The 55,820-nt window shown below is 70.0% G+C and carries 56 protein-coding genes (1 of these 56 only partly in view); 23 read left to right on the top strand and 33 right to left on the bottom strand.

The genetic code is table 11. From position 1 onward, the window contains the following. Positions 1 to 132 precede the first annotated feature (132 nt). The 4 genes from K3N28_RS12825 to K3N28_RS12810 form a co-directional block, all read right to left on the bottom strand. Positions 133 to 444, bottom strand: coding sequence for a DUF1416 domain-containing protein (locus K3N28_RS12825; RefSeq protein ID WP_228092928.1), 312 nt, complete (start codon positions 442 to 444; stop codon positions 133 to 135). A 30-nt stretch (positions 445 to 474) separates the two neighbouring features. Beyond that, positions 475 to 1,326 carry a sulfurtransferase gene (locus K3N28_RS12820; RefSeq protein ID WP_228092927.1) on the bottom strand — a complete coding sequence of 284 codons (852 nt, stop codon included), beginning with the start codon at positions 1,324 to 1,326 and terminating at the stop codon, positions 475 to 477. A gap of 523 nt (positions 1,327 to 1,849) precedes the next feature. After that, a complete protein-coding gene (locus K3N28_RS12815) occupies positions 1,850 to 2,572 on the bottom strand; it encodes a DUF2993 domain-containing protein (protein WP_228092926.1) in 723 nt (240 codons plus the stop codon). Between the two features lie 67 nt (positions 2,573 to 2,639). Then, the gene (locus K3N28_RS12810) at positions 2,640 to 3,665 is read right to left on the bottom strand and encodes a hypothetical protein (RefSeq protein WP_228092925.1); all 1,026 of its coding nucleotides are present in this window, start codon (positions 3,663 to 3,665) and stop codon (positions 2,640 to 2,642) included. Positions 3,666 to 4,122: 457 nt separating this feature from the next. Between K3N28_RS12810 and K3N28_RS12805 the strand changes: the two genes are divergently transcribed. Then, entirely contained in the window at positions 4,123 to 4,845 is a 723-nt protein-coding gene (locus tag K3N28_RS12805; protein ID WP_228092924.1) for a response regulator transcription factor, read from the top strand. 249 nt (positions 4,846 to 5,094) lie between these two features. Here the strand turns inward: K3N28_RS12805 and K3N28_RS12800 are convergent, their stop codons facing one another. The 6 genes from K3N28_RS12800 to K3N28_RS12775 form a co-directional block, all read right to left on the bottom strand. Beyond that, positions 5,095 to 6,183, bottom strand: coding sequence for an arabinan endo-1,5-alpha-L-arabinosidase (locus K3N28_RS12800; protein WP_228092923.1), 1,089 nt, complete (start codon positions 6,181 to 6,183; stop codon positions 5,095 to 5,097). 442 nt (positions 6,184 to 6,625) lie between these two features. Beyond that, entirely contained in the window at positions 6,626 to 9,694 is a 3,069-nt protein-coding gene (locus K3N28_RS12795) for a S8 family peptidase (protein WP_228092922.1), read from the bottom strand. Positions 9,695 to 9,927: 233 nt separating this feature from the next. Continuing rightward, complete coding sequence (locus tag K3N28_RS12790; RefSeq protein ID WP_228092921.1) at positions 9,928 to 10,524, bottom strand: DUF1707 domain-containing protein; 597 nt, start codon at positions 10,522 to 10,524, stop codon at positions 9,928 to 9,930. 39 nt (positions 10,525 to 10,563) lie between these two features. After that, positions 10,564 to 11,001, bottom strand: a complete 438-nt coding sequence (locus K3N28_RS12785; RefSeq protein WP_228092920.1) for a hypothetical protein — start codon at positions 10,999 to 11,001, stop codon at positions 10,564 to 10,566. Positions 11,002 to 11,459: 458 nt separating this feature from the next. Continuing rightward, positions 11,460 to 12,296, bottom strand: a complete 837-nt coding sequence (locus K3N28_RS12780) for an endonuclease domain-containing protein (RefSeq protein WP_228092919.1) — start codon at positions 12,294 to 12,296, stop codon at positions 11,460 to 11,462. 228 nt (positions 12,297 to 12,524) lie between these two features. Then, the gene (locus tag K3N28_RS12775) at positions 12,525 to 13,388 is read right to left on the bottom strand and encodes a hypothetical protein (protein WP_228092918.1); all 864 of its coding nucleotides are present in this window, start codon (positions 13,386 to 13,388) and stop codon (positions 12,525 to 12,527) included. 394 nt (positions 13,389 to 13,782) lie between these two features. On the opposite strand from K3N28_RS12775, the gene K3N28_RS12770 reads away from it, so the two are divergent. Continuing rightward, positions 13,783 to 14,949: a hypothetical protein gene (locus K3N28_RS12770; RefSeq protein ID WP_228092917.1), complete on the top strand. Its 1,167-nt coding sequence runs from the start codon at positions 13,783 to 13,785 to the stop codon at positions 14,947 to 14,949. Between the two features lie 140 nt (positions 14,950 to 15,089). Here the strand turns inward: K3N28_RS12770 and K3N28_RS12765 are convergent, their stop codons facing one another. The 4 genes from K3N28_RS12765 to K3N28_RS12750 form a co-directional block, all read right to left on the bottom strand. Next, positions 15,090 to 15,962 carry a trans-aconitate 2-methyltransferase gene (locus tag K3N28_RS12765; protein ID WP_228092916.1) on the bottom strand — a complete coding sequence of 291 codons (873 nt, stop codon included), beginning with the start codon at positions 15,960 to 15,962 and terminating at the stop codon, positions 15,090 to 15,092. 122 nt (positions 15,963 to 16,084) lie between these two features. After that, positions 16,085 to 16,792, bottom strand: coding sequence for a sensor domain-containing protein (locus tag K3N28_RS12760; RefSeq protein ID WP_228092915.1), 708 nt, complete (start codon positions 16,790 to 16,792; stop codon positions 16,085 to 16,087). 126 nt (positions 16,793 to 16,918) lie between these two features. Further along, complete coding sequence (locus K3N28_RS12755) at positions 16,919 to 17,218, bottom strand: hypothetical protein (RefSeq protein ID WP_228092914.1); 300 nt, start codon at positions 17,216 to 17,218, stop codon at positions 16,919 to 16,921. A 246-nt stretch (positions 17,219 to 17,464) separates the two neighbouring features. Then, positions 17,465 to 17,968: a hypothetical protein gene (locus K3N28_RS12750; protein ID WP_228092913.1), complete on the bottom strand. Its 504-nt coding sequence runs from the start codon at positions 17,966 to 17,968 to the stop codon at positions 17,465 to 17,467. Between the two features lie 555 nt (positions 17,969 to 18,523). On the opposite strand from K3N28_RS12750, the gene K3N28_RS12745 reads away from it, so the two are divergent. Next, positions 18,524 to 19,261 (top strand): hypothetical protein, encoded by a 738-nt coding sequence (locus K3N28_RS12745; protein ID WP_228092912.1) that lies wholly within the window; start codon positions 18,524 to 18,526, stop codon positions 19,259 to 19,261. 186 nt (positions 19,262 to 19,447) lie between these two features. Here the strand turns inward: K3N28_RS12745 and K3N28_RS12740 are convergent, their stop codons facing one another. Beyond that, entirely contained in the window at positions 19,448 to 20,146 is a 699-nt protein-coding gene (locus K3N28_RS12740) for a GNAT family N-acetyltransferase (RefSeq protein ID WP_228092911.1), read from the bottom strand. Between the two features lie 105 nt (positions 20,147 to 20,251). Beyond that, positions 20,252 to 22,567, bottom strand: a complete 2,316-nt coding sequence (locus K3N28_RS12735) for a hypothetical protein (RefSeq protein WP_228092910.1) — start codon at positions 22,565 to 22,567, stop codon at positions 20,252 to 20,254. Between the two features lie 225 nt (positions 22,568 to 22,792). Between K3N28_RS12735 and K3N28_RS12730 the strand changes: the two genes are divergently transcribed. From K3N28_RS12730 to K3N28_RS12720, 3 genes are all read left to right on the top strand, one after another. Then, the gene (locus K3N28_RS12730) at positions 22,793 to 23,782 is read left to right on the top strand and encodes a hypothetical protein (protein ID WP_228092909.1); all 990 of its coding nucleotides are present in this window, start codon (positions 22,793 to 22,795) and stop codon (positions 23,780 to 23,782) included. Between the two features lie 214 nt (positions 23,783 to 23,996). After that, positions 23,997 to 24,977: a hypothetical protein gene (locus tag K3N28_RS12725; RefSeq protein ID WP_228092908.1), complete on the top strand. Its 981-nt coding sequence runs from the start codon at positions 23,997 to 23,999 to the stop codon at positions 24,975 to 24,977. Continuing rightward, a complete protein-coding gene (locus tag K3N28_RS12720) occupies positions 24,974 to 25,297 on the top strand; it encodes a hypothetical protein (RefSeq protein WP_228092907.1) in 324 nt (107 codons plus the stop codon). Before K3N28_RS12725 ends, K3N28_RS12720 begins: the two co-directional genes overlap by 4 nt. Before the next feature lie 170 nt (positions 25,298 to 25,467). Here the strand turns inward: K3N28_RS12720 and K3N28_RS12715 are convergent, their stop codons facing one another. The 6 genes from K3N28_RS12715 to K3N28_RS12690 form a co-directional block, all read right to left on the bottom strand. Beyond that, the gene (locus tag K3N28_RS12715; protein WP_228092906.1) at positions 25,468 to 26,637 is read right to left on the bottom strand and encodes a M23 family metallopeptidase; all 1,170 of its coding nucleotides are present in this window, start codon (positions 26,635 to 26,637) and stop codon (positions 25,468 to 25,470) included. Beyond that, the gene (locus tag K3N28_RS12710) at positions 26,634 to 27,176 is read right to left on the bottom strand and encodes a hypothetical protein (protein ID WP_228092905.1); all 543 of its coding nucleotides are present in this window, start codon (positions 27,174 to 27,176) and stop codon (positions 26,634 to 26,636) included. Before K3N28_RS12710 ends, K3N28_RS12715 begins: the two co-directional genes overlap by 4 nt. A gap of 3 nt (positions 27,177 to 27,179) precedes the next feature. After that, positions 27,180 to 29,123: a hypothetical protein gene (locus K3N28_RS12705; protein ID WP_228092904.1), complete on the bottom strand. Its 1,944-nt coding sequence runs from the start codon at positions 29,121 to 29,123 to the stop codon at positions 27,180 to 27,182. Continuing rightward, positions 29,120 to 31,984 (bottom strand): ATP-binding protein, encoded by a 2,865-nt coding sequence (locus K3N28_RS12700; RefSeq protein ID WP_374209771.1) that lies wholly within the window; start codon positions 31,982 to 31,984, stop codon positions 29,120 to 29,122. The genes K3N28_RS12705 and K3N28_RS12700 overlap by 4 nt, the downstream gene beginning before the upstream one ends. A gap of 266 nt (positions 31,985 to 32,250) precedes the next feature. After that, positions 32,251 to 32,640 (bottom strand): hypothetical protein, encoded by a 390-nt coding sequence (locus tag K3N28_RS12695; RefSeq protein ID WP_228092902.1) that lies wholly within the window; start codon positions 32,638 to 32,640, stop codon positions 32,251 to 32,253. Positions 32,641 to 32,685: 45 nt separating this feature from the next. Beyond that, positions 32,686 to 32,964, bottom strand: a complete 279-nt coding sequence (locus K3N28_RS12690; RefSeq protein ID WP_228092901.1) for a hypothetical protein — start codon at positions 32,962 to 32,964, stop codon at positions 32,686 to 32,688. Positions 32,965 to 33,348: 384 nt separating this feature from the next. Between K3N28_RS12690 and K3N28_RS12685 the strand changes: the two genes are divergently transcribed. The 7 genes from K3N28_RS12685 (at position 33,349) to K3N28_RS12655 (ending at position 39,139) form a co-directional block, all read left to right on the top strand. Then, positions 33,349 to 34,140 carry a hypothetical protein gene (locus K3N28_RS12685; protein ID WP_228092900.1) on the top strand — a complete coding sequence of 264 codons (792 nt, stop codon included), beginning with the start codon at positions 33,349 to 33,351 and terminating at the stop codon, positions 34,138 to 34,140. A 412-nt stretch (positions 34,141 to 34,552) separates the two neighbouring features. After that, positions 34,553 to 35,290, top strand: a complete 738-nt coding sequence (locus K3N28_RS12680; protein ID WP_228092899.1) for a hypothetical protein — start codon at positions 34,553 to 34,555, stop codon at positions 35,288 to 35,290. Further along, positions 35,287 to 35,589 carry a hypothetical protein gene (locus tag K3N28_RS12675; RefSeq protein ID WP_228092898.1) on the top strand — a complete coding sequence of 101 codons (303 nt, stop codon included), beginning with the start codon at positions 35,287 to 35,289 and terminating at the stop codon, positions 35,587 to 35,589. Before K3N28_RS12680 ends, K3N28_RS12675 begins: the two co-directional genes overlap by 4 nt. A gap of 14 nt (positions 35,590 to 35,603) precedes the next feature. Beyond that, positions 35,604 to 36,539 carry a hypothetical protein gene (locus tag K3N28_RS12670; RefSeq protein WP_228092897.1) on the top strand — a complete coding sequence of 312 codons (936 nt, stop codon included), beginning with the start codon at positions 35,604 to 35,606 and terminating at the stop codon, positions 36,537 to 36,539. Further along, positions 36,536 to 37,021, top strand: a complete 486-nt coding sequence (locus K3N28_RS12665) for a hypothetical protein (protein ID WP_228092896.1) — start codon at positions 36,536 to 36,538, stop codon at positions 37,019 to 37,021. Before K3N28_RS12670 ends, K3N28_RS12665 begins: the two co-directional genes overlap by 4 nt. A 108-nt stretch (positions 37,022 to 37,129) precedes the next feature. Then, entirely contained in the window at positions 37,130 to 38,692 is a 1,563-nt protein-coding gene (locus tag K3N28_RS12660) for a hypothetical protein (RefSeq protein WP_228092895.1), read from the top strand. A gap of 108 nt (positions 38,693 to 38,800) precedes the next feature. Beyond that, complete coding sequence (locus tag K3N28_RS12655) at positions 38,801 to 39,139, top strand: hypothetical protein (protein WP_228092894.1); 339 nt, start codon at positions 38,801 to 38,803, stop codon at positions 39,137 to 39,139. Between the two features lie 166 nt (positions 39,140 to 39,305). Here the strand turns inward: K3N28_RS12655 and K3N28_RS12650 are convergent, their stop codons facing one another. The 4 genes from K3N28_RS12650 to K3N28_RS12635 are packed head-to-tail and all read right to left on the bottom strand — an operon-like array spanning position 39,306 to position 42,456. Further along, positions 39,306 to 40,496: a WXG100 family type VII secretion target gene (locus K3N28_RS12650; protein ID WP_228092893.1), complete on the bottom strand. Its 1,191-nt coding sequence runs from the start codon at positions 40,494 to 40,496 to the stop codon at positions 39,306 to 39,308. After that, positions 40,493 to 40,828 carry a type VII secretion target gene (locus K3N28_RS12645; RefSeq protein ID WP_228092892.1) on the bottom strand — a complete coding sequence of 112 codons (336 nt, stop codon included), beginning with the start codon at positions 40,826 to 40,828 and terminating at the stop codon, positions 40,493 to 40,495. The genes K3N28_RS12650 and K3N28_RS12645 overlap by 4 nt, the downstream gene beginning before the upstream one ends. A gap of 3 nt (positions 40,829 to 40,831) precedes the next feature. Further along, entirely contained in the window at positions 40,832 to 41,215 is a 384-nt protein-coding gene (locus K3N28_RS12640) for a YbaB/EbfC family nucleoid-associated protein (protein ID WP_228092891.1), read from the bottom strand. Beyond that, entirely contained in the window at positions 41,212 to 42,456 is a 1,245-nt protein-coding gene (locus K3N28_RS12635; RefSeq protein ID WP_228092890.1) for a hypothetical protein, read from the bottom strand. The genes K3N28_RS12640 and K3N28_RS12635 overlap by 4 nt, the downstream gene beginning before the upstream one ends. 333 nt (positions 42,457 to 42,789) lie before the next feature. Here K3N28_RS12635 and K3N28_RS12630 point away from each other — a divergent pair, with 333 nt between their 5' ends. The 4 genes from K3N28_RS12630 to K3N28_RS12615 are packed head-to-tail and all read left to right on the top strand — an operon-like array spanning position 42,790 to position 45,745. Next, the gene (locus tag K3N28_RS12630; protein WP_228092889.1) at positions 42,790 to 42,930 is read left to right on the top strand and encodes a hypothetical protein; all 141 of its coding nucleotides are present in this window, start codon (positions 42,790 to 42,792) and stop codon (positions 42,928 to 42,930) included. 46 nt (positions 42,931 to 42,976) lie between these two features. Then, positions 42,977 to 43,297 (top strand): hypothetical protein, encoded by a 321-nt coding sequence (locus tag K3N28_RS12625; RefSeq protein ID WP_228092888.1) that lies wholly within the window; start codon positions 42,977 to 42,979, stop codon positions 43,295 to 43,297. Between the two features lie 4 nt (positions 43,298 to 43,301). Continuing rightward, a complete protein-coding gene (locus tag K3N28_RS12620) occupies positions 43,302 to 44,063 on the top strand; it encodes a hypothetical protein (protein ID WP_228092887.1) in 762 nt (253 codons plus the stop codon). Positions 44,064 to 44,065: 2 nt separating this feature from the next. Next, positions 44,066 to 45,745, top strand: coding sequence for a hypothetical protein (locus K3N28_RS12615; protein ID WP_228092886.1), 1,680 nt, complete (start codon positions 44,066 to 44,068; stop codon positions 45,743 to 45,745). Between the two features lie 331 nt (positions 45,746 to 46,076). Here the strand turns inward: K3N28_RS12615 and K3N28_RS12610 are convergent, their stop codons facing one another. Both K3N28_RS12610 and K3N28_RS12605 read right to left on the bottom strand, forming a co-directional pair. After that, positions 46,077 to 47,129, bottom strand: a complete 1,053-nt coding sequence (locus tag K3N28_RS12610; RefSeq protein WP_228092885.1) for a hypothetical protein — start codon at positions 47,127 to 47,129, stop codon at positions 46,077 to 46,079. Continuing rightward, complete coding sequence (locus K3N28_RS12605; protein ID WP_228092884.1) at positions 47,129 to 47,455, bottom strand: type VII secretion target; 327 nt, start codon at positions 47,453 to 47,455, stop codon at positions 47,129 to 47,131. The genes K3N28_RS12610 and K3N28_RS12605 overlap by 1 nt, the downstream gene beginning before the upstream one ends. A gap of 169 nt (positions 47,456 to 47,624) precedes the next feature. Here K3N28_RS12605 and K3N28_RS12600 point away from each other — a divergent pair, with 169 nt between their 5' ends. The 4 genes from K3N28_RS12600 to K3N28_RS12585 all read left to right on the top strand — a co-directional run bounded on the left by K3N28_RS12600 (position 47,625) and on the right by K3N28_RS12585 (position 50,626). Then, a complete protein-coding gene (locus K3N28_RS12600; RefSeq protein WP_228092883.1) occupies positions 47,625 to 48,512 on the top strand; it encodes a Bax inhibitor-1/YccA family protein in 888 nt (295 codons plus the stop codon). Between the two features lie 160 nt (positions 48,513 to 48,672). After that, positions 48,673 to 49,005, top strand: a complete 333-nt coding sequence (locus K3N28_RS12595; protein WP_228092882.1) for a YbaB/EbfC family nucleoid-associated protein — start codon at positions 48,673 to 48,675, stop codon at positions 49,003 to 49,005. Between the two features lie 2 nt (positions 49,006 to 49,007). Continuing rightward, positions 49,008 to 49,403 (top strand): YbaB/EbfC family nucleoid-associated protein, encoded by a 396-nt coding sequence (locus K3N28_RS12590; protein WP_228092881.1) that lies wholly within the window; start codon positions 49,008 to 49,010, stop codon positions 49,401 to 49,403. A 290-nt stretch (positions 49,404 to 49,693) separates the two neighbouring features. Then, on the top strand, positions 49,694 to 50,626 hold the full coding sequence (locus K3N28_RS12585; protein WP_228092880.1) for a hypothetical protein: 933 nt from the start codon (positions 49,694 to 49,696) through the stop codon (positions 50,624 to 50,626). Between the two features lie 9 nt (positions 50,627 to 50,635). On the opposite strand, the gene K3N28_RS12580 is transcribed toward K3N28_RS12585, so the two are convergent. Beyond that, complete coding sequence (locus K3N28_RS12580) at positions 50,636 to 51,628, bottom strand: Gfo/Idh/MocA family protein (protein WP_228092879.1); 993 nt, start codon at positions 51,626 to 51,628, stop codon at positions 50,636 to 50,638. A gap of 180 nt (positions 51,629 to 51,808) precedes the next feature. Between K3N28_RS12580 and K3N28_RS12575 the strand changes: the two genes are divergently transcribed. Further along, positions 51,809 to 52,459: a copper resistance CopC family protein gene (locus K3N28_RS12575; protein WP_228092878.1), complete on the top strand. Its 651-nt coding sequence runs from the start codon at positions 51,809 to 51,811 to the stop codon at positions 52,457 to 52,459. Between the two features lie 137 nt (positions 52,460 to 52,596). On the opposite strand, the gene K3N28_RS12570 is transcribed toward K3N28_RS12575, so the two are convergent. The 4 genes from K3N28_RS12570 to moaC are packed head-to-tail and all read right to left on the bottom strand — an operon-like array spanning position 52,597 to position 55,442. After that, a complete protein-coding gene (locus K3N28_RS12570) occupies positions 52,597 to 53,010 on the bottom strand; it encodes a molybdenum cofactor biosynthesis protein MoaE (RefSeq protein ID WP_228092877.1) in 414 nt (137 codons plus the stop codon). Between the two features lie 4 nt (positions 53,011 to 53,014). Beyond that, entirely contained in the window at positions 53,015 to 54,181 is a 1,167-nt protein-coding gene (locus K3N28_RS12565; RefSeq protein WP_228092876.1) for a molybdopterin molybdotransferase MoeA, read from the bottom strand. Beyond that, entirely contained in the window at positions 54,181 to 54,885 is a 705-nt protein-coding gene (locus K3N28_RS12560; protein WP_228092875.1) for a molybdenum cofactor biosynthesis protein B, read from the bottom strand. Before K3N28_RS12560 ends, K3N28_RS12565 begins: the two co-directional genes overlap by 1 nt. Further along, positions 54,882 to 55,442 (bottom strand): cyclic pyranopterin monophosphate synthase MoaC, encoded by a 561-nt coding sequence (gene moaC / locus K3N28_RS12555; RefSeq protein ID WP_228092874.1) that lies wholly within the window; start codon positions 55,440 to 55,442, stop codon positions 54,882 to 54,884. The genes K3N28_RS12560 and moaC overlap by 4 nt, the downstream gene beginning before the upstream one ends. Before the next feature lie 130 nt (positions 55,443 to 55,572). Here moaC and K3N28_RS12550 point away from each other — a divergent pair, with 130 nt between their 5' ends. After that, positions 55,573 to 55,820, top strand: partial view of a hypothetical protein gene (locus tag K3N28_RS12550; protein ID WP_228092873.1) — the 5' portion only. It continues 118 nt past the right edge of the window; only the first 248 of its 366 coding nucleotides appear in the window; its start codon is at positions 55,573 to 55,575; the stop codon falls past the right edge of the window.

The following is a 55,820-nucleotide window of genomic DNA, read 5'->3' as shown; positions in this document are numbered from 1 at the left end:
GGCGGCACTGACGGTGGAAGCAGACGGGACCCGTTCGCCGGGCACGCAAAAGGCGGGGCCGCGGTTGCGGCCCCGCCTTTCAGACTGGGATACGAGCTGAATCGCCCCGGTCGGTCTCGGTCGCCGTGAGCCCTATCGGCTCACGGCGAGCTTCGTCTCGTTGAGCCCGCGGGAGGCCTCGACCTCGCCGGTGGCGTCGCCGTAGCGCGAGAGCGCCCGGAGCGTCCACTTGCCGGGGGCGGCGAAGAAGCGGAACTGCCCGCCCTCACCGGTCACGACCTCGGCGGTGAACTCGCCGGAGCCGTCGAGCAGGCGCACGTACGCGCCCTGCACGAGTTCGCCCTCGTCGTTCACGACGGTGCCTGTGAGCACGGTCTCCTTCTCGATGTCGACCGACGCCGGCAGGGCCGCGTCCTGGTCAGGTGCAGCGCAGCTGTCAGACATTGGTGTTCCTTTCCGTACCGTCGCCGGTGTCTACTTGGTGCCGGGCTCGTCGCCGAGCGCGATCGGCACGCCCACGAGGGAGCCGTACTCGGTCCAGGAGCCGTCGTAGTTCTTCACGTCCGAGTAGCCGAGGAGCTCGCGGAGCGCGAACCAGGTGTGGCTCGAGCGCTCGCCGATGCGGCAGTAGGCGATGGTCGCCTTGCCCTCGTCCAGGCCGGCCTCGTTCACGTAGAGCTCGCGCAGCTCGTCCTCGGACTTGAAGGTGCCGTCCTCGTTCGCGGCCTTGCTCCACGGCACGCTGAGCGCGGTCGGGATGTGGCCGGCGCGCTGCGACTGCTCCTGGGGGAGGTGGGCCGGCGCGAGGAGGCGGCCGGCGTACTCGTCGGGGGAGCGCACGTCGATGAGGTTCTTGGCGCCGATGGCGGCCTCGACCTCGTCGCGCTTGGCGCGCAGGTCCCAGTTCAGCGGCTTGGCCGTGTACTGGGTGGGCTTGCGCTCGGGCACCTCGGTGGTCACCTCGCGGGCGTCGAGCTCCCACTTCTTGCGGCCGCCGTCGAGGAGCTTGACGTCCTCGTGGCCGTACAGCTTGAAGTACCAGTACGCGTAGGCCGCGAACCAGTTGTTGTTGCCGCCGTAGAGGACGACGGTGTCGTCGTTGCTGATGCCGCGCTCGGACAGCAGCTGCGAGAACTGCTCCTGGTTGACGAAGTCGCGGCGGACCGGGTCCTGGAGGTCGTCCTTCCAGTCGATCTTGATCGCGCCCCTGATGTGTCCCGAGTCGTAGGCCGAGGTGTCTTCGTCGACCTCGACGAACACGACGCCGGGGGTGTCGAGGTTCTCTTCCGCCCAATCGGCGGTGACCAGCACGTCTTCACGAGCCATGGCTGTTCTCTCCTGAACGTAAATGGAATGACTTGGTTCGAGTTCCGAGTTCGAGAGCGTGCCCAGTGTGTCGAGGTGCGGTTCGCTGCGAATCGCAGCCGAGCAGGGAGGATCCGGGACCTAGGGTCCGGGGGATGCAATCCGATCTGACGTCACACCCGTATCCGCTTCATAAGCGGTGCATGGGTTTTCGTGAGTCGCAAGCCTTGCTCTGTAATTCGCGCACGCTGGGCCGCAATGCGGCGACCGCCTCAGGCCTCTCGGGGCCTGGCGAGTCGCCTAGGGCATTCGACAGAGCGTGGTCGCGATCATGCAGTAATCGATCGCGCGCCGCTTGGTCAGCATCGGCTTGCGCATGGCGTGAACGCTAGCAGACTTCCCGGGTCGAATCCACACCCGTTCTCGGCATGCGGACTGTGACGAAGGCACCGACGGTGACGAGGCCTGAGCGGGGCGGTGGGGGAGTGCGGGGCCTTGGAGGCCCCTGCCGACCCCGGCAGCGGGCGTCAGGGGAACCGGGGGATCAGGTGAGGACGACATCCTCGGCGTCCCCGGACACGGTCACGACATCGCCGTCGAACGTGATCTCGCGCAACTGGATCCCGTACGGCAGCTCCGGCAGCTCCACCGACGACGCGAACTCGTCCAAGGCCGCTTCGACGAGCGGCTGCGCCTGCGCCGGCAGGTCCTGGGTGAGCGACTCGATCGTATCGGGCGTGAAGCGCAGCGTGCCGTCGCCCATCTCGATCTGCCCGCTCGCCTGCAGGTCGACGTTCACGCCCATCAGCTCCTGCGAGCCGGTCAGGGACGCCGTGCCGTCCTCGTTGATCTCCAGCTCGAACCCGGTCTCCTCGGCCAGCAGCGCCTCGATCGAGTCCACGGACACGCTGCCGCTCACGTCGAGGGTGCGGGCGACCGCGTCGCCGCCGTTCGAGAGCTCGCGCCAGTCGGCGTCCACCTCATGGGCGACCAGCTCGAGCGAGGGGAAGACCAGCCCGTTCGAGCCGACGTCCTGCAGCGTGATGTCGATCTGCTCGAACTCGCCCGACCAGGCCTGCGTCAGGAACGGCCAGCCGTGGATCGTCACGTCGGGGCGCTGGTCGGAGTAGGCGCCGTTCTCGGCGGCGGTGTTCGCGACCTCGGTCGCGATGCGCCGTTCGGCCAGCGCGTTCGCCACCCGGTCGCCCAGGGCGACCAGTGCGACGAGGATGACCAGGGTGATGAGGAGGCGGCGGAGGATCTTCATCAGGGGGTCTCCTGAGCTGACGTATGGCTCGCAAGCTTCGCCATGGGAAACGGTCGGATGGAACGTGTCAGTCGATCATGTAATAGGCGCTCAACAAGTACACGACCGGCCCTGTGAGGGCGAAGGCGAGCAGCGGGCCGGCGATGTTCACCACCGCGGTCGGGGCGGTGCCCGCCCCGTCGATGCGCCGCGCGGCCGACATGTATCCGCAGGCGAGGTCCGTCAAGACCGCCGTGAGGGCGATGAGCAGCCCCCCGATCGCCGCGTCCGAGGGATCGGGCCCTTCGATGACCAGTCCGGCGTAGGCGGCCGAGGCGGTGCCGCACATGGTGCCGATGACGATGCCGAACGCGCCGCGCGTGACCTGCCGGTTGATCCTCGGGTCGGGCATGACCAGGTCGACGGCCCTCGCGGCGAGGATGGCGGTCCCGGCCGCGACCACCGCCGAGTACATCGCGGGCGGGGCCGAGCCGAGCCGCGACAGCGCGATGTAGCAGGCGTAGCCGCACACGGCCACGCACAGCAGCATCGTGAAGCCGAGGCTCTCGGTGACGCCCGAGTGCTCGCGCCGCACGAGCTGCCCGGCGACGGCCGCGCCGAACGCGAGCGCCAGCAGCACCGTGATCGGCACGAGCGACACGGGCGTCCACATCACGGCCGCCGCGGACGCGGCGACGGCCAGGCCCGAGGCGACCGCGAGGGCCACCCACGCGCCGTCGACCTTGCGCACCCAGGTCACGAGGCCGACGGTCGCCAACTGGAGCACCACGATCCCGGCGGCGTACACCGGCCGCTCCATCTGGGCGCCGAGGACGAGGCCGGCGCTGATGACGACGGTGACGGCGAGCGCGGGGAGGCGCAGCAGCAGCGGCGGGCCGGGAGGCGGCAGGGTGTGGTCTTCGCCGCCGTCCTCGCCGGTGGTCCGGTAGGAGCCCGTGTTCCGGGGGCGGGATCCCGTTCGGGCGGCGCGGCGTGGTTCGGCGCGGCTCGGCTGCGGGTCGGGGGCGCCGGCGGCGTCGCTCCAGGCGGGGTCCGCGGCCGGCTCTCCGGCCGGCTCGTAGCCCCAGGTCTCGTCGGGTCGGCTGTACGACACGTCCACAGCCTACGGCAGCTGGAATTTCGGGCTCGCGAGCTTCGGCGGGGGCCGCCCTTGCGGACGGCGCCGGCCCCGGACCGTGCCGCGGCGTCCGTCCATCGAACGGTGATGCCGGTCAGTCGCCGATCCGTGACCGTCCCGCCATGTGGACGCAGGGCGCGGCTCCCGTCGGCTGCCGCGGGCCGCCGCGGAGCGCGGCTTTCCGGCCCTTCCTGGACGCCAACGGAACGGGATGTCGACGTGACAGTGGCGTGTCGCGGCGGTGAACGCGACTGGTCCGAATCCTCTCCTCGACCCGTCCCGCATGGTGAGGCTGCGCGGTGATGACGCTGGTGTTTTGGATGGTGACCGTTTACACTGGGGCAGGACTCCACCTACCGCAAGTAAGCCCGCCCGTCGCCGAAGCCGGGAAGAGCGATAGTCGCGTGTGCTCACCTACCAGCGGAGGACTGCTGTGGAAATCCTGATCCTCACTTCCAACCCCGTTCCGGAGTCCCCTGAGTCCATTCTGCCCTCCCTGGAGCTGCTGCCGCACCGCGCGCGCTACGCCGGCCGGGACGTGCGGGCGCTGCTGAGCGGCCCGAGCCCCGACGCGGTCATGGTCGACGCCCGGTCGGACCTCGCGGACGCCCGCGCCACCTGCCGTGTCCTCCAGGCCACCGGACTGACCGTGCCGCTGTTCGCCATCGTCACCGAGGCCGGTCTGGCCGCGCTCCAGGCCGACTGGGGCGTCGACGACTTCCTGCTCGCGACCTCGGGCCCGGCCGAAGTCGAGGCGCGGCTGCGACTGGCGACGGGGAAGCCCAACGCCGCCACGGCCTCGGGGCCGACCGTGATCCGCGCCGGGGACCTCACCGTCGACCCGGACACCTACGCCGCCAAGCTCAAGGGCACGCCGCTCGACCTGACCTACAAGGAGTTCGAGCTGCTGCGCTTCCTGGCCCAGCACCCCGGGCGGGTCTTCACCCGCGAGCAGCTCCTGCGGGAGGTGTGGGGCTACGACTACTTCGGGGGCACGCGCACCGTCGACGTCCACGTGCGGCGCCTGCGGGCGAAGCTCGGCAGCGAGTACGAGTCGATGATCGGCACGGTCCGGCAGGTCGGCTACAAGTTCGTCGCCCCGCCGCCGGAGAACCTGCGCGAATCGGAACCGGCTCCGGTGCGGGTCGACGCCTGACACGGCACCGCACTGGGCGAAGACGCGTCGCAAGCGGGCCCCGATCCAAAGGATCGGGGCCCGCGTCGTCGTCGCCCTTTTCGCACGGACCGCTCGCTCGTGCGGGTGCACCTCGCGCCCGCACCGGCCGATGCCCGTCGAACCCCGCTGCCACGATCGACGCCGGCCTTCCGTCCCCGACTGGGCGCGGGTCAGGGAAGACCCGTCGGCCGTGCGGCATGCGCGCGGGCGCCCGCGGCGGCTCCGGTGCTAGACGCCGTCCAGGACGGGCCAGCCGTCGGCGTTCCACTCGATGGCCTCGATGCCGAGGTCGAAGTGGCCGTCCTCGTGGTAGGAGTGGTAGGCCATGAGGCCGTTGGTGATCGACTGCCCGCCCGTCGCCACGTAGTCGCCGTGCGCGCCGAGCACGAGGGTGCCGCCGCCGTCGGTGAGGGCGACGCCGTCAGCGTCGACGAAGGGGCCCGTCGGCGAGGTCGAGCGCCCGACGCGGATGTTGTAGGTCGAGTCCGCGCCGGCGCAGCAGACGTCCCACGACGTGAAGAGGTAGTAATAGCCGTCGTGCTCGGTCAGCGCGGGGGCCTCGATGCCGGCGCCGCCGCGGCCGGCGATGTGCTTCGGCGTCGCGCCCTCCGCGACCTCGCCCGAGGGCCAGTCGAGCTCGAGCATGTAGATGCCCTGCCACCAGGACCCGTAGGCCATGTAGTGCTTGCCGTCGGCCTCCAGGATGGTCGGGTCGATGGCGTTGTACGGGTCGCCGGGGTTCGACTCCCAGATCTGGCCCTCGTCGACCCACTCGTAGTCGTCGTCGGCCGGGTCGAGGGTGACGTTGGTGGCGAGGCCGATGACCGAGCGCTGGTCGCCGAACGTCGAGGCCGAGTAGTAGAGGTAGTACCGCTCCTCGTCGTCGTCGTAGTAGATCTCGGGAGCCCAGAGGTTGTCGACGCCGGGGACCGCGTCGGTGAGCCACTGCGGCTTCGTGTCCCAGACCGTGTCCACATACGTCCAAGTGGCGCCGTCGTCGGTGGAGGTGCGGATGGTCACGTTGCCCTCGCCGAGAGGGCCCCATCCGGTGGCGAAGACGTACCAGGGTTCGCCGTCCTCGCAGGGGGCGAACAGACCCGGGTCGTGGGCGCCGAGGTCGCCGCTGAGCGCGCCGGGCGCGGCGACGTCGCAGACCTGCTTGTCGTGGCCGTACGCGTTCCCGTTCCCGCGGCCGTAGCCGTGGCCGTTCCCCTTGCCGGGATCGGCGAGGGCGGCGGGGGTGATGATCGCGAGCGCGGCGGCGGCGACGCCGACCGCGCCGGCCGCGGCGATGAGGGAGGTGTGCTTCCGGTTCATGGAAGACCGCCTTGTCCTGGATTGATGGATTGAGACGAGTCGATGTTATCGGGAACACCGACGTGCGGTCAATCCTTCGGGTGAATGCCGCGCGCTCCCCGGCTTTCGGGCCGGTTCCTGTCGGCCCCCGCTGCCACGATCGACGCCGGGCTTCGGCCCCCCGGGTGGGCGGGGGACAGGGACGGCTTGAAGAGGAAAAGGCCGGTGCAGAGGAACGGGCCCTGCTCGCGGCGAAGCAGACCCGAGCCCGCGGACACGAGAAGCCCGCGAACCCGAAGGGGCCTGCGAACCCGAGGATCCCGCGACCACGGACCACCGGTGGCGGCGACGGGTCGGCGACGACGAAAGCGCCCGCCGCATCCGGGAACCTTCCGGTCCCCGGACGCGACGGGCGCTGCACTCAGCTCGAGCCCTGCGGCTCAAGTCCTGCGATCGAGCGGCGTCAGGTCGCGATGCCCACGATCGTCGAGTCGACCGGCTCGCCGTCCTGCGCGTAGTCGACCGTCCCGAGGAACCGCTGCCCCTCGGCCAGGCCCGACCACGTCAGGCCCACCGAGTACTCGCCGCTCATCGTGACCGCCTGCTCGGCCGGGTCGACCGCGAGGTTCCCCTCGTCCGAGCCCGGCACGATCCACGCGTGCAGCTTCGCCTCGAGCGGCGACGGCCCGGCCCACTCGTCCACGAACACCACGTACGTGTGGCCGCCCGGGAGCGTCACCGACTCGTTCGTGCCGCCCGAAGCCGAATTGCCCACGAGCGTCAGCGAACCGTCCGCGGCCTTCGAGTACACGAACAGGTCGAGGTCGGTCCCCGCCGGGTGCTCCTCGTCGAAGGTCGCGAACCGCACCAGCGCCGCATCCGCCGGCGTCGCGAACTCGTACGACACCGTGTGCGAGTTCTCCGCCGGGTCGTCCGTCGGGAACGAGGACGAGTCCGGGTCCGTCAGCGTCGCCGTCTTCACCTCGGAGGCGACCAGGCCGGACACCGAGGCGCCCAAGGTCCCGTCGAAGCCCGCCGTACCCTCGAGGGTCGCCGAACCCGAAGCGCCCGTGAAGGACACCTCATCCGCAGCGGACAGCTGCGTCGGCTTCACCACGATCGGCGAACGCACCTCGTGCACGGTGCGGGTGCCCTTCTTCTCCACCCACGTGACGTCGCCGAACGCCCACTCGCCGAACGCCGCGTCAGTGCGCGTGATCGTGAGCGTGTACGTCACCGACTCGCCCGGCCGCAGCGTGAAGCTCGTGACGTCCGAGGACACCTCGAAGCCCGCCGGAGCGGTGATGTCGGCCTTGTACGTGCTCTTCTTGTCCGAGACGTTCGTGACCGTGCGGGTCACCTCGTACGAACCGGTCAGCTCCGCCACCGTGATCGACGGGTAGTTCAGCTGCGACGGGTCGATCGCGCCCAGCGAGTCGCAGTACGACTGCACCTTGTTCGCCTCGGGCGTGCCGCAGATGTACTGGATCCACTCGGTCGGGCTCGACTCGTACACCAGGCCCGGATCGAACATCTCCCGACCGTCCACGTGCCCCGCGCCGAAGTCGAACGGCGTCGCGTCCTCACCGCCGCGCTGGATCGGGTCGCCGTTCTGGTCCGTCTGGTACGCCGTCGTCATGATCGCCGACTTGACCGCCATCGGCGACCACTCCGGGTTCGCCGACTTCAGCAGCGCCGCCAGACCCGCGATGTGCGGGCTCGACATCGACGTGCCCTGGTTGGGGCCGAAGTGGTTGCCGGCGTGGTTGTCCGGCGTCATACCCGCCAGGATCTCCACACCCGGCGCGGTGATGTCGGGCTTCAGCAGGTTCTGCTCGGCCGCGAGCGCCGGACCGTTCGACGAGAACGCCGCCATGCTCGGCGCGTTCTGGTAGTCGCGCTCCGACGTCTCGACCTCGATCCTGGGGTTCTTCTTCGAGTCGACCCACTCGGCCAGGGCCAGGCCGTCCTCGTAGCTCACGTGCACGACCGGCACCGGCTGCGAGATGACCACGTTCGCCGGGCCGCGTTCGGACTGGTCGCGCACGATCAGCCCCACACCGCCGGCGGCGGCCACCTGGCTCGCGTTCTCGCTGAACAGGTTCCCGCGCACGCAGATGATCGCGAAACCCTCGGTCTTCGCCGGGTCCAGCGTGTCCGCGTCGCAGCGTTCGGCGGCGGCCGGGTCGGTCCCGTCGTACGCCGCGTCCACCGCGTTCTTGACGTACCACTTGGCCTCGCCCACCGCGGCGGCTGCTTCGATCTCTTCGCGGCCGAACTCGATCTCGGTCCGGAAGGTCTGGTCGTGCGTCGAGGCGGCGACCGTGGTCACCCACGGCTCCTGGTGATCCACCGTGGAGGTCGGGCCGTCGTTGCCGGCGCTGGCGGCCACGAAGACGCCCGCGGCGGCCGCGTTGAAGAACGCGAGCGACACGGCGTCGACGAACTCCGGCGTGCCGGTCGAGCCGATGGAGAAGTTGATGACGTCGACGCCGTCGTTCACCGCGGCTTCGATGCCGGCCACCAGGTCGGCGCCGGGGCAGCCGCCCCAGCAGACCTTGTAGGCCGCGACGCGCGCGGCCGGGGCCATACCGGAGAACGTGCCGAGCTTCTCGCCGTCGATCTCCACCTTGGTCTTGTAGTTGCCCGCGGCGGTGGTGGCGGTGTGGGTGCCGTGGCCGTTCGAGTCGCGGGGCGAGGCGTAGCCGTCCTCGGCGTAGCCCCACGTGTCGAACCAGCGCGCGCCGATGAGCTTGTTGTTGCACTCGATGTTGCCGGCCGGGTCCTCGTCCTCGCCGGTCTCGCACTCGCCGTTCCACTTGGCGTCGATGAGGTGCTGGTCGGGACGGGGCTCGGAGAGCGGCGCGAGCGAGGGGTTCTCGGGCCAGATGCCGGTGTCGAGGACGCCGATGATCACGCCTTCACCGGCCTCCTTGGGGGAGCCGAACTCCTGTTCCCAGGCGCCCTTCCCGCCGGAGAGCCCGACGAACTTGCTGGTGTCGACGGCGCCGGTCGTCTGGTACATGGTCTCGGGGATGACCGCGAGGACCTTGTCGCTGCCGGCCAGCTCCTCGGCCTCGTCGGCGGTCAGCTTCGCCGCGAAACCGTTGATGACGGTGTCGTACTCGGCGGTCGCGTCGACGTCGTGCTCGTTGATGACCTCGCTGCGCTCGTCGGCGAGGAACTCGCGGTACTCCTCGACCTCGGCCGCGTCGAAGTCGATCGTCTCGCCCTCGGGAGGCGCGGTGGCCTCGATGCCGGCCTCGCCGCCTTCGTAGGTGGCGATGGGGTCGGCGGCCAGTTGGACGATGTAGTGGCCGTCCTCGTAGTCGATCGGGAGGCCGTCGCCTTCCTTGAGGTATTCGGGTGAGACCTCAGGAAGCGCGGGGGGCTCGGCGGCGGCCGGTCCGGCGGCGGTGGTGAGCGCGACGACCACGAGTGGGACGGACGCGGCCGCCAGTGCGGCTCTGGTTCCTGCTCGGGCACGCGTGGTCGCGCGCCCTCGCAGTAGACGGGGGGACGGAGATCCCATGCGATGAGCTCCTCTCAAGGGGAACGAGCGCCGATGCGGGTGAGTACTCGATCACGACAGGGGGGGCCATGCCGTGACGCGGCGCACGGTGACGAGCCTATTGCGAGGCAGGTTCGCTGTAAACCCTCATATGAGGAGAATGCCGGAATCGAGCAGGACTGTTATGCGCCCGTTACATGAGACGTTCCAGCAGGTGGCCATTCAGTGAATAGCGGGCTCGGCGGGTCGCCTGATCACCATCGCCACCAGAGGAATCGGTACTCATGGCGAATCTTGACCGAGCCGAGCCGCGCCCGGCCCGAGACGGTGAAACGGACGCCGGTCCCTCCTTTGTAGGGGGCGCGGTTCGCGACGGAACCGAATGTCGCTTCGATGCCGTCGTCCACGGCGTAGGCCCCTGCGGGCAGGATGATCTCGAGCGAGGACATGTTGCAGTCCACGTTGACGTCCACGGTGCCGCCGGTGATGGTGGCGTGGCGGCAGTCGAGCTTGACCGAGCTCATGGAGCCGGTGACGACGATCTTCGGCGGGACGATCCACTCGCCGCGGCGTTCCACCGAGGAGCCCGTGGGGTTCAGGCGCAGTTCGGCGGGAGCGTGAGCAGGGCCGGGGCTCGCGGGGGCGGGGACGGCCACCGCTCCGGTGGCCTCGGGGAGGTCGGCGAGGAGGCGCTCGACTTCGCCGTAGGTGCGGGCCTCGTAGGCCTGGCGGGAGCGGTCCGCGAACTCGTCGAGATCGAGGCGGCCCTCTTCGGTGGCGGCGTGGAGCTTCGCGATGATCGCTTCGCGTTCGGCGTTGGAGACGCGCATGTTGGGGTCGGGGCGGTGCATCAGCGACTCGCAGGCTTCGTCATGGGCGTCATCGGTGTCTTACCTTCTCGTCGGGCCGGGGTTGAGCCGCCTGGGTCGGCGCACCAGCCCGCCGTTGCACCATTCGTGGTAGTCGAACAGGTCCGGTTGGCGGATGAGCGCTTTGGTGTTGGCGGCCCACAGTCCAACATACTGGTCCCGCGACTCGGACGCCTTCTCCAGGAGTTTATCGACGCGCTTGCGCGAGTGGACGCGGAACTTGGTCCGCACGGCGTCGCCCGCGTAGATGTAGAGGACATGGAGCGCGAACGACCGCTTGGGGCAGGTGGCGTCGGCGGCGAGCTCGAGCCAGATGTCGACGAGCTCGTCAGTGGCGAGGGTGAGGTCCCACTGGCGGCCCTCGGGGGCGGTCGAGTACGGGTCGAGCGCCCACTCGCGGATTTCCTCCGGGGTGGGGACCGCGGGACGCGCGAACCCGGTGAAGGACCCTTCCGCCACTGCCGCTCCTGCCGACTCGAATGATGCTCGCACCGATCCTAGCCCGGCCGCGCCCGATTTCCGGTCCACGATTGCATCCCCGGGCCGGCCCTCACCGGCAGTACACCCGAAGTGCTTTCGCACACCTGGGCAAAGAGGGCGAACTCGTTCATCCCCTTCGCGGGAGCCTTGTTCCGCCCCTTCAGGGGACCTCGTCAGCCCCTGGGGGCTTCCCCTCCCCCTCCCCCGCCCACCCGCCTGAGACCCCACCGCCGCCCACGCCCTCCGCCTAACGCGCCCGACCCGTTCCCCTGCCATGGCCCGCTTCGTCGGACCGACCGCCGCTCCCACGGCCCGCCCATGTCGCTCATGCGCTGGTGGATCGGTTCAGGGTCCGATGGTCCGGTGGTGGAGGAGGCGCCTTCCCTCACCACCGGCCTTTCGGGAAGGCGCCTTCCCTCATCACCGGTCCTCCGGGCTCACCCCGCGTTCAGGGCCAGGTTCACCGCCTCGATCCGTTCGTTGATGTCGCGCAACTGGTTCGGGTCGGGATCCCATCCGCGTTCGAGGAGCGATTCCCTGAGCCGCACCAGCCATGGGCGCGGATGCTCCATCACATCGGAGGCGGTGAGGACCAGCACCTCCCACCCCAGGCTTCGCAGCACCTGATGGCGGCGCCGGTCGCCCGTCTCGGCCTCCAGGCCGAAATGGGCGCCCATGCCGTCGTACTCCACCCCGACCTGCCACTGCTCCCAGCCGAGGTCGAGGAATTTCGAGCGCCCGTTGGGCGTGCGCACTCGCAGTTGCGGCACCGGGGCCGGGAGACCGGCGTCGCCGATCAGGCAGCGCGTCCAGGACTCCATGGGCGACTCCGATCTCGGGTCGGCCGCGAGCAGCGTCGCGTTCGCCCGCCGCAGCCGCTCACCGTGCAACGATTCGAGCGCGGCCGAGAGGCTCGCCGAGTCGATGCCCGCCCTTAGGAACTGGTCGGCGGCGGACACCGCCTCCAGCCGCGGCAGATCGGCGGCGCAGTCGACGAGGGTGCGCGCCAGCCGGGTCACCGGGAGCCCGTCGATCACCGTGATGTCGCCCAGCGGCGGGTCCGGGGAACTCTCGATCGGCCACTCGCGCTGATCCGCGCCCGGCGGGAGGACGTCGAAGCCGTGGATCCATGCCGCGGTCCGGCCGGTCGCCACCAGGCTGAAGTCGGCTTCGAAAGCCGCCTCGAAGCGGAGCAGGAGGTCGTCGGCCCCGCCGAGCAACGCCGGTTCGGTCAGGGTGGCTGTCGCGGTGCGGTACATCGGTATCTGCGTCATATGTCAACTGTCGCGCTCCGACTACCGACCGTCAACAACTGATTTCTCGCCTGTGGATAACTCCGTCGGTCCCGGTGGAAGGCCAGCTCAAGGGCCTGTGGATAAAACACCCGAGGGCGGGATCGGAAGGGCTCGCGGTCGAGCCCGGCGCGCTCCTCGGTCGCGAACGGCGGTGGGCGCCTCCCCCAGGAGGCGCCCACCGCCGTTCGCGAAGTCATGGAGCGAAGCTCACTGCCAGATGTCGCAGACCTTCCACTGGCCTTCTTCCTCGACCACGGTGAAGTAGTAGCTGGCACCCGACTCCAGATCGGACTGCGATGCCGGTGCCGTGTCCTCCCAGGTCCAACCCGACCAGGCCTGGGTCTCGCCGTCCACCACCCTGGAGATGCCCCAGTAGAGGAAGCCGTACTTCTCGCCGTCGCCCGCCAGCTCGTACTCCATGTCCCAGACCATGGCGTCGGTCGGCGAGGCGCACACCACCGCCTGCAGCGCCGCGTCGTCGCCCGAGTCCGCCGACTGCATGTACGTGATCGCCGCGCCCTCGGGCGTGTTCGGGTCGAAGTCATCGGAGTTGACAGCCGGGCCCCAGGTGGCGAAGTCGTCGTCCGCCTCAGTTTCTTCGTCGTCCGTCCCTGTTTCTTCGTCGGCCGACGGTTTTTCTTCCGAGGGCTCAGGGGCCGGCTCGGTCTCCTTGGGAGAGGCCTCCTCGCTCGTGTCGCCGCCGCCGCCCGCCTGCGGATCGTCGTCGTCGACCATGCCGGGGATGATGAGCACCGCGGCGACGCCGAGGACGATGACCAGGCCGACGATCACCGCGAGGATGACGCCGAGACTGGCCCCTTGGCTGGCGGGCGGGATCGGCGGGGGCAGCACCGATCCGGGTGCCGACGGGTAGCCGGGCTGCACGTTGGGCTGCGGCGTCGCCATCGGCTGGCTCGGCGGCTGCGTGTAATGCGGCTGCCCTTGCGGCTGGTAGTAGTTGCCGGGCGGAGGCGTGCTGTTGTACCCCTGGGCATAGGGATCGCTGGGCGGCAGCGGCTCAGGTTGCAGCTGGTACTGCGGGTTCTCGCCGCCGGGGGGCGGATACGTCATCGCTCTACACGCCTCGTCTGCTCGGGGCCATCGGGTTCGGTGAATGGGCTTCACCGGGCTGTTCTCGATCGTACAGCCTCGGAACCGCTCCATGGATCCCCGAAAACACCAGGTCAAGGCCGCATTCGGTGGCAAGACGGCCATATCGGCGCGAACCGTCCCGGCGCCCCCCATCGCACACCTTGTGCGATGGGGAAGACTCTCGCGAGACTAGGCTGTATGCCCCGGCACTCCGAACGCGGCACCGGTTGCAAGGCGAAGCCGATCCCACCCCGGCGCCGCGCGAGCCGCGACAGCACCCTGTCGCGCCCGTCGGCGAAGCCGTGCCGAACAGTTCTGGCAGCCGAGAGACACGCTTCTACCCGAGGTTCGACGTATGGCGAATGCCAATGCAATGCGGCTTTGGACACTCCGCTTCTCCGCCGCGCTCGCACCGGTACCGGTGGTCGAGCTCTTCGGCGTGCACCGCCTGTGGGGCTACGGCCTGATCTATCCGGCGATGGCCGCGACCTGGGCCACGGGACGCTGGCAGCGCCGCCGCCAACTCGCCCGCCTCCGCGACGCCCCGGCCCCCGGCCGCGGCGACCCCCGCACCGGGTTCTGGGACGAAGCCGCTGAGGGCCGACGCCGCAGGACGGCGACCGGCACGCTCGACGACGCGTGCGCGTCGTCGATCGGCGTGGCCGTCTCGGCGAGTATGGCCGCCGGCACCGGCGCCCCCGGCGAACGCCGCGCCCGCGCCATGAGCAACCTGGTCGGCTCCATCAAGGACCAGAGCCTCGACGCCGACCTGCGCATCCAGCTCATCCAAGACCTCGTCGACCTCGGCGGCCGGGACATGGCCCTGTGCCTCTCGCCCGTCGCCATAGCCTCCGAAGTGGACGTCGAGGTGCGACTCGAAGCGGCCGAGCACATGAGCCGCTTCTGCATCGAAGAAGCCGCCCGCGCGCTCGAGGCGATCGCCGCCGACGCGACCGTCGAGGACAAGTACCGACTCGACGCCGCCAGCGCCCTCGCCGACTGCGCCGCCCGGCCCGCCGGCGCCGCGTTGATGCAGCTGGTCACCGATGACTCGGTGAGCGAGTACGTGCGCCACAGCGCCGCGAACACGCTCTGCCGCGTCGACCGGTCCGCCGCGGCGGTGGCCTTGCGGCACTTGGCGAACGCCCCGGTGGTCACGGCGCGTCTGCGGATCATCTGCGCCGAGCAGCTCGCCGACGACAACGCCCTCGACGCCGAGGACGCGTTGTGGCGGTTGATCAAGGGCGTCGAGTCCGTCATGGACTATCACTTGGGGATCGACGCCGCCGAGGCGATGCACGGGATCAGCCCGGAGGTCGGGATCGAGGCCTACTCGGTGCTCGCCGTGGACTCCTGCTTCCCCTGGTTCGGCCGGATCGAGGCGGCCTACCGGCTCGGCCGGCTCGGCGTGCGCGATGGTTTCGACCTGCTCAGCGACTTCGCCCGGGCCGAGGACCTGGAGGACGTCTACGGGCTGGCCGCGCTCGACCGGCTCTTCCAGTTGGAGGTCGAGACCGGCACGCTCGGCCCCGAGGAATGAACCCCGGCGAATGACCGAATGTTTGCGTGATCGGGCTCTCGACCCGCCGCGCATTCGAGCGGCCAAGCGTTCGAGCGGCTGCGTCTTTGGGCCACCGGGCCCCAGCACCGCTGCCCTGACACGGGCCGGAGGGGCGGGCGTCAGGGTTTGGCGGCGACGTGGACCGTCTCGATCGCCAGGTGGTGGAGGTCGCGGCGGTGTCCGAGCCATTCGGGGCTCGTCTCGTCGAGCAGCTCCGCCCACGCGGCGCCGTCCTCCTCGGTGAGGTAGCGCTCGAACCAGTCGACCCGCATGGCCAGCGAGTTCAGTGCGTGCGCCAGGTCGTCGCCTTCCAGCGGCACCGGGATCGCGACGAGTTCGCTGAACGTGCGGACCGAGGTGAGGCCCGCCCGTTCGAGTGCGAGGTTCCAGCCGTAGGTGAGCGGCGTCGAGCCGTGCTCGATCGCCTCGTTCTCAAGTCGGCGCGACCCCGCCTCGATGAGGCGCAGTTCCAGGCCCGGGCGGCCCACGCCCACGTGCCACGGCAGGAACTGGGCCGTCACGCCGCCCTCGCCGATCGCCAGTCGCCCGCCCGAGGCGAGCAGGCCGGCCAGATGGGCGAGGGCCTGTTGCGGATCGGCGGCGTGGTGGATGACGTGCCCGGCCCACAGGAGGTCGGCGGGCTCGCCGACGGCCGCTGCGAGGGCGTCGGGGTCGTCGACCGACGCCTGCGCGGCCCGCACGTCGGCGCCGCGTTCGGCGGCCCGTTCGCGCACCAGGTCGAGCATCGCCGGTTCGGCGTCGACCGCGATGACGCGGGCTGCGGGGAGGGCTTCGGCGAGCGCGAACGCCATCGAGGCGGCGCCGCAGCCGATGTCGGCCACGACCCGGTCTTCGGGGGAGTGGAGCTGCGCGGCGAGCCGCCGGTACCGGTCGGTCTCGGCGTCGGCGCGTTCGCGGAAGCGGGGCGCGGCTTCGGCGAAGTCGAACGCCGCGGTGGGCTCATGGTGCTCGTGGTCGCCGTGCGCTGCCATGCGGCCCAACCTATCACTGTCGAAGGCCGTTTCGGGCGGGCGAGCGACCGGGCGGCTGCGATGACGCAGCCGCCCGGTCGGTGCGGTTTCCGGAGGGTCGAAGCGGGGCCCTGCCCGGAGGCCTAGGCGGCCGAGAGGCGCTCGTGCACCCGGGTCACCTCGGCGTCGGCGGTGACGGTGCGGACCGGGGGTCGCGGTGTGTCCATCTCGGACAGTGAGGCGAGCAGGCCCCGGCCGAGCCCGGCCTGCGTCAGGGCGAAGCCCCGCAGAACCAGGGGCAGCAGCACGGCCATGACCAGGCCGCCGAGCACCGCGAGTGCCGACATCGCCAGGTACGAGTCGCCCCAGCCGAGCCACCTGGTCGCGTACTCCAGGCCGTCGTTGTCACCGGCGGTGCGGTGGATCACCCAGGCGTACAGGGGGTAGGCGAGCGACGCCACGGTCGCGGCCCACCAGGCCACCGCGACGGCGAACCCGGCGACGGCGAGCGGGAAGTTCACCAGGCCCCACAGCAGGTTCAGCCACGACTGGCCGTCGGTCAAGGGGGTCAGGAACCGGCGCACCGGTGAGGCGTGGTCGGCCGCCCGCTTGTAGCGGGGCGCGGCGATCGGGTGGCCGAGGACGCCGGCGAGTTGGCTGCGTCCGGCGGCGGCCAGGCCCCGCATGGCGAGCAGCGTCGCCGCGAGGATCGGCACGCCCACCCAGACCACGGCGGTCCCGATGCCGGCGGCGAAGCCGGTGACGGTGATGACGAAGGCGGGGATGGCGATCGGGAACGAGGAGAGCAGGTACGCACTGTCGGCGCCGAGCTGCTTGAAGATCTTGTTCATGTGGACAAGTCTCGTCCGAATCGGGCCTCGCCACGACCCTGCGGGCAGGCATCTGGCCGGTAGGGACAGCCCTACCGGCCGCTTCGGGCCGGCCCCGCGCGGTCGCCGCCTCGGGCGGCGGCGCGGTCAGCACCGCAGGGTCCACCAGGGGCAGGGAGGCTTGCTCGGCAAGGGGAGGGTCAGCTGCAGGAAACGCTCGTCCAGGGGTGCCGTGAGCCGCCGCAACTCCTGCGCCTGGCGTCGCGGCAGACGGTACGACGCCGATTCGAGGACGTCGCGTCCCGGCGGGTTGCAGGACGCGCAATCGGCATGGAGCGCATAGCAGCGCGCGCGACTGGCCGGGCCGCCGACCACCCGCCGCCAGGTGTGGAACGCGCCGGCGATGTCGCCCGGGCGGAACCGGTCGTCCGCGTTCTCGAGCCGCACGACCGCGGCCTGGAGGGCGCCTGAGGCGCCGGGGATTCGCGGAATGGGCCGTCCGCTCCAGGAGCCGGAGCGGCGGGTCTGCGATGCGCGCACTCGCGCGGGCGGCTTACGGGGCATCGCCCTTTCTGTTGTCGCTCATGGCGTTCATTATGCCGACTCGCCGCCGCTGCCGCCAGCGCCCAACACGAGGGCGCGGCCGCCGAACGGATTCCGTTCGGCGGCCGCGCCCCCCGGTGCTGCCGGGTCCTAGCGGTCGCACCAGCGCTTCGTGTCCTGGGTGGACAGCAGGCCGATGACGATGCCGGCCAAGGCGATGCCGATGATCGTGCTGATCAGTGAGCTGGCCGTGTTGGTCGCCGCGTCCGCGCCGACGACCTCGACCTCGGGCGTGAGGATCCACGCCAGGATGCCCAGGGCCACACCGACGAGTTCCAGGATGACGGCGCCCTTGCGGGCGCTCGCGCTGCGCTTGGCGATCTTCACGGCGAAGACGCCGCGCAGGACCGTCCAGATGAGGAGCTGGACGATCGAGGCGACGAGGTACGGCATGAACGACGACGGGATCTCGACGTCGCCCTGGCTCTCCAGCGTGCTGAGGCCGGCGTAGCCGACGAGTGCGCCGATGCCGCCGCAGATGCCGAAGCCGAACAGGATCCACAGCAGCACCACGGCGGCTTTGGTGGTGCCCGGCATGGTCTCCGGTGTCGGTATGGGCGGCGGCGGCGCGGCGGGAGGCGGGGGATGGTTCATGGGTCGTACTCCTTAACGGTTGGGCGGTGGTTCGGGCAAACGTGAGGACGATCCGACCGTGAAGTGGAGCGGGCGGGGTGCGGCGGCGAGGGGTCGGCGATCGCTCGTCCTCCTGAGAGGGATATGCGGGCCAGTGTAGTTGAGAGGGGTGAAAACCGGGTACTCCCAAGGCCGAGAAGGTTATCGTACAAGTGATCGAATCACCTGGTCAGAGAGAAGATGTTCCGATGTCTCATCGTTGGGTACTACAGTGAACGGCTGCTCAGATGAGCCCGAAATGACCGATTCGTACGAACGGGAGGCAGGCATCGTCGGCGACGAGTCCTACCATAGGAGGGGACGATCAGGGTTCAGGGGCGCGACGCGTGCGCCGCCGCGAACCCGCCTCCCCTGGCGCGGGCCTGCCCGCGCACCACGCCGAGCAACCACGGCGACCGCCCGAGGCGCCGTGTACAACACAGGGCCATTGAACGCCGTGGGAATGCCTGCCGGGCCTGCGGCAGCGGACGGACGACGACCACCGACCAGGCGGCCGACGGCAGGACGGAGGGCCACATGATCACGCGATTGGCCGAGTCGCTCGGATACCGGGTGCTCGAGGTGCGGCACGGCGACGGGACGCTCGCAGTGGGCGGTCACGACGGGGCCAGCTCGCTCCGCGTCGGATGGAGACCGCTCATCGTCGAGGGCTACACCGGCTCCGGCTCCATCGACCGCTTCGCGATCCGCACGAGAGACGCCCGCTTCCGCAGAGAACTGCGCGAACTGCGGGGACGGCTCCGCAACGCCGGCGAGGACGACGACCCCGCCTCGCTCGCCGGCCCGATCCTCGGACTGATGCAGCCCGGCCACTACGGGGTGCGGATCTGGAGGAACGCGAACGTCCACATCGAACCATTCGGGGAGAACGGCACCACCTGGTGGTACCCGTACGAGCCCATCGGGACCGAGGGCACCGCGGTCATCCCCACCGACCTGTGGCCGCCCCGCGACGAGGCGACCGTCGCCGGATACGCCGAGGCCATCGAACGCGGCGAACGCCCGCTCGCGGTGATCGTGCGGGCGGAGCCGCCCGGCGACGAGCAGGACTGCGCCTCGTTCCTCATCGACGGCCACCACAAACTGGCCGCCTACCGCCGCACCGGCATCGCGCCGTACTTCCTCGACATCGCCCGCCTCGCCGACCGCCGCCCGTGCGAACCGGACGACCTGCGCGAAGTCATAGCGGGCGACGAGAAGCTCTCGCAGTCCGCCGCGAACCTGATGCGCTACCTGGAGGACCGCCGCCGATAGCGGCGGTCCCGCACCGAACCGCGACGTCGCCGATCAGCCCGGATCGGCGAGGCGCCGCAGGTCGGCGGCGTCCACCCGCAGCAGTCTGAGACCGCCCACAACGGCCTCCCGGACCCGCACCTCCGAGCATCCTCGGCACGCGCCTCGGACTCGCAGACGGCACCCCTCTCCTGCAGCCTGACCGGGTCAGCGCGGGTCGCGTTGCCAGCGGCCCATGGGGACGCCGCCCGGGCGGTCGATGGCCTTGAACAGCGTCGCGGCGTCCCAGTCGTGCGGCTTCGCGCCCTCCGACTCCTCCAGGTACGCCTCCATGAACGCCCGCAGCGGCGCGCCCGCCACGCGGCCCGGATCGTCCGGGGCGAACGACGGGTCCGCGTGCAGCACGAGCAGCAGCATGCCCCGCACCCGCCGCGCCGGGTCGCCGATGCCCGGCTGGAAGTACGGGAGGTCGAGCACCCGCGCGCCCGCGGCCTGATAGAACGCCACGCGGCGGCGCGGATCGCCGTAGTCCTCGTGCACCATCGGCGCGTCCGGCGACTCGATCTCCGCGACCACCATGCACGGGTCGTACCGCTCGCGCCAGGCCTCGACCGCATGCCGCAGCAGCCGACCGCCGAGCCCGTGCCCGCGCGTGCGTGCGGCGACCGCCAGATAGGACAACAACTGCACCCGCGACGCCTCCCACCAGCGTCCGAACGCCGCCGCCGCGGGCCGGCCCCCGTCGTCGACCGCGATGAACAGGCTGCCCCGCCCGGCCTCGAGCGTCTCGGCGATGCGCTGCTCGCTCTCGATCTCGTTCGCCGGGAACGCGGGCACCAGCAACTCCCGGTAGACCTGCGCCAGCCGCCCGCCCGGCTGCGTCTGCTCCACCATCCGGTACGCCATCGTCGCCTCCTCACGCCCCCGACGGGCGGGCCGGGATCCGGCCCGACCGGCGGGTCTCACTCCAGTATTCCAACCGGCGGCGCGCCAAGAGCCGCGTCCGGAGACCTACCGTTCCCTGATCGCCCGCATCCGCCACGCCGTCGCGGCCCGCCACACCCAGCCCGCGAAGGCCAACGGCACCTTGACGACGAACCGCGCCGTAGCCCGGAACCCGTTGTAGGACACCCACCGCTGCCCCACATAGCCGACCGCCCACACGGCCACGACCGCGGTCGTCCAGCCCCACGCCTGCGGCGTCCAGAAACCCGCCCCCTGCCAGATGCTGATCGCGGCGCAGATGCTCAACGCGGACACCGCCGCCGTCGCCGAGTCCCGGACGCGCTGCTGGCGGTCGCCCTCCCACCGCTGCAGCGTCGCCTCCGACTGGTCCGCCATGACCTCATTGAGCCGCGCCTCGAACGTCTCGATCTGCTCATCGATCCCGCTCACCGCCAGCAGCCGCCGCAGCGCCGCCGCATTCGACGGCGAACGCAGCAGCGTCGGCGAATGCAGCAGCGAGATCACCTGCCGGGTCTCGTTCTCGAAGCCGAGCATGCGCGTCCGCGCCGCCTTCATCGCCGCCAACTGCGCGCCGCGGTCCGCGCCCGGCGTGTTGTACGCGGCGATCAACTCGGTGACGCCCGCCCGGTAGCTGTCCAGCTGGAAGTTCCACGCCGCGAGCGTCCCGCTCAGGCAGGCGGTGAACTCCGCGATCGCCTCCAGGTCGCCGGAGATGAAGTTCGGGGCGTCGAGCGCCGCGATCACCGTGGTGTTCTCCGTCGAGATCAGCAGGTCGCCCTGGTTGCGCTGGTTCCAGATCTGCTTGCTGTGGTCGTCGGCGAGCCGGATCCAGTCCCACAGCGACTCCTTCGCGTCGGGCGCGGCGTGCAGCAGGACCGACGCCCCGACCAGGCTCAGCAGCCGGTGCCCGTCCTGCACCATGGGCCGGTCGACCTCGCCGATGTGCGGCTCGAACTCCCGCTGGCGCTCGCTCGCGCGCAGCACCCGGACGAGCACGTGCGATCGTCCCCTATGGATGCAGATGGGGGCGTCGTCCTTCGACTCCTCGTCCTCGGCGCCGTACGAGAGCTGCTCCGGCAGCTGCGTCAGCAGCAGGTCGCGGGCGAACCGCGCCAGGCGGTCCCAGGTCCGACCCGACTGCTCGCAGTCGACCTCGATCGCGCCGTGCTCCCTCGCGGCCCGGAACATCGCCGCATGCAGTTCGCTCGGGTACAGGTCCTCCACGGTCCGCTCCAGGCGCAGGCAGTGCACGCCCATGGGGGAGAACCGGATCGCGGCGTTGAGCTCCTCGGTCGTCTCCTCGTCCACGCGCAGGCGCACCTTCCCGAGGATCAGCTCGGTCCCATCGAACCGCTTGTCCCGCTCGAGCCGCGGCTCCCAGATGTCGGCGTGGTAGGTGAAATGGTCGATGACCGCGGTCGGCCGCACCATCCCCGGCCGCTCCTCGCCCTCCTCCGGCGGCTGCTCGAATGCCCACCGCAGCCGGGAGGCGATCTGCCCGTAGTCCAGCCCGGTCACGCCGAACGGGAACAGGTAGACGATCCGGCCCTCGTCGACCCGCATCCACGGCCGCTTCTCGTCCTGCGCCTCCTGGAGGCGCTCCAACGCCTGCCGGTGGGCGTTGAGCTTGCTCAACTCCACCGACGAGAACGGCCAGCGGTTGACCAGGCGCCGCAGCTCCTTGCGGAACTCGTACTTCTTCCGCTGTCCGGCGGACTTGGCGGTGAGCGCCCGGTTCGCCTCCCGCAGCGCCAGATGGTACTGGTGGCGCACCGCCACCTCGTCCCCGATGTACGCGGCCACCGGCCCGGGCATGGTCGCCGCGTCGTGGAGCACGCCGGTGCAGGAGCCGATCACCGTGTCGAGGAATTCCGTGTAGCGCAACCGGGACCCGGTCTTCAACCGGTCTTCGAGCAGGATCTCCTCCTGCACCAGTTCGCACAGCCGCAGCGCCAGCTCCACCGTCGGATCGGGCTCCGAGTCCAGGCCCCACAGCTCCCGCGCGGTCGCGGCGAACCGGACCATGCACTTCGTGAGGAGGTCCACCCGGTAGGTGTGGTTCCACGCGCGCACCGAGCTGTGGTGGACCCACAGGCACAGCAGCGCCCGCGACACCCCGCGCTGCGTCCGCCTCGCCGCCGCCTCGAACACGGCCGTGGCCCGCGCCAGGTACGCCTCCTCGATGTCCCACTCGCCGCCCGGGTCGACCTCGGACTGGAGCCCGTTCCAGATGAAGCAGTCCCGGATCCCCTGCGTGTCGACGCCGCAGCGGTCCTGCAGATGCGACTCGATGCGACGGGGCACCGTGTCGCTGCGGGCCTCCAGCGGCGCGTCGAGCAGGTCGTCGTCGAGCGATTCCACGTCGGCACCCGATCTCGGCACCGGAATCGCCGGGGTGGCCGTCTCAACATGGGAGGAGTCGCTCATGCCATCAGCCTAGAGTGACCGTGCATACCCGAGTGGTACTCGCGAACGCGGCCAATCGAATCCGACCCGAACGAGTGACGCGTCCGTCTCGGGAACCGGCCCCCTCAAGGCACGCCCATCGCTTGAGCGGGAGGGGTTCGGTCCCATAGGGTGTTCCTCATGCGTAAGGGTTTGATCCGGCGTGTCGCTGGACGAGGACGCCGCGGCGGACCGGTCAGGAGCGGCTCCGGATCGCTGGTCACGAACGCCTCCGGCAAGCAGTATCGCGTGGTCGCCGTGAACGAAGCCGAGGCCGCGGAATTCGCCGACCCGCCCCGCAGGTGGGGCCGAGTGGGCATGATGGCCGGCGGCTGGGCCCTGGTCCTCGTGCTGGGAGCCTCGGTGGCCCCTGGCTTCGCCGCGAGCGGCAGCGAGGAGAACCAGGACCCGCGCGACGACAGCGCAACCGATGCAGAGGGTGCGGCGTTGCGCTACCTCCGCTTCGGCTCAAGCGAAGACATCGGCCGGGCTGAGTCGGCGCTCTGTGAAGACGCCGATCCGGAACTCACCCCGGTCGGTCTGGATGCGATCCGACAGTCATACGCCGACGAACTCGGCGGAATCACTGACGTCAGCGTGAGCACCGATGAACCGATCATCGGCGCGGAGGGCGCTGCATATCCGGGAACCGTCACCTACAACTCCCAAGGCGGACGGCGATTTGAATATTTCACCGTGACCGTCCAGGAGAACGACGGCACTTATTGCGTCTCGAATGCGGTTCATGTACAGGACGAGGAACTAAGCCCTGGCGAGACCGGCGGAACCGATCCGGCGGTTGAACCAGTAGGTCTGGTCAATGACTTCCTGACCGTCATCGTCGGTAACCGCGATGCCGAGGCGGCCACCGAGATGCAGTGCGATTCATACTCCGGAATCACCGCCCAGGATCTCGATGCAGCCGTCGCCGAGTGGGCTAATCGGAACGGCTGGAAATCCGGCATCGCGCTCGGTGCTAGTGAAGTCGAGTCGTCCGAGAGTTCCATCACCGTGCTGGAAGCGGAGATCGAGTTGACGGGCGATGTGAGCGCCGAGACGTTCGCGTTTCAGATTGGCGTGCAAGAGGATTGCATCGCATCGCTAGAAGGCGGTGAAGGGCTCGTGGAGTAACTCCAAAGCTGAATTCCACTTGAGATTCCGCGACACGCCGTGGCTGATGGTTGACAACCGATCGGTGTTCGCTCACCATTTGGTCAGTGCGCCTCCACCTCTGCGCTGAAGACGCACTGACCAACTTCATATGGCCGTGTTGCACACGCCGCCCGGTGGCTCTGGTCGCCAAACAAGGTCCACCGGGCGGCTCGACCCAAAGGAGCAAGCTCCCTTGGCACTTACGACCATACTCGATTCCGGGCTGCCCGGAAACAGCCGTTCCGGTGCGAATTCGACTCGCCGACCGGGCGTTCCCGCCTACCTTGAGCAGGTGGTTTACGCCGCCTCGGTAGACGCGAATTCACCTGGCGCGTACCGTTACGGCCCCGAATCCGCGGACCCGACCATCCCCGACTCGGACCCGCGCTCACCGCGCTACGAACGGCCGCATCTGCGACACCGCCCTGGCGACACGTGGATCGTCGACCGCGAACGCCCGCACGATCCGTTGGACCCCGGCCCGTACGGTTCACCTGGCTGGTACGCCGACAAGCGGACAGGCCGTCACCGCAGGGGCGAGCTGCCCGACCAGCCTGACGAGGGACGACCGCAGGAACCGATCGACCGGCGCTCGCCTGACGCCAGCCCCGAAACGGCCGGGAAGCCCCGAGCGACGCCTGGCAGATCCGGTGACGAACTACCCCAGCCGCCGAGGCGACCACGGTTCTGGGAGGAGGGGAGCGACGACCGACGCTACGACTTCGGCAAGCTTCGCGAAGACGCCTGGTCGCGCTTCCTGGTCGAGTCCCAAGAATTGCACCATGCGCACCTGATCCAGCGCGTCACCGGAGACGACCGCTGGTTCCGGCTCTGGCGGGCTCTGCGGGCCTTCCTGCTCCGAGCGCTCGGCCCGCGAACCTCGAACAGGGGCGCCCAAGTCCGTTATGAGCCCTCGACCATGACGGCCACGCCATCACGAGCGTCAGGGAGGGAAGCTCTACCTGTCAAGGCCGAGTGGAAGCCGACCGAGCGAGCCCTTCATGGCAAGCGGAGAAGTGCGGTGGTCGGAACGGCCAAGGTCAACGCCGCTTCGGCGCTGTCCGGCACCCCGTCGCAGGGGGAGCACCGGGTGAATCCCGTCAACCCCTTCATGGCCCAGTGGGAGCGACATTTCGATGCGACTCAGCTCTTCCGAGAGGCGGTCACGCTATGAACGGGGAGGCCGCAAGCGAACCGGCAACGCCCACCGCGCCCTCTGAAGATCTTGACGGCATTCCCGCGGTCGCAGTGATCGGCGGCCGACGCCTCTATTTCGAGGCGTTCCCGCTGCAAGCTCGATTCCGCGTCACGATGGCCTACGCCTGGGCGGAGAGGACGGAAGCGCTCGGATCGGTGATCCGCCTCGACACCGGCGAGCCTGGCCTGCGCGTATGCGCCCCACTGGAAGTCGAGTGGGCCGCAAGGCACGCGGAAGCGATCGTGTCCGAGGCCGTGAGGATCTGGGCCTCGATCACCCGTGACGGCGAGGGCTGACCTCCCCGAGCGGAAGAAGGGTCGGCGCGCCACGGTGGGGCAGCGCGCCGACCCTTCGACTGTGCCACAAGGGTCCGACACCCCGGCCGATGCCCCGGAAACTACGGACATCGGTTTGCAGTTTTGGCGCAGGGCTCTCCCGCGAGCCGGCTTGGCGTCTCATCGCTCCGTTAACCGAGCGGGGCGCCCATCTGCTTCATGAAGGCGACCGGGTCCACTGCTCCCGCGGAGCTGCGGTCGCCGTTCAGATGGGTCTCGAAGTGCAGGTGGTAGCCGCTGGATCGGCCTGAGGTGCCGACGTAGCCGATGACCTGGCCCGCTTGAACCACGTCGCCCACTTTCACCAGCGGCGCGACCTCGAAGTGGCAGTAGCGGGTCAGATAATCGCCTGCGTGCAGGATGTTGACGTACCAGCCGCAGCCCGCGACCTCCGGTGAACCGGGCACGTTGCAGGAATAGGGCTCGCCGTACAGGCTCGCGTTGCACTCCGAGGTGATCACGGTGCCGCTCGAAGCGGCGACGACCGGCGTGCCGCGCTCCGCACCGAGGTCCACTCCTTGGTGCGTCGGACGCTCGGACGTGCGGAAGCCCGACCAGACCGGCGCCTTCACCGGGGCGATCCAGCCGGAGGCCGACAGTTCGCCCGGTTGCGCGCAGCTGCCGAGCTCGGTGTCGACCGCCGAGACGCGCGAGCCGCCGCCGGTCAGCGTGTCCACGATCTCGGTCGCCAGCGGTTCATGCTTCGCATAGGCGTTCGGGAAGGCCGAGATCTGCACCCGTTGGGCCGCAACGGTGAGCGGGAGGCTCTCCCAGTTCTCGATGGTCTGGAGCTTCTCGTAGAACTTGGTCGAGGCGTAGACGGGGTCGGTGACCTCCTCGGGCGTGCCCCAACCGGACGACGGCCGCTGCTGGAACAGGCCCAGGGAGTCGTGGTCGTTCTGCTCGCCGAGGTGCCCGAGGTTCGTCAGTCGCGACTCCTGCATCGCGGTGGCCACGGCGACCACCCATCCCCGCACCGGGATGCCGAGATCCTGGCCGACCTTGATGATGATGGCCGCGTTGGTGATCTGCTCCGAGCTGTACGGCCCGATCTGGGGGAACTCGGCGTCGGGGTCGATCACGACGTTGCTGCCGCAGCCCGCCCGGAACCCGCCGTTGCTCTCTTCACCGTTCGACTGGTCGGAGAGCAACTGCACGATTGAGATCACGACTCCGAGACAGCAGACGCTCAACACGGTGAGCGTCCACATGAGCGGACGGAGCCGCTTGGGAATGCGCGGAGGTCTCGGCTCTTCCGACTGCTCCCTGGCGGTGGTCTCGTCGTCGCCGATGGCGCTCATGACTGCTCCCAGTCGATCGCCGAGACGAGCCAGCCGTTCTCGGTGAAGTTGTTGGAGCCCTCGGTCATGGTGAGGGTCAAGGTGCCCGTGTCGAGGGGGATGCTCACCTTCGGGCCCTCGGCCGTCGGTTCACCGGTGATCGATTCGGCGGGAACCGACACCGGGTCGACGCCCTGCATCAGGTCGGCCTGCTCGGTGGTCAGGTAGGGGACGATCGAGTCGTACCAGCCGCCGGGGCCGTAGTCGTTCGGGTTGAGCCAGACTTCGGCGAACTCGACCGACCGGTCGACCGCCTCCTGCGGCAGCTCCACTGCCGCATAGCAGTCGTCGTCTTCGCAGGCCTCGGTGGCGATCCCGTCGTCTTCCTTGAGCGATTCCGAGCCGCCGCCGTCAAAGGTCGTGTCTTCGGTGCCGGAGTCGGCGCCGTCGAGCGGGGCCTCCTTGCGCGGGTTGGCCAGCGCGATCGCCCCGAGCACGAGCAGCAGGATGATGACGACGATCCCGTAACGGGAGAAGATGATCCGGAGGGCTCGGTTCATCGGTCACTCTTTTCTCGAAGGCCGGTAGACCTCTCCACTGCCGGAGCTGCCGCCGCCGCTGGACGAACTCGTCCCGGCCTGGCTCGCGGCGCCGGCCGGTCGATCGGCGCCCGTCTGCTGCTCGGGCAGGGTGTCGCCCTTGCGGGGCACGGTGCGCACGTTGTCGGACACTTCTTCGGGCCGGGCGTCGTCGCGGCGTTGCATGACCCGTTCGTATTCGCGTTCGCGCTCGGCGCTTCGTTCCGCATCGCTGGTGCGGCGGCCGAGGAACGAGTCGGCGACGCCGCCGCCTTGAGCGAGCCCGAGGATGCGGCGTCCCGGTCGCAGCAAGAGCCATGCGGCGACGCCCAAGAGGCCGATCAGCACGACCTGGAGCCACACGGGCATCGTCGTCATGAGGATCCGACTGGAGGCCCATATATAGATCACGGCCGCGAGCGAGAAGATCGCGACGTTGATGATCGCGCCGAGCACGGTGTTGACCAGCCGTTTGAACGGACCGCCCGCGGGACGCAGGAGCGCGATGGTGCCGATGATCGGCAGCGCCACGATCGCGAAGCGCACGATCATGAACCCCAGGATGATGAGGATCGACGCGGTGAGGTCGAACAGCGAGAAGAAGATCGCCGTCAGCAGAGCCAGGAAGCCGGTACCGGTGCGTTCCCAGGCTCGCTGGCCGCTCAGGTTCGCGTAGGCCTCGGGGTCCTCGGCCTGGATCTGCATGACGAGGTTCTGCCAGAGCTCCTGTTTTTCCGCGATGACGTCATTGCGATACGTCGCGGAGTCCTCTGCCTCTTCGGCTTCAGTCCAGTCGAGAGCCTGAGCTGCGAACAGGGCGGGACCGTACTTGTAAGCAGTGTTGGACTCGGTGACCACCGGGTTGCCCTCGGCGTCGAGGACGACCTCGCCGTTGCGCTGCTGGAAGGTGACCTCTTCGCTCTGGCCGAGCATGGTACGCAGCCAGTTCTGGTAGAGGACCTGGCCGGACACCGTGTCGGAGGCGACGACGGCTGCGGTCCGCGTGTCGATGCAGAAACTCGGGTTGGCTCGGTTGGCTTCCTTGAGCCGCTCGTACTCGGCCCGGGTGATGTCGGGTCGTCGAGTGCACCCGTCGGTGGTGTCGTCGTTGATGAGCACCGTGCTCAGGTTCATCCCGAGCTTGAGGGCCTCGTCGGTGTATTCCGCGGCCTTCACCGGCCACCGCACCACCGCGGTGACGAGCACGAGGATGAGCACTGCCCAGGCGACCGTGGTGATGGCGTTGTTCATGTCGGCCTGCTTCGAGCGCCACAGCAGGTAGAGGCCGATGAGTCCCACGGTGACCGCGCCGAAGACCGTGAAGATCTGGCGGTACAGGACCTCGGAGCCCTGCTCCATGAAGTCATTCGACCAGCCCCACATGGTGTCCGGCTCCCACGCGGCCTGGCGCATCGAATTCGCGGCGCCGACCGTGGCGACCGACAGGTTGAACTCCATGTTCGCCAACGCGTTCGCGGTGTCGGCCCCGTTCGGGATCGACACCGAGTCCACGCATTGGCCGCCGATGCTCATCTCCTGTGAGCCGTACATCGGCAGCTGGTAGCCGGCGTAGCCGTAACGGCTGTAGGTGCCGATGCCCTCGCTCTTGTCGAGGTTGCTCGGGTCGGCGAACCAGCCCGCCATGCCCGAGTCCGGCGAGGCCGGCTGCGGCGCGGCCTCGCACGGCAGCTCTTGGCCCTGAGGGAGCTCGTCGATGCACTGCGACCAATACGTGTGCCACTCGTAATCGCTGCATCCGTCCGCGCCCTGCGCCCCCGCCGCGCTCGGCGTCAGCACCAAGGCGCCCGCCGCCGCGATCAGGACGATGAGGAGGCGTCCGAGCCGGCCGCCCGCACGCGCGAAACGGCCCGCCAGGTCAGCGGGTCGTCTCGGAGGTGCGTGCTCGTGTACGGCGGAGGGGTCGGTCACTGTTCCTCCCCGGGCGTGGTGTTCAGGTAGTCGAGCAGGCCGCGGACCCAGCTGAAGTCGGCGCGGATGCGCTGCACGCGGCCGTCCACGTCGCGCATCACGAACTCGCGGTAGGGGAGTTTGCTCGTCTCTGAGGCGTCCTGTTCGGACAGCGATGCGAGGACGCTCTCGTAGCCCACGCCGGTCGGGACGCGCAGCAGCTTGAGCGCCTCCTCGGCGACCTCGGTGTCCTCGGCGATGCGGCCGACGAAGACCGTGGAGACGAGGTTCTGGACGTCGAGCCCGAGGATGTCCTTCGGGTTCTGGCTCGCCACCAGCGCCGCGAGGTTCCACTTGCGGGAGTCGCGGGCCAGGCGCACCAGGAACGAGCGGCCGGACTTCCAGCCCTCCATGAAGTGCGCCTCGTCGAGGCCGACGAGTTTGCGGCGGTGCATGTCCCCGCCGTAGGCGCGGCGCACGGCGAGCCGGTGCGCGGTGTGCAGCATCGGCAGGGCCAGCGCCTCTTCGGCGGACCAGTACTCGCGCTCGATCCCCAGGTCGGGCAGGCGCAGGCCGGACATGGTGATGACGGTGAGCGCGGTGTCGTCCTCCAGGACGCCCTTGTCGGGAGTGCCGAAGAACAGCTTGGCGAGCGGCATCTCGGCGGTGTCGAGCAGGAGCGCGGCGAGTTCGGCACCGTCGCCGGTGATGTGGTCCTCGGCGTCCTGCAGGGTCTCGACGATGTCCTCGAGCGCGGAGTCCTCCTCGGCCGGGACGTGGCGGGCCGCGTGGCGCAGGAGTCGCGCGGTGCTCGCCTCCCGCTGGACCTGCGGCGGCAGGAGCATCGCGCAGATGTCCTGCACGAGCATGCGCCGTTCGGAGCGGGCGTTGGAGACGGAGATGTCGTACTCGCGCTGGCCGTCGGGCGAGTCGGCGTAGTGCTCGCGCCTCGGCGAGGGGATGAGCGCGTACGGCGCGAGGGTCCCGTACTCGGAGCCCGTGAGATTGAGGACGCGCGAGAACGGCTTGAGCTCGGGCATCTCGCACAGCCGTGCGAGCGGGCCCGAAGGGTCGAGCAGTGTGACCTGGACGCCGCGCCTGGCGGCGAGGTAGCCGATGGCGCCCATGAGGGTCGACTTGCCGCCGCCGGGTTCGGCGACGAAGACGCTCAGGCCGGACTTCTCGCGGACCTCGGTGGCGAAGTGCATGTCGAGGAACACCGGCCTGCGGCAGGTGCCCGCGGTGCGGCCGATGAGGTCGCCCCGCTGGTCGCCGACGGTGGACGCCGCCTGCGGCAGGGCCGCGGCGAAGAGCTTGACGGGCATGCGCCGCACGTACCCGGTCTGGGCGACCGGTTCGCCGGGGATGAACTCGCGGGCCAGCCAGTCCTGGTTCTTCGGGTGCTGGAGGCTGATGCGCATGTCCCGCTGGTACATCTGCATGAGCGTCCTGGCGCGCTCCAGGCACTCCTCCTTGGTGTCGGCGGTGACGGCGAGGCGGTGCCAGCCGTGGGCGCGCGCGGCGTCGATCGGCAGGCCGGTGGTCATCTCGTCGCCGACGCCCAGGGCGCGTTCGGCGAGGCGCTGGAGCTCGGGCGGGGCGTCCATCGCGTGCTCGTCGTAGTCGCGCTGCTGGGAGCGGATGAGGCGCAGGCGGTGGTCGAGGTCGCGGAAGGCCTCGCCGGGGCCGAGGATGTCGACGCGGCTCGACAACTCCAGGGGCCACGGGCAGCGTTCGTGGAAGTGCAGCCACGGCTCGTGCCGCTGGGGGATCTCGAGTTCCTCCATGCGGCCGACGGTGAGGACCGCGGTGTGCTTCTCCTCGCCGGTGAGGCGGTTGATGAGCTTGACGGTGGAGCCGTACGGGCTGCGGTAGCGCTCGATGGACTCGGTGAGCGCGAGGACGTCGCCGGGCTCCCAGTCGCTGTTGGAGCCGGAGAGCAGGCGCGGCGGCTCCATGCCGAGCGCCACGGACCGGTAGACGAGCCATTCGAGCTCGGCGGTGGTGGCGCGGCGGGCGCGCACGCCGAAGGAGCCGAGCACCTCGTCGAACTGGAGGCTGCGCTTCTCGATCTTGTCGCGCTCGGAGAGCCTGGTGCCGCGTCCGAAGAGGCGGCCGATCTTCTCGCCGAGCTGGTCGAACGCGCCGCGGCGGCTGAAGGTGATGCCGAGGAACGTCTCGCCCTCGGCGTGCGAGAGCTGCTGCAGGTGGCGCTGGGCGGCCACGAGGTGGTCGGCCCAGCTGGTGCCGCCGGGGACGGTGCGCAGGGGCCGGGCGGTGTAGCGGTCGACGGTGCGGGCCCACTGGTCGGCCGGGAAGGGCCGGGTGGTGCGGCGCAGGTGGACGCGCATGCCCGCGAGGCCGGCGAACTGCTCGGCGATGGCGATGATGAGCGCTTCGCGTTCGAGGTCGGGCCGGAAGGACCAGCGCACTCCGGGCAGCTTGTACCAGGCGGTGACCGAGGCGGGCGTGAACGTCACGTGCCCGGCGATCTCGGTCAGGCTCAGCTCGCGCAGCGGCTGCTTCTCTTTGTGGGCGCCGACGGGCTTGACGCGGGTCGGCTTCGCGTCCGTGGTCTCCAGCTGCTGGGCCACGGCGCGGGTCCGTTCGACCGGGACGAGGTCTTGGCCCGGCACCCGTTGTGCACCCTTTTGTTCAGCTGCTGTACGACCTGTGGAAACATTCCGGCGGCCCTGGTCAACAGCCTGTGGATAACTCGGGTCCTGCTGTGGATAACTGCCGTTGCGCTGTGGATAACCCTGTGGATTTCCGCTGGTAGGTGCCTGTGGGTAACGCTGTTGATACCCCTGTGGATAACTTCCCTGATTCTGTGGATAACTCTGGGGAAGACCCTGTGGACGACCCGTGGAAGGAGGGGTCATCGACGCAGGTGGCGTCGCGTGTCGAAGTGGCTCCACTGGAGACGGCTGGGCGGCGGGGCTCGGCTGCGTCGGCCCCTGGTTCGCCGGGCCGGGCACCGGCGGCGCGGGCGTCCGGTGCGCCTTGACCGGTTCGGCCTTGAACACGGCGTCCGCCAGCGCGGTGGCGTCGTCGCCGAGGTCGCCGGAGTGCCGCTCCCGGTCCCGCACGGGCGCGGGCGGCCGGGGGGCGGAGAACTTGGCGACGGGTTGTCGGCGATCCTCGCCGCTCATAGGCGCTCCTCAGTTCGGACGGGCTCCACGAGTGTGGGCCGCAGGCGGATCGAACGGGTCGTGAACGCCGGGATCCGCGCCTCGCTGCCGGCGCCGCGCGTGTGCTTCCAGTCGGTGAGCAGCGTGCGGACGACGGTGGTCGCGGGTCGGTCGGCGTCGACGTAGCGGAAGATCAGCGAGGTCGCGACGAGGGCGAGGGAGATCTCGATGGCGGGGAAGAGGTCGACGTCGCCGGTGAACGCCCACCGCAGGAGCATGAACAAGGCCAGGAGCGCGGCGAAGGCGCCGTACTGCCCGTAGGGCAGGTGGACCGGCAGGGTGTACCCGGGCGGGCCCAGGTACAGCAGGCGGGCACGGTAGATGTCGTCGTCGGTGCGCAAGCGCATGGGCGTCCTCCGTCCGGCCTTCTCGTGCAGGGGGGATGTGGGGGGTCAGTCCTCTGAGCTGAAGAGGACGTCGACCAGGCCGCCGCCGACCGCCACGAGGACCACGGCTCCGGCGATGAAGGCGATGCCGATGATGGCGATCGTCGACGAGGTGAGCACGCGGCTGACCTCGCCCCTGTTGGCCCGGGCGATGAAGATGAGGCCCAGGATGGCCAGCAGGATCGGGGCGATCTTGGACAGGAAGAACCCGATGATCCCCTGCGTGTTGATCTCGGCGCCGGCCTGCGCGTGCGCGGCCACCGTCCAGAGTGTCTCTCTCATCATCGCTCAGTCCCATCTCTCGTCACAGGAGTCACTAGAGCCTCACGTAACGCAATTTTCACTCATGCTTCTTGTCTCCCAACCCATTGCGGGGTCTGCCCCTCATCATATGCCGCGGTCCTGACGGAACGCACCTTCGTCGGCTCGAAGAGCGACGATGACCCGCGGCACGCACTAGTGAAACCGATTCAGAGCCAAGGGGCAATCCGATGGCCGTGGTCACTCCGTGTCGGGAATCCGACACTAAACTCGGGAGGACCGGTGTCCTACGCTCGAAACCGACGGGGCACCGCACAATAGAGCCCGACGACGCAGCACCGCACGGTACGACTCATCCGACCCACACCGCCGGCCACCAGGCCGAGCACCGACCTCGCGGAGACCACCATGGACTACATCGACGACATCGCCGGGCGGCTCACCGCCGCCGCGGTCGCCTTCGCCGTCGCCGGTCTCGCCGTCGCTGCCCTCTCGGCCGCCGCCCTCGGCGGCGTGCGAGCCGCGGAGAAGTGGCCTTCGGCCCCCGAACCCCGCCTCGGCCGCCCCGCCGTCATGACCGGCGCCCTCGTCGGCCTCGTCGTCTTCGCCCTCGCCGCCGGCCTGTTCTCCCTGGCGCAGATCGGCACCGGCCTCAACGCCAACCTGCGCGTGCTCCTCGCCGTCGGCATGGACCTCCTCGCGCTGGCCGTCGGCCTGTGGCTGGTGAGCGTCGTGGCCGGGAAGGTCGAGATGCGCACGCTCATCGCCGTGCCCGACCAGGCGATGACCCCGCCGCCGATCCCGGTCTCGGGCGACCCGACCCGCTATCAGATGCCCGACTACACCGAGACCCCCGCGGACCCGCAGGACTACCCGAACCCGTTCGCGCCCGAGCCGCGGCAGCCGTACGCACCCGACACCGCGGCCACCGGGAACCTGCCCGCGTCCCGCTCGAACGTGCCGACCATCCCGACCGACACGCGGCCCGGGTGGGTCTTCCAGGACCGCGGCACCGGCGCGTTCTACGCGGCCGTCGCCCAGAGCCGCGGCGGCATCAGCCTCCTGGCCCTCGACGACTTCACCGTCGCCCGCACCGCCTCCCTCGTCGGCCCCCTCGAACTCGTCGGGTCCGTGGAGGCCACGGTGTGGCCCTTGGACAACAGCGAGAACGGCAAGACCGAGGCCGAAGCCGACCACTGAGCTCCGGCGCCCCGCAGCGAACCGGACTCCAGCGCAACCCCCGGCTCGGCCGACCTGTACCTCGACGCGGGCACGAGCCTCGACGGCGAGGACCGCCCGGATTGCCTCGCGATGATCAACGACGAAGCGCTCGTGCACGCCGAGGACGTGCCGTTCGCACCGCGCCCGATCGCCATGACCGAGCGCGGCCGCCAGGCCGTCGGCCCCTACGGCGGTGGCTCCGCACCCTCGCCGAACCGTTCACCGTCGCCGTGCGCGAAACCCGTTCGGCAGCGGTCGCCCGCGAGGTGGGCGCCCTCCGCGGCCCCGGTCGGGCCGACAGGCCGCGTACTGGCTCAAACCGGTCGGGAACGTTACTGTTCGTATCACGACCCGTCATCGCCGACCGATCCCCTCGAAGTGAGCCGCACTCATGAGCGAAGCCGATCAGACCGTCTCCGACGTCGATGCCTACGTGACGGTGCGGCTCGACGGGGATCGGGTGGTCGTCGAGGTTTCACCGGCCGGGTTCCGGCAGCCGATGAGCCTGATCGGCAACCTGGTCACCGAACTCGTCGGGAGGCTGCCCCGCCCCGGGGCGGAGGCCGACGAGGCGCTCGCGAACGGCATCGCCGCGATCAGCGGACTCCAGCGGGCGGCCGCCTCCGGAGGCTATGAGGCATTCGCCGCCGGCATGCGGGCGCGGCTCGGCATCGAAGGCCCTGCGAACACCCTGAGTCGCGACCCCGAATTCGACCGGACCATCGCCGTGGGCCTCGAGGGCATCCTCAAGTCGATGCGCGACTCCAGCGCCAAGCGCTCCGCGGCCCCGGAGGACGTGCTCACCGCCGAGGTCTACACCGACGAAGGCGACATCGGGGTCACCGCCCGCTCCGACCGGATCGTCGCCGGCGTCTGGATCGGCCCCGAGGCCCGGAGCCGCGGCGTCGAAGGACTCGGGCGGCGCCTCACTAGCCTCGTGGCGGAGGCCCGCGCCGCCCTTGAGGAACTCGCCGACGCCAAGGCCCGCGAAGGACTCCCCGAAGCAATCACGCAGGTCGTGGAGGAAGCACCCGAGCATGCGAAGGCGGCCGAACAGCGCGGCATGAGCGTCATCGGCGAGGCGACGCAGATGACGGAAGCGATGAAACGAAAGGCTGGCAGGGCATGACCCGGAACTTCGACTGCGAGTTCGTCTCGCAACTGGCCGCGAACATCGACGCCAACGTGCTCCCCGTCCTGGAGAGCACCAACGAGGTCCTTCCCGACCTCAGCGCGCTCGACCGCAGCCTCTACACCGCCCTGATGCTGCCGATGGCCGCCGCCTACACCGTGGCGACCGCGACGGTCACCGAGTGCATGTCCGGTGCGGCCGAATGCTTCCGGGAGATGCGCACCGCGCTGGACGGCTGCGTCCAGGACATGCAGGCGGCCGACGAGGCCTGCGCGACCGAGTTCGGCGAAAACTAGAGGAAGGGGTCGCCATGTCCATGGGGGAAGCCGTGTACGACACCGGCGCGGCCATGTCGCCGTACTACAACGGCGTCATCAAGTCCTGCGCGGTCGCGATCGCGCCTCCCGCGCTGATCTTCGGTCTCTCGGCGCAGATGCTCGCCGTCAAGATCTACCTCAACCAGTGCAACCCCGGCGACATGTTCAAAGCGGCCGGCGCCTGGATCCGGTTGGGGGAGAAGAACTGGGAGGCCTCCGAGAACCTGAGCGCCGAGGTCGACACCATCACCGGCGAGAACTGGTCGGGCGACGACTCCGAGGCGTTCAAGTCCTCCGCCGCCGGCGTCAACGCCCAGCTGAAAGAGCTGGCCGTGACCGCGTTCCTCATCGGAGCGCAGCTCATCGCCCTGGGCGTCGCCCTGACCATCTACTGGGGATTCCTGGTCACCTGCACGGTGATCATGGCCTGCTGCCTCGCCACCTACCTGGCCGCCTGCTGGACCGGCGTCGGGGAGCCCGCCGCGCGCGCCGCCGCGCTGGCCACGGCCGCATCGCTGCTCGCCACGGCCGAGACCTTCGAGGCGGCGATGAAGCCGATCATGATCGCGTGCACGGCGCTGACCGGGACCCTCACCGCCTTCACCTGGGGATTCCAGGCCGGGGCCGGCAACAAGGCGAACCCGTTCGACATCGCCGGGGCCTCCATCACGAACATGCTGGAAGGCTTCGCCGCCTACTGGATCCGCAAGGTCTCCATGCCGGCCGGGAAGCTCGCCTCGGGCATCGACCCCGAGAACACCATCCAGGCCGTGTCCGGCATCTTCCCCACCTACCAGGGCGACGGGGAATGGAAGAGCGGCTTCCAAGGCGGCGGCGCCGGGCTCGGTATCGCCGACGGCCTCTCCAACCTGTGGCAGGACCATGCCCCCGAAGCGGTCACCAATCCTGAGACGATCGATTGGCGATGAGTCGGCGCCGGGCGCTGGCCGGAACGGCGCTGATGCTGGCGCTCGTACTGCTGGCGCCGGCGGCCCTGGGAGTGAACCTCGCGCGGTTCATGGAGTACCGCGCCGCGGTGGACGGATCGGGAGGGACCCGCGGCACGGCCGTCGTGGAGGTCGCGTTCCTCTCCGGCAGCGGGGACGCGAACTGCAAGGGGGAGTTCCGGCCGGACGGCGGCGGCCCCGCCGTCGAGGTCGACATAGCAGTGCGGGGCCGCTGCGAGGAAGGCCAGCGCCTGCCCGCGGTCCTGGTCGAGCCCGCCGCATTCCACCCCGACTGGTGGGGGCGCCCGACCGCATGGACGGCCGGCACGGGCACGGCCCAGCACCTCACCCCGGTGATCATGGTGTTCCTGCTCCTGGTCCTGCCCGTCGGAGTCGCCTTCTGGGCCGCACGGAAGCCCTTGTGGCGGATGTGCAAGCTCGCCGTCGGGCCTTCGCGGACGTAGGCGCCGCTCCTGGCGGGGAGGTCGGACGCTTCGGGCGGTTCCATCGATGGCGCCCAATTGCTACCGTGAACCCATCCGGTCACCCCTGAAGCCGCGAGGTGCGAATCGATGAGCGACCACTCGACCGGGTCCTACCCGGGACTCGACGCCGCCGCCCCGGTCATGGGTGCACCCGCGTTCGGCGACGTCGCCGGCGCCGCGCCGCCCGGTGACGACGCGGTCGTCCCGCCGGTGGCCGAGGAGACCCTTCCCGTAGGGCGCCCCGCCTGCTCGAACCCCGACTGCGGCAACCCCACCGAGCATCCCGCGGAACTGGACTGGCAGCAGCTCGTCTCGGCCGTGCCCGTCGAGGGCCAGCTGTACCGCCTGCGCCCCAAGGAAACCGGGATGGCGTTCCCGACCGAGGCCGACTTCCGGGCCGCCGTCGCCGCCGTGCGGCCCGAGCGCGCCGACGCGCACTCGCTGGAGCGGCTGCGAGGGGCCTGGACCGAGCAGGTCTCCGGGAAGCTCGCCGACTGGTCCGAGCAGATCAAGTCCCACCTGAACGATCTCGCGGAAGGCTGGTCGGGGGCCGACTTCGAGGCCTTCGAGGCCGCGTGCGCGCAGACGCGCGAACTCGTGGACGACCTCATCGACGACATCGACGCCACGGTCGCCGGCCTCCAGTCCACCGAGGAGTCCCTCTACGCGATCCAAGGCGGCGATTCGGGCGAGATCCCCTACCCGGCGCCGCAGTTCTGGATCGACGGCGACTGGCACAGCTGGGTGTCCGTCCACGTGCGGCCCGCGTGGTGGCACGGCGACTGCATCGAGTACACCTGCCAGGACGCCGAGCACGTGCTCGCCCTCGGCGGGGCCGAACCGGAGCTCGCCACCGAGATCATCGACTACATCGACGAGCGCATCCTCCACTACGTCGACTACTACGCCAGCCCCGTCAACATCGAGCGCGACGGGCTCGACCCGGCGAAGGGCCTCACCGTCGAGGAGGCCAAGGAACTCGCCGTCGCGGACGCGATGGAGCACTACGGGACCCTCGTCGACCAGAGCTGGGGCGCGTACGACGCCCGCCAAGCCGAGTCCCATGAGGACATACAGCAGCGGAGCGCCGATACCGACGCCGAGGACCGCTCCGTGCGGACCGTGCGCAGCGACAAGGAGTACCCGGCGGCCGCCGACCCCGCGTACATGAACCTCGAACCCCCGTCGATGGACCAGCCCACCGGCACTGCGCCGCCCCGGGCGAGCGAGGACCCCTCGCTGGAACCGCCCACAGGCGGCGACCCTGCCCCCGAGGAGCCGATCGACCCGCCCGCTGAGGACGAGGACGACGCGGAGGCGCCCAGCGGCGGCCTCGCCGGCGGCGGCGGCGGGGCGGCGGCACCGGGATTCGGCGGCGGCTCCGTGACGTCCCCTGCCGCCGCGGCGCCGAACGCGACGGCCGTGCCCGCGAGCACCGTGGGCGCCACCGCGGCGGTCGCCGGTGCGGCCGCCGGTGGAGCGGCCGCCGCTGCGGGACCGCGCGGCTCCACCGCGATGATGAGCGGTGGCGCCGGCGGAGCCGGGCGCGGCATGCCGATGGACGACAAGGAACGCGAACCCGACGTGGACCTGGTCGAGGACGAGAACATGTGGGGCTTCGTCAACGAGGACGACGACCCCTACGCATAGAGCAGGGGCGCATGGACGCGAAGCGTTCATGCGGCGCTCCGAACTCATGAGCCGCAGCGTTCATGAGTCCCTTCGAAAGACACCAAGCGTCCACGAGAGGAACCCCGCATGGCCACGCGCACCTTCGACCCGGCCGCGCTCGAACGCTACCGGCAGTTCCTCGCCGAACTGCTCGAAGAGCTCGAGAACGAGATCATCCCGTCCCTCAGCGACGGCGACCTGAAGAAGGCCCCCGCGTTCGGCACCGCGCCGGGCGCGGCCGAGGTCGCCGCCGTCGAGTACGCCGACTTCCACGCCACGACCTGGCGCAACCTCCAGTACCTGCGGGGCAGCCTCCACGGCATGATCGCCGGGCTCCAGACCGCGATCGACAACGGCGGCGTGATCGACCAGCAGGCCGCCACCGACCTCCTCCGCGTCACCGACGCCGAAGACCGTTACGCCTGACCGGTTCCACACGGACGCGAAGAAGGACGTCATCGCGGCAATCGGAGACCGAGCGGCTCGTCCAAGTCGCCGCCGGCCACGCCTTCGCTCGCCGGGCCGCCGACGACCGCGCCCTCTTCGACCGTGACGGCCCCGGCCGAGGCGGTCGTCCGCGCTCGGTCGGAACCTATCTGCTCAGGCTCGCGTTCGTCGATTCCTCCGCCGCCGCACCGCTGTCCTGGGCGGCGTAGCCGTTCTTGAGACCACCGAGGAAACCCCGCAGGCCGGTCGCCGGGAGCCCTCCGGCTTCGCGCGCCAGATCGGCGAGGCCGCTGCCGTTGCCGCCCCAACCGAGGCCGTCGTCCCAGACGTTCTTGACGGACCCGTAGCCGTTGCCGACGTCGTCGGCGATCGACGTGGGACCGCCGACGCGGCCGTAGCCGGGAACGTACGGCTGCGGGAGGTTGTAGGAGCCGCTGAAGTTGAACATCTTGCCGTCGAGCACCGGGAAGCGCTCCTTCATCTTGTCGAACGGGACGTCGAAGCTCTTGAGGTGACTGGCGATGCCGCCGGCCATCTCATCGGCCATCTCGCTGACGCTCCGGATCATCTTCCCGAAGGCGTTGTCGGCGTTCTTGATCTTCCCGAGCGCCTCCGCGACCTTGGCCAGGCCCTTTGAGACCTTGGAGCCGATCTTGGCCGAGGTCTCGATCGCGCTGGTGATCGTCATCGCGATGCCCACGCCGATCGACCCGCCGAACGACCAGGCGGCGTTGGCCAGCGCGGCCAGGCCGATCATGATCGCGCGGGACACGAACTCGCACAGCAGCTCCAGCACGATCGCCTTGAGCGTCGAGCAGATGACGCCGATGACCGTGTAGCACGCGGACACCGCCTGCGCGGCGGAGGCGGTCGAGTCGAGCAGCTCGGACAGGCCGGCGCCGACCGACTTGTAGGCGTCGGCGGCCTCGCCCTGCCAGGTCTCGACCTCGGCCATCATCTCGGTGGCGGAGGAACCGGCCGCCTGGAGGCCACCTGCGATGTTCGACCAGGTGGCGGTGAGATTCGCGATCGCGTTCGGGTCGCCGGTGAACCACTCCAGCGGCTCGCGGAGGAAGTCGACGTGCTCGATGAGGAAGCCGACGCCCGCCATGATGAGCTCTTTGAAGGGGTTGAGCGCGAACGCGAGGACGTCGAGGCCTGCGACGACGCCGTCGATGGCGAAGTTCGACCAGTCCCAGTCCTCGCTGCCCGCGGTGGAGAGGTCGTTGCCGACGTTGAACAGGCTCTCGGCGATGCGGCCGCCGGCGAGGGGCGCCGGGTCGGAGAAGCCGTCGCCGTCGCTGTCACCGCTGGCGTAGAAGGGGTTGTCGCTCAATTGATCTCCTCGGCGATCTTGTTGAGGTCTTCGGCGATCGCGGCGTCCACGCCGTCGTACGCGGCGGCCACGCCGGCCACCGCCTGCGACAGCGCGTCGATGAAGGACCTCGCGGATTCCATGGCGCCCATGGCGTTCGCGGTGACCACTTCCATGACGGGGAAGGCGATCGGGCTGATGATGACGCCGTAGCTCTCGTTGAAACCCGCGCCTTCAGTCGCCCGGCCGGCTTCGATGGCGTCGTCGACGACGCCGCCGACGTCGGTGGCGAGGTTGGCCCCGTGCTGGGCCAGAGCGTCCGGTTCGACGTCGTATCCTTGGCCGCCTGCCATGCCCTAACCCCTGTCCTGGCCGGTCGCGTCCCGGAACACCTGCACCGACTCCGAGTCGGGACCCAGCATCGACTCCATGATCGAACCGAGATTCTGGGAAGCCAGCTCGGCCGCCTCGCGGTAGGTCGCGAGGATCGTCTGCCGGAGCGTCTCGGCGCCCATGTGGCGCACCTCGGGCGTGAAGCGGATGTCCTGCAGACCGCCGGTGACGCTGGCGGTCACGGCGACCTCGCCTTCGGGAGACTGCACCGTGGCGCTGGCCTCGCCCATGGCGCGCTGCAGCTCGTTGGCCCGCTCGTGCATCGCGCGTGTGCGCCGCTGAAAGTCCCGGAAATAGCCTTCTGGGTCGTCGTAGACCGAAGGCCGCCCGGTATTCTGGTCGCTCATGGCCGCAAGGTTAACTGATCGTGTCGATCCCTGTTCTCCATGATGCTGTGGTGCAGGCGCTCATCGGTCTGGCCGTCCAGCGGCTTGCGAGGCAGTCGAGATCTGCGGAACCCGATCAGGTTCCCGTCCCCGCCGTACGTGCGCGCCTCGTGCTCGAACCCCGTGAGACGCAGCGAATGGCGACCCTGCTCGTAGCGCTGGACCGCGCGGCCGTTCAACCGGACGTGGCTGATCCGTCCCGGCTGCACCTCGACGGTGTCGTGCCAGGTGAGATAACGATCGTCGACGGCGGGCGCCTCGCCCTCGCCTTGCCGTGGGACGGCGAGTTCGAGTTCGTGGGAGCCGGGAGGCAGCGGGATCCACCAGCGCCCCCAGGAGAGGTCCAGGTCGTGATCGCCGAGCACGACGGTCGGGTCCGCGATCCAGGGGCGGTGGGCGGCGATCTCCGGCTCGCCGTACTGCTCCAGCAGCCACCAGTCGATGCTCGCGACCTTGTCGATGCGCTGCCAGACCACCTCCCAGGTGAGGTCGAGGAGGATGCCGCCGTCCGTCGCCGTCTCGGGGAGTTTCGCAGCGGTCATCGGCAACTCGTGGACGGGCGGGCCGCCCGTGAGGCGCGGGGTGGCCGCGAGTCGCTGTTGGAACCGCAGGTGCCGCTTCGAACGGTTCATGGTGACGATGTGATGGACCGCCATGACGGACCACAGGCCGAGCACGAACGCCACGAACACGCCGTAGCCGATCGCGCGCTCCGAAGGCTCGTCCACCGCTTCCGGCGCGAGGTTCCTGATGAGCGAGGCGGGAAGGAAGCCGAGCACGAAGGCGACGGTGAACGCGATCGGTGCGTAGAAGAGCGTGGTCCAGTACCGGATCTTCCGCGCGAACCGCTCGGGCTGCAGCGGCGGCTCGTGATCGATGGACGTCCAGGCGCGGTCGGGATGGGCGTCCAGATCCACGGTCGTCCCTTCGGCGACCTCCACGGTCCACCAGCCCGCGAAGCCGCCCGCCTGCACCGAGCAGCGGTGCTCGCCCGGCGGCACCCGCACCCAGGCGGTGCCGATCCCTTGCACGACCGGTTGGGAGTCGATCAGGAGCAGGGGGACTCCCGGAAGCGGGTACCGGTACACCTGGCGGGTGCCGAGCTGCCGCGTCGGCTTATGCGCCCTGGTCGCCTTGCGCAGCTGCACCTTGAGCAGCCCGTACCCTGAACCGGCTCGCTCCGGGGCACTGCCGGTGACCACGTCGAAAGGGGACCGGGGATGCGCGCTGATCTCCGGCTTCGGGTGCTCCAGTGTGCTTCACCCGCTTCAGGGGGAGAGGGTCCAGATATCGCAGCAGATGCTACCGCCGCCCGACACCGCACCCCGCAAGCCTGAGCCACTAAGCGTTCCGCGTTTCGTCGCCGGTTCACGCCAGGGGTATGGAATGCACGAGGACGGTCACTGACCGCACAACCAAGCAAGGCTCCTTCTCTTGTCGTTTCGCGGATGGAGACGGCTGGTGCAGGTGCCTTGTACCAGGCGACTGTCACTGTACGACACGGGTTGCACGCTCCTGCTAACCTCGAATCTGGTATGCAACCCACCCAGATCAGCCGCATCCCCCTGGGGGAACCCGTACCCGAGCGCAAGCTCCAACGGGCGGTACTCCTAGCTGTCACGGGGTCCCTGTGCGCCATCGCCCACCCGGCCGGCGCGGAGTCGGGCGCCTGCTGACGTCGGGGAAGCAGACATCCGAACCGAAGGACAGGCAGGGAACCCCATGGCGAGAGAGATCGACTCCGATGCGCTGCGAGCCTATCGCGACCTGGTCCAGACGCAGCTGGAAAAGCTGGAAGACGAGCTCATCCCTAAACTGAGGAGCGGCCAGGAGCTGGGGCGGATGCCCGCTTTCGGATCGATGGACGGCGCGCCCCAGGCCAGGACGAACTACACCGCTTTCCACGAGGGGACCTGGAATAACCTGCAGGCGATTCGCGAATCCCTGCACGGGATCATCACGACCCTCAATGACTCCGGCGATCTTTCCGACGAATCGGACGAAGTCACCGCAAACAGCTTCGACAGCGAGCTCGAAGGATAGGGCCGTGACTGACGTGAAGGAATGCATTATGCGAAAAGCAACCCTGTTGAAGACCGCCGCCGCCGCCGGAGTCCTCGGCCTGCTCCTGACGGCCTGCGGGGGCGGCGAGACTCCCGAAGGCGGCTCGACCGAAAGTGGCGAGTCGAATGCCGCCACCGGCGAGGACGTCTTCCCGATCATGAAGGATTGGAAGGGCTGCGACGCTCTCGACAACCTTCAGCCGCTCCAGGACTACCTCGGCGTCGAGGCGATCGCCAACGGAGAGTTGATCAACGCGGGCATCGGCGAGGGTATCGACGGGGAAGCCATGACCTGCTCAGGCATGCTCGACCTGGCCGCCTACGAGCACGCCGAGTATTCGGATGCCGGCCGCGCCGAAGTGCAGATGGGCATCGTGCCTTGGGAGAACGCGGATATCGCCGCTGAGAACTATCAGCAGCGGCTGGACATGCTCGAAGACGCTCAATCTTCCGGCGGAAGCGAGTATCTCAACGAAACCACCGGAGCATTGTCGGGAACCTGGGACGAAAGCTATTTCCAGACCAGCAATGAAAGTGAAACCGGCACGACGAACATCAATGCCTACGGCCGAAACGGCCAGTGGATCCTTTACATCCTTCTGAAGGTGACGCCTGACCCCGGTCTGGGAGCCGAGGACGAGCCGGTGTACCCCCACAGCGAGGAGGAACTGAAGACCTGGGTGGTCGAGGAGTACATGCCCCAGACTCAGTCCGAGATCCTCGCGAAGATCGAGAGCGAGCAGTAGCGATGGCTGAGGAATTCGAGAAGGAAGCTTACGGGAGCACCGCCGAGGGCACCATCGTCGACGAAGGCGGCGATGCCCTCCGGGCCACCGCGTACTGCGAAGTCGGCGGGTGCCCGAACCCGCAAGAGGACCCCGCCGAGATCGCGTGGGTCAAGCTGATGTCAGCGGTCCCCACCGAAGACCAAACCGTCGGCATGACCACCAAGCGAACGGACATCCCCCTGCCCGGCGATGGCGATATCGGTTCGATCGTCGATTCGATTCGGCCGACAGGGGCAAACGACTACTCCATGTTCCGGATCATGGAGAACTGGCAGAACTTCCGGAACAGCCTCGCCGAGATGCCCGGGGTGCTGGAAACCGGGCTGAGCACGCTCGCCGAGGACTGGAAGGGAGATGACTACGACGCTTTCGAAGAGCAGGTCTCCAAGGTCACCAAGAACATCCGGACGGTGATCCAGGACATCGGTGAAAACGAGACTTCCGGCGTCATCGGAGTCCTGAACGAGAAGCAGCAGAGCATCTACAACCAGCAGGGCGGCCAGGCGATCGTCTATCCCGCCCCGAAGTTCTGGCTGGAGAACACCGGCTGCGGGTCCCAGGCCATCCATATCCGAGCGCCCTACTTCGACCACTGCGAGATCTTCGCGAACGACGAGACCAAGAGAGCTTTGGAACTCGGAGGGTTCAACCCGGACATCTACGACGAAGTCCACACTGCCCGTCAAGAGAACTACGACAGGATATACGAGACCTACACATCGCCGTACTACCAGGAGAATCCCGACCAGATCCCCGGCGGTAAGACGGCGCATGAGTATGCCACCGAGCAGGCCGAATACTATGCCAACCGAGCGCTCGAAGACCTTGGAAACGACGGTTCCGCGCAATACCAGGCTAAGGCCGCCGAAGCCAACGGTGAAGTCATCGACGCCACTTCAGAGGCCAACACCGAAGTCTCCGACATCCGGCCGCAGACGCAGACCGCTGAGCCGACCGCGTTCAACGACGGCCAGACCGAACTCGAACCAAGCGGTGGCCTCGATGGAGGTGGCGCTCCCTCCATGCCGAACCTCGGCGGAGGCGGACCGTCCTCCATGGATCCTCCGACGAGCGGCATCTCCTCCCCGACCATGCCCGACTATGGCAGTACCGACAACCCTAATCTGTCCACGACGAAACCGAACATCACCACTCCCGGTGGTGGGGGACTCGGCGACGACAATCCGTGGGAGTCCAGCGTTCCCGATCCCGATGACATCTCCGGTGGTCTGGCCTCTGGTGGTGGCGGGCTCAGCGGCGGTGGTGGTCTCGGTGCCGGTGGCGGGCTCGGTCCCGGCGGTGGCGCCGGCGGCGGGGTCGGCGGTGGTGCCGGTGGCGGCCTCGGCGGCGGTATGGGCGCCGGCGCCATGGGCGGCATGATGGGCGCCGGCGGCGGCGGCCGTGGTACCGGAGCCGGTGGCGGCCGCGGTGCCGGTGGCGGCGGCCCCAAGGGCATGGGCAAGGGCATGGGCGGTGCCGGCGGTGGCGGCCGTGGCGGTGCCATGGGCGGCATGATGGGCGGCGCCGGCGGCCGCGGCATGGGCGGCCAAGGCGAAGGTGAGAAGGAAGCCGGCACCTGGCTCACCGAAGACGACGACGTCTGGGGCATCGGCAACGAGGAAGAAGACCCCTACGCGTAGACCCCGGGCCTTGGCGGCGGCTCGCCCGCCGCCAAGGCCGTTTCACTGACGTCGCCTCGATGCGGGGCACCGGTTTCGGTGCCCCGCATCGTCGTTTCGCTGACGTGATGCTGACGAGCGCGGGCCGTCGAGCGAGCGGACGTCTGGCTCGGCTGCGGTGGAAGCCGTTGCACCGCAGGGGATCACCGAGCAGCCCCAGGTGGGCGCAGAAGCGGTGGCCGCGCGGCGCGTCGAGGTGCGTTCGTACGTCGCGGCGATGACGACGGGCCCCGATCGCGACCGGAGATGGCACGCGCTCCCTGGATTCGGGCGCGCGGGCGATCTTCGCAGGCTAGCGGGCGGCCTGTTCCGCCAGGCCCGCTCCGGTGACGATCGCGGTCCTGTTCGTCTTCAGGAACTCCAGCACCGGTTTGATCTTCTCCAGGACCTCCCCGACCTTGGCGAGCACCTGCGCGGCCTTGCCGAAGATGTCCGTGGCCTGGCGGATCCGGTTGAACGCCCGCATCAGCAGCGACGCCACCTTGTACACGGCGTCGGCGATCGCGGTGGCGACCGACGCGCCGAAGGTCGCGATCCCGGCGGCGACCTGCGGCAGCAGCCGGGTCAGCGCCCACGACACGCCCTTCGCGAGCAGGTCCACGATGTCCTGGCGCAGCGCCTTGGCGACGTCGGCCATGCAGAGCAGCAGCCCCTCCATGCCCACGGCCATGTACCCGAGCCCGTTGATCACCTCGGCGGCCTCGGCGACCCGCGTGCGGGCCGCATCGCCGTCCCCGCCCTGCCAGTCGGCCAGGCTGTCGTCGCCGACCGCCGCAATGAAATCGGAGACCTCCGGCGCGCCCTTCGCGACCGTCTCCCACATGCGCGCCGAGGTCTTCATGCGGGTCTCGTTGCCCGACACGATGCCGATGAGGTCCTCCAGCGGCTGGAACACCTGGACCAGGAACTCGATGAGGCTGCCCGCCAGCCACTGCAGCGGATCGAACTTCGGGTCGGTGATGTTCTCGACGAGGCTCCAGAACTCCTCCGCCGCGCCTTGGACGGCGGTGATGTCGCCGGCCATGCCGGTCACCAGGTTCGCGTAGCCGTCCCAGTCGGTCAGGCTCTCGATCTTCCCCACGTTGGTGACGGTGTTCTGCACGGCGAGCACCGGGGCGGCCACGCTCTTGAAGGTGTTCAACCCGGTGTAGTGGCGCTGGTTCGCGGCGCCGTCGGGGTTGCGGTAGCCGTCGACCGCCTGGTGGAGCATGCCGCCGTCGCCGCTCGCGCCCGGCGAGCCCTGACCGGTCACGGCCCTCCACGCGTCCATGCCGCTGACCGCGGGGACGTCGTCCTGCCGGGGCGCGTTCTCGTCCCAGGCGGGCTCTTCGATGACGTCCGACATCAGTTGCCGCCCTCCCGGTTCTCGCCCGCGATCTTCTCGAGTTCGGCGGCGATCGCCGCGTCGTTGCCTTCGTGCTCGTCGGCGCATTCGCCGATGCGGTCGGCCAGACCGGAGACGGCGTCGACCGCGTCCGCCATCGAGCTGTGGAAGACGTCGGCGAGCGCGAAATACACCGGGGCCATGACCAGGCCCGACACCCCCCACATCCACCAGTCGGGGTCGGCCTCTTTCGCGTAGTCGGCGAGGGATTGGATCTCGCCTTCGGACTGGTGCAGGGTGGAAGCCGCTGCGCGCAGCTTCTCGGCGTCGACATCGATCCACGTCATGGGCGGTCACTCCTGGAGACGGAGAGGGAACGGGGCGATCGGGCGGGGGTTCCGGTCGCCGGATGCGGAACCCGTGAGCGTGCCAAGTGTACGCAACCCGTGCAAATGCAGGTGGTTCAACTGCCGTACCCTGGGCGGCCACCGGATCACGAACGAAGGTCGGGACCACATGGCACGCGGCAACCGTCTCCTCAACCGTCTCGTGACCACGCAGCGTGCGGTGTCCCGGTCCGCTCGCGTCCCGCACGCCCCGGGTGCCGTGCACGTCGAAGGCGAAGGCGCTTTGGCGGCCGACCAGGTCTTCGACCGGACGATCGCCCTCCTCGGCCTCACGATCGCCGCCGGGGCCGCCGCCTGGTGGTACATGTCCGAGCTGACGGCCGACACGACCGACTGGCCCGGCCGGGAGGCGAACCTCATCGGCCTCGCGGCGTTCGCCGCGGTCGTGACGCTGCTCGTCTACGGGACGTTCAGGCCGGTCGCGAACGCGGCGGCGGCGGCGGTGTACGCCGTCGCGCAAGGGCTCCTGCTGGCGTGGCTCGGCGTCGCCTTCGATCTCGGCTCCGGAGGCCTGCTGGCCAACGTGTTCCTCGGGACCCTGCTCACCGGCTTGGCGGCGATGGCCCTGCGCCGCAGCCCGCTGGGCGCGCGGCCGGGCCTCGTCGCGGTCCCGCTGTGCGCCGCCGTGGGCCTCGCGGCACTGGCGCTCGTCAACGCCGCGGCGGCGCTGGCCGGCGCCGACCGGGGTCTGTTCGGCGAGGACACCGTGGTGCCCTGGTGGGTCTGGTACGCCCTGGTCGTCCTGGCGCTCTGGACGGCCTACTCCTTCCGGGTCGACCTGCGGCTGCTCGACGAGTACCTGGCCGCGGGACCGTCCGCCCGCTACACGTGGGCGGCGGCCCTGGCCGTGGCGGCGGGACCGATCGGCGTCTACGTCTGGCGCCTCTCCGACTTCCGCAGCCGCGACCTCACCGGCACCACCTACTCGGGAACCTCCGGGGGTGACGACTGGGCCGACTCGGGCGGCGGCGCCTCCGACGGCGGTTCCTCGAATTGAACGACGGGGCGGCGGGCACGGCGTGCGTCCGCCGCCCGTACGGCACCCGCTGATCCGGGTTCTCCGCCGGCGGCCTGGCTGGTCCCGGGGCGGGCGGTGGCGGGCTAGCATGCAGGAAACCGCGGCGGAACGGCGAACGCGGCGGACGAAGGGAGGGGTCGTGGACCAGGATCCGACAGCGGACATGCAGCGCAAGGCCGGTGAGATTCAACGACTCGCCGCCGAGGCCGAGGGCGAGGCGGTGAGCGAGGACGGCGCGGTGCGCGTGGTCACGGGCGCCGGGGGCAACGTGAAGGTGTTGGACCTGCGCATGAACGCGTTCACGATGAGCGGCGTGGAGCTCGGCGAGGCGATCGTGGAGACCATCCGCGCCGCCGAACACCGGGTCCAGGCCGACCTGTCCGCGGAGATGAGTCGCATCATGGGTCTTCCGTTCGACGACGACGCCTTCAGCGGCGGCATGCCGCGCATCGACCCCGACACGGAGGTGTGACGATGGCCGACCGCAGCCGCGATCCCGAGGAGATGTTCCGCCGGCTCGAGCAGATGCAGGCCGAGGCCGAGGCGACGCTGGAGAAGTACCAGCGGCTCTCGGAGGAGATGGGCGCCGACCAGGTCGAGGTGGTCTCCGAGGACGGCTACATCCGCGTCCGGCTCGACGCCGAGGGCAAGGTCGCCGAGATCGGCATCGACGAGTACGCGATGCGCATGCGCCAGTCCCTCGGACCGATGATCGTCGCCGTCATCGAACAGGCCAAGGCCGAGTACGGCGTCAAGATGACCGAGATGGCCCAGGCCCTCCTCGGCGACAGGATGGACGTCCGCGGCATCGTGCGCGACTCGCTGCCGGAACACATGCGCGACCGGTTCGACCGCGAACAGGGCCGCTGAGGAGTCCGAAGCAGCAGAGGGCGGGCGTTGCGGGGCGCCGAACCGGGCGGATCCGCGAAAGCGTTGGGGAGCAAGGCGCTCGAGGGCCGCAGCAGGCACCGTACGGTGTGGACGGCACGCGGGCCGCGGTTCGTCCACGACGTGCCGCTGCAAGTCGTGCAGGCGCCGAGCGTCCCGCGGTCGGTCGCATCGCAGCGCGAATACGCCCGGTCCAATAGGGCCTGAAAGGGGCGTGACGGCCCAGATCGCTGGGTGACCGGGCGGTGGCCCTGGGGCGGTATCTTGCTCGCATGGGAATGAAAGACCGCCTTGGGCAGATGAAGCAGCGCGCGCAGGACGCGGGGAAGCTGGTCGTCGACGTCGGCGTCGAGACCGCCCGCGAGAAGCGCGACGCGGCGACCGGCCTCGTGAAGTCGAAAGTGGACGCCGCTACCGGTTACGCGATCGACAAGCGCGACGCCACGGTGAACTTCGCCGGCGACGCCAAGTCCGCCTTGAAGGAAAGGGACGTCGAGGAGCTCCTCCGTCGCCTGCCGCTGCCCTCCTCGCCCGTGGACGAGCACTGGCAGTGGAGCCTCGCCAAGCTCATCACCGCCGGGAACAAGCCCCCCACCGGCACCGGGATGCTCCTCGGACTGCTCGACAACTTCGGCACCATCGACATCGGACCCGAAGAGGTCGGCTTCGACGGCGCTCAAGCCAAGTGGCACAAGGTGCAGGCGATCCGCACGCGTTCGCTCGACGGCATCGTGCAGAAGCTCTCGACCGACGGCTTCACCGAGAGCATCGAGACGGTGCTGCCGCCCGTCCCCGGTCGCGGCTGGGTCGCGGAGAAGGCCACGTCCGCGATCTTCACCCTGTGGGCGATGGTCGCCGACCTCGCCGTCCGCGACCCCGAGGCCGGGCGGCGGCAGATCGTGTGCGAGATCGAGTACAAGGGCTGGATCCGCACCAAGGAGGCCGAGACCGGCTTCTTCACCGGCCCGGTCATGGCGCTGCTGCCGGGCCTCGACCAGGTCTTCCGCGCCGAGGCCCAGCGCCATGGGGTCCTCGTCGAAGAGGCCGAGCAGGCCCCGATCGCGAACGCCGAAGCGCGTGTGGCGTGGCTCCGCGAGAAGCATGCGGCGCTCCTCGCCAAGCGCGAAGCGCTCGGCGGGAGCGAAGTGGACGGTGCGGACGGGCGGGAGCCGTCCCGCAGGGCGGTCGAGGCCGAGCCGCTGTAGAGGACGGCCCTACTGGGGGTGGGTCTCACCGGGGTAGCGCAGCCCGATCTGGGCGCGCACCTCGTCCATGATCTCCATGACCTCGACGGTGGCCTGGGGCGGCACGAGCGTGGACTCGAGTCGCCCCTGGCGCAGCGCCCGGTGCACTTCGAGCGCCTCGTGGACGTACCCGTGGCCGACGAACGGCGCCTCGAACTCCCGGGGCGCCTCGTTGTACCGCACGAGCGTGTAACCGCTGGGACGGTAGGCGTAGTCGCGCAGTTCGATGCGGCCCTCGGTGCCGGCGATGGTGACCTCGTTGCCGGGCCCGCCGCGGTAGGAGCACGAGAGCTGCGCGATCGCGTTCGGGTAGCGGAGGGTGATCGCGGTCTGGGCGTCGACGCCCGTCGTGTCCATCACCGAGGCCGCCGAGACCGACTCGGGCTTCCCGAGTGCCAGGTGCGCCAACGTGATCGGGTAGACGCCGAGGTCCAGGAGCGCGCCCCCGGCGAGTTCGAGGTTCCGCAGGCGGTGAGTGGGCGGGATGTCCCCCGCCAGGGCGAAGTTGCCGTGCACGGACACGACCTCGCCGATCATGCCCTCCTTGATGGCCCGGCGCATCTCGCGGATCGCCGGGTTGCAGCGGGTCCACATGGCCTCCATGAGGAACCGCTGGTGCTCGTGCGCGACGGCGAACATGGTCCGCGCCTGCGCGGCGTTGTAGGCGAAGGCCTTCTCGCACAGGACGTGCTTGCCGGCCTGGAGGAGCTGGATGGTGGGCAGGTAGTGGTGGGAGTGGGGGGTGGCGACGTAGACGATGTCCACTTCATCGTCGGCCGCGAGGGCCTGGACGGAATCCCAGGCCTGGGGAATGTCGTACTTCTTGGCGAACGCGGCGGCGCGCTCCGCCGATCGAGAGGCCACAGCGGTGACGCGGCAATCGTCGAGGAGGGCAAGATCTTCCACAAAGGTCGATGCGATTCCACCGGTCGCCAGGATTCCCCATCGGATCGGTTCAACCATGGACGTAAGCACACCACAACTTCCGGCGATCGTCAACACGAGGGTCAGCGGTACTATCTCCGCCAAGCGGGCCTTTTCCGCCACCGAAGTTCACGGTGCGTGACGGTACGCCCGTGACCTGGTAGGCGGTGTGAGGTTTCCCCCAATGGGGAACCAAGCGCTCCGTGGCACTATGGCGAAATGCTTCGAACTCCCATACATCGTGCGATCGCATTCGCGCTGGCCGCCGCGGGCGGCGCCGTTCTGGCGCTCGGACTCGCGGCGCCGGCGTCCGCCCACGCCGCGCTGGTGGGCACCGACCCCGAGGACGGGGCGACCCTCGCGACGGCGCCCCCCGAGGTCGCGGTGACGTTCTCCGAGATCCTCGACGGGCCCTCGACCGAGATCGCCGTGACCGACCCGGCCGGCGAGGTCGTCCCCGTGGAGCCGGCGGTGTTCGAGGGGGACACGTTCACGCAGCCGATGCTGTACACGACCCCGGGCGAGTACACCGTGGCGTTCCGGTTGTACTCGGAGGACGGCCACCGCGTGGACGACGCCGTGCGGTTCACCGTGGAGTCGATCCCCGAGGCGCTGTACGCGCCGGGCGCGGCGCCCACGGGCGAGGCGAGCGAGGGCGCGTCCGATCCGGCGACGGCGGACGAGCCGGAGGCGACCACGGACGCGGCGACGAGCGCCGCGGGCGACGCGGAGGAGTCGAACACGGGCGCAGCCCTGGCGGCGATCCTGCTCGGCCTGCTGGTCGTCGTGGTCGGCGGCGTCGTCCTCGTGAAGACCCTGGGCCGCAAGCAGCAGACCGACGACGGCCGGGGTGGTTCGGACGCCGTTTGACGTGCGGGCCGCTGAGCCGTCCCCAGCCCCCACCCTCCCGAGAGGGGAAGGAAGTCTGGGGCCGATCGTGGCAGGCGGGTCCGACAGGAACGGGCGCCAAATTGAGCGCGCGGCCCAGGGTTCACTCGAAGGAGTGGTCAGGGGCAGTTGACCCACTCGTCGGTGCCGTCGTCGAAGAACTGGTGCTTCCAGATCGGCAGGCGCGCCTTCACCTCGTCGACGAGGTCGGCGCACGCGTCGAAGGCCTCCTTGCGGTGCTCCGCCGCGACCGCCGCGACCAGCGCGGGGTCGCCGATCGCCAGGTCGCCGATCCGGTGCGAGACCACGACGCCCCGCACACCCGGGCGCGCCGCGATCTCCTCGGCGACCTCCCGCAGGAGCTCGCCGGCCGACGGATGGCCCTCATAGGAGAGCTTGAGGACGCCGCGGCCGCGGTCGTGGTTGCGGACGGTGCCCGAGAACGAGACCACCGCCCCGGCCTCGGCCGCGCTCACGGCCGCTTCGTGCTCGGCGACGTCGAGCGGGGCGTCGAGGACTCGTGCGCGGATCATGTGGTCACACTCCAGGGACGGTGGCGAGATCGACCGTCGCGCCCGCGGCGGCCTCGGTGTCGGGACCGACGACGGCGAAGCCGGCGGCGCCCGCCAGGCCCCGCAGCATCGCGGAACCGTGGTGGCCGAGGCGGCGCCCGGCCCGGTCGATCAAGGCGAGGTGGGTGAAGTTCCCGCGGCCCGGCACGTCCTCGGCGAGGTGCGCGGTGCGCAGCGGCGGCAGCGGCAGCCCGCGCAGACCGGCGAGCAGCGGCGCGACGAGCGTGACGACCGCGATCACCGCGGACTGCGGATTGCCCGGCAGCCCGGCGATGAACTTGCCGTCCGGCGTCCGCGCCAGGAGCATCGGGAATCCGGGCCGGACGGCGACCGTGTTGATGACGTACTCCGCGCCGATCTCGGCGAGCGCGGGGTGCAGGTGGTCGACCGGGCCGACCATGGTGCCGCCGGTGGTGCAGACGAGGTCCGCTTCGGCGAGCGCCACCCGCAGGGCGGCGACGTGCGCGTCGAGCGTGTCCTCGACCGGCCCGAGGCTCGGCACGGTCGCGGCCCCGGCCGCGGTGAGCATGGGGGGGACCATCGGGCCCAGCGAGTCGCGGACCCGGCCCTCGCGCGAGACCCCCGAGGTGAGGAGTTCGTCGCCGAAGACGACGACGCGGGCGGCGGGCCGTCCGTGCGCGGGCAGCGTCGCGTGCCCGGCGGCGGCGGCGAGGCCGATCACGGGCGGCGTCACCGGGGCGCCCGAGGGCAGCAGCTCCTCGCCGTGCGCGGCCTCCTCGCCGGGCTCGCGCCATTCGCGCGCCGGGGGGCCGTCGACGAGGTCGTCGTCGCCGATCTCGCTGTGCTCCAAGCGGATGATGCCCTCGGTGCCTTCGGGGACCTGCGCCCCCGTGGCGATCTTGACCGCGACGCCGGGCTTCATCGGCTGCGGCACCTGGCCGGCCAGCACTTCGCCGCCGATCCGCCACGGCCCCGGCCCGGCGACGGCCCAGCCGTCGATCGCGGACGTGGGGAACGCGGGGAGGTCGGAGACGGCCACGAGCGGCGCGGCGAGCGCCGACCCGACGGCCTCGGCGAACGGCAGTTCGGTGGCCGGGCCGCGGTGCTCGTAGCCCGCGGCCCAAGCGGTCTCGCGGGCCTCGGCCCAGGGGACGGGCGTCGTGTTCGGCATCAGGGCCTCCTGTGAGAACCGGTGTGCGTGTCATGGCGGCCGGGGGCGTCGGCTCCGCCTGACGCGGCGTGGTCGGCGGCGCCGTCCGGCGCTGGGTGCTCGTCCGCGGCCGGCGGTCGGTCGGGCTGCGGCGCATCGGCGCGGACGGCCGCGGCCTCGGTCCGGTCCGGCTGCGGTGTGGCGCCGGCACGGTCGCCTCCGGCCCCGCCCGGCGCGTCGGAGCGGGCGTGGTCGCCGCCGTGCAGCTGCGACACCGCGTGCTCGACGAGACCGGTGGTGAGCACCGCCAGGCCGTCCTTCGCCGCGCCCGTGGACCCGGCCAGGTTCACGATCAGCGTCCGGCCCGCGACCCCGGCGATGCCGCGCGACAACGCCGCGTGCGGGGTCTTCGCGAGTCCGGCCGCGCGGATCGCCTCGGCGATGCCCGGCACCGCGAAGTCGATCACCTGCGACGTCATCTCCGGCGTCAGGTCCAGCTTCGTGAGGCCGGTCCCGCCGGAGGTGACCACGAGGTCGGCCCCGTCGGCCACGGCCGTGCGCAGCGCCTTCGCGACCTCCTCGCCGTCGTGGACGACGACGGGGCCGGTCACGTCGAACCCGTGCGAGGCGAGCCCCCGGGCGAGGATCGGCCCCGAGGCGTCCTCGTACACGCCGTCGGCCGCCCGGTTCGAGGCGACGACGACGACCGCGCGCACCGCCGTCACGGGCGGTCGCTCTCGGCCCCGGCCAGCCGCTCGCTGCGTTCGCTGCCGCGGACCGGCCGCGCCTCGTCGTCCGCCGTATCGGTCGGCGCTTCGCGCCGCCACGTGCCGGCCTTCCCGCCGAGCTTCTCCTCGACCTTGATGTCGGTGATCATCGCGGCCGGGTCGACGGCCTTCACCATGTCGACCAAGGTCAGCGCCGCCACCGACACCGCCGTCAGGGCCTCCATCTCGACCCCGGTCCGGTCGGCGGTCTTGACGCGGGCGGCGAGGTCCACGCCCTGGTCGGTCACCGTCAAGTCCACTTTCACGCCGCTGACGGCGATCGGGTGGCACAGCGGCACGAGCTCCGGGGTCCGCTTCGCCGCCATGATGCCCGCGATCCGGGCGGTCGCCAGCGCGTCGCCCTTGGCGAGCGAGTTCGCGCGCAGGGCCGCGACCACGTCGGGGGTGGTCAGGAGCCGCCCGGTCGCCACCGCCGAACGGTGCGAGACGTCCTTCTCGGAGACGTCGACCATGCGGGCGGCCCCGGCGGCGTCGACATGCGTGAGGTCAGCCATGCCCGGAAGTCTAGTCGCGGCGGGTGACGCCGCCGAACTTCCGGAGACCGGCGCCCGCCGGGACGGTGCGGCGGCCACTTCGCGGTGCGGCCTCGGAGGCGCCGCGGAGCGCCTGTATTAGCGTCGAGGCGTGATCGAATGGCTCTACCTCGCCGTCCAGGCCGCCGCGCTGGCGATGAGCGCCTGGTTCTTCGTGGACACGGCCCGCTCGCGCCAGGTGGGCCGCCGCCACTTCGTCGGCGTCGCCGTCCTGGAGGCGCTGCTGCTGGTGCAGCTCGCGGTGTCGATCGCGATCGTGCCGGGGGAGGCGGGCGGCGGGAAGGCGCTGTTCTTCTCGTACCTGGTCACGACGATCCTGGTGCCCGTGGCGGCCTGCTT

This window comes from Glycomyces sp. TRM65418 (assembly GCF_019710475.1).
Lineage (GTDB): Bacteria > Actinomycetota > Actinomycetes > Mycobacteriales > Micromonosporaceae > Glycomyces.
Note: the sequence above shows the minus strand (reverse complement) of the source record. Positions and strands in the feature narration are given on the sequence as shown.

Coding starts and splice junctions, on each gene's coding strand:
- K3N28_RS12825 (WP_228092928.1), bottom strand. CDS start 444: ATGTCTGACAGCTGCGCTGCACCTGACCAGGACGCGGCCCTGCCGGCG.
- K3N28_RS12820 (WP_228092927.1), bottom strand. CDS start 1,326: ATGGCTCGTGAAGACGTGCTGGTCACCGCCGATTGGGCGGAAGAGAAC.
- K3N28_RS12815 (WP_228092926.1), bottom strand. CDS start 2,572: ATGAAGATCCTCCGCCGCCTCCTCATCACCCTGGTCATCCTCGTCGCA.
- K3N28_RS12800 (WP_228092923.1), bottom strand. CDS start 6,183: ATGAACCGGAAGCACACCTCCCTCATCGCCGCGGCCGGCGCGGTCGGC.
- K3N28_RS12795 (WP_228092922.1), bottom strand. CDS start 9,694: ATGGGATCTCCGTCCCCCCGTCTACTGCGAGGGCGCGCGACCACGCGT.
- K3N28_RS12790 (WP_228092921.1), bottom strand. CDS start 10,524: ATGCACCGCCCCGACCCCAACATGCGCGTCTCCAACGCCGAACGCGAA.
- K3N28_RS12780 (WP_228092919.1), bottom strand. CDS start 12,296: ATGACGCAGATACCGATGTACCGCACCGCGACAGCCACCCTGACCGAA.
- K3N28_RS12775 (WP_228092918.1), bottom strand. CDS start 13,388: ATGACGTATCCGCCCCCCGGCGGCGAGAACCCGCAGTACCAGCTGCAA.
- K3N28_RS12770 (WP_228092917.1), top strand. CDS start 13,783: ATGCGGCTTTGGACACTCCGCTTCTCCGCCGCGCTCGCACCGGTACCG.
- K3N28_RS12765 (WP_228092916.1), bottom strand. CDS start 15,962: ATGGCAGCGCACGGCGACCACGAGCACCATGAGCCCACCGCGGCGTTC.
- K3N28_RS12760 (WP_228092915.1), bottom strand. CDS start 16,792: ATGAACAAGATCTTCAAGCAGCTCGGCGCCGACAGTGCGTACCTGCTC.
- K3N28_RS12750 (WP_228092913.1), bottom strand. CDS start 17,968: ATGAACCATCCCCCGCCTCCCGCCGCGCCGCCGCCGCCCATACCGACA.
- K3N28_RS12745 (WP_228092912.1), top strand. CDS start 18,524: ATGATCACGCGATTGGCCGAGTCGCTCGGATACCGGGTGCTCGAGGTG.
- K3N28_RS12740 (WP_228092911.1), bottom strand. CDS start 20,146: ATGGCGTACCGGATGGTGGAGCAGACGCAGCCGGGCGGGCGGCTGGCG.
- K3N28_RS12730 (WP_228092909.1), top strand. CDS start 22,793: ATGCGTAAGGGTTTGATCCGGCGTGTCGCTGGACGAGGACGCCGCGGC.
- K3N28_RS12720 (WP_228092907.1), top strand. CDS start 24,974: ATGAACGGGGAGGCCGCAAGCGAACCGGCAACGCCCACCGCGCCCTCT.
- K3N28_RS12715 (WP_228092906.1), bottom strand. CDS start 26,637: ATGAGCGCCATCGGCGACGACGAGACCACCGCCAGGGAGCAGTCGGAA.
- K3N28_RS12710 (WP_228092905.1), bottom strand. CDS start 27,176: ATGAACCGAGCCCTCCGGATCATCTTCTCCCGTTACGGGATCGTCGTC.
- K3N28_RS12700 (WP_374209771.1), bottom strand. CDS start 31,984: ATGACCCCTCCTTCCACGGGTCGTCCACAGGGTCTTCCCCAGAGTTAT.
- K3N28_RS12695 (WP_228092902.1), bottom strand. CDS start 32,640: ATGCGCTTGCGCACCGACGACGACATCTACCGTGCCCGCCTGCTGTAC.
- K3N28_RS12690 (WP_228092901.1), bottom strand. CDS start 32,964: ATGATGAGAGAGACACTCTGGACGGTGGCCGCGCACGCGCAGGCCGGC.
- K3N28_RS12685 (WP_228092900.1), top strand. CDS start 33,349: ATGGACTACATCGACGACATCGCCGGGCGGCTCACCGCCGCCGCGGTC.
- K3N28_RS12680 (WP_228092899.1), top strand. CDS start 34,553: ATGAGCGAAGCCGATCAGACCGTCTCCGACGTCGATGCCTACGTGACG.
- K3N28_RS12675 (WP_228092898.1), top strand. CDS start 35,287: ATGACCCGGAACTTCGACTGCGAGTTCGTCTCGCAACTGGCCGCGAAC.
- K3N28_RS12670 (WP_228092897.1), top strand. CDS start 35,604: ATGTCCATGGGGGAAGCCGTGTACGACACCGGCGCGGCCATGTCGCCG.
- K3N28_RS12665 (WP_228092896.1), top strand. CDS start 36,536: ATGAGTCGGCGCCGGGCGCTGGCCGGAACGGCGCTGATGCTGGCGCTC.
- K3N28_RS12660 (WP_228092895.1), top strand. CDS start 37,130: ATGAGCGACCACTCGACCGGGTCCTACCCGGGACTCGACGCCGCCGCC.
- K3N28_RS12655 (WP_228092894.1), top strand. CDS start 38,801: ATGGCCACGCGCACCTTCGACCCGGCCGCGCTCGAACGCTACCGGCAG.
- K3N28_RS12645 (WP_228092892.1), bottom strand. CDS start 40,828: ATGGCAGGCGGCCAAGGATACGACGTCGAACCGGACGCTCTGGCCCAG.
- K3N28_RS12640 (WP_228092891.1), bottom strand. CDS start 41,215: ATGAGCGACCAGAATACCGGGCGGCCTTCGGTCTACGACGACCCAGAA.
- K3N28_RS12630 (WP_228092889.1), top strand. CDS start 42,790: ATGCAACCCACCCAGATCAGCCGCATCCCCCTGGGGGAACCCGTACCC.
- K3N28_RS12625 (WP_228092888.1), top strand. CDS start 42,977: ATGGCGAGAGAGATCGACTCCGATGCGCTGCGAGCCTATCGCGACCTG.
- K3N28_RS12615 (WP_228092886.1), top strand. CDS start 44,066: ATGGCTGAGGAATTCGAGAAGGAAGCTTACGGGAGCACCGCCGAGGGC.
- K3N28_RS12610 (WP_228092885.1), bottom strand. CDS start 47,129: ATGTCGGACGTCATCGAAGAGCCCGCCTGGGACGAGAACGCGCCCCGG.
- K3N28_RS12605 (WP_228092884.1), bottom strand. CDS start 47,455: ATGACGTGGATCGATGTCGACGCCGAGAAGCTGCGCGCAGCGGCTTCC.
- K3N28_RS12600 (WP_228092883.1), top strand. CDS start 47,625: ATGGCACGCGGCAACCGTCTCCTCAACCGTCTCGTGACCACGCAGCGT.
- K3N28_RS12590 (WP_228092881.1), top strand. CDS start 49,008: ATGGCCGACCGCAGCCGCGATCCCGAGGAGATGTTCCGCCGGCTCGAG.
- K3N28_RS12585 (WP_228092880.1), top strand. CDS start 49,694: ATGGGAATGAAAGACCGCCTTGGGCAGATGAAGCAGCGCGCGCAGGAC.
- K3N28_RS12580 (WP_228092879.1), bottom strand. CDS start 51,628: ATGGTTGAACCGATCCGATGGGGAATCCTGGCGACCGGTGGAATCGCA.
- K3N28_RS12575 (WP_228092878.1), top strand. CDS start 51,809: ATGCTTCGAACTCCCATACATCGTGCGATCGCATTCGCGCTGGCCGCC.
- K3N28_RS12570 (WP_228092877.1), bottom strand. CDS start 53,010: ATGATCCGCGCACGAGTCCTCGACGCCCCGCTCGACGTCGCCGAGCAC.
- K3N28_RS12565 (WP_228092876.1), bottom strand. CDS start 54,181: ATGCCGAACACGACGCCCGTCCCCTGGGCCGAGGCCCGCGAGACCGCT.
- moaC (WP_228092874.1), bottom strand. CDS start 55,442: ATGGCTGACCTCACGCATGTCGACGCCGCCGGGGCCGCCCGCATGGTC.